The organism is Cryobacterium sp. TMT1-66-1 (assembly GCF_004403435.1).
Lineage (GTDB): Bacteria > Actinomycetota > Actinomycetes > Actinomycetales > Microbacteriaceae > Cryobacterium > Cryobacterium flavum.
Genome location: NZ_SOGP01000006.1, coordinates 1 through 56,410, shown reverse-complemented (window position 1 = coordinate 56,410; position 56,410 = coordinate 1). Strand labels below are relative to the sequence as shown.

General features: G+C 64.0%; 55 protein-coding genes and 1 tRNA gene (1 of these 56 cut by a window edge). 35 read left to right on the top strand and 21 right to left on the bottom strand.

What is annotated here, in order from left to right:
• Together serB and E3T29_RS02710 are read right to left on the bottom strand one after the other, a co-directional pair.
• A protein-coding gene (serB, locus tag E3T29_RS02715) for a phosphoserine phosphatase SerB (RefSeq protein WP_241987603.1) crosses the window boundary here: on the bottom strand, positions 1-159 show its beginning. 495 nt of this gene lie to the left of the window's left edge; only the first 159 of its 654 coding nucleotides appear in the window; the start codon lies at positions 157-159; its stop codon lies off the left edge, out of view.
• Positions 156-1,400, bottom strand: coding sequence for a glucose-1-phosphate adenylyltransferase (locus E3T29_RS02710; RefSeq protein ID WP_134343978.1), 1,245 nt, complete (start codon positions 1,398-1,400; stop codon positions 156-158). The genes serB and E3T29_RS02710 overlap by 4 nt, the downstream gene beginning before the upstream one ends.
• 80 nt (positions 1,401-1,480) lie before the next feature.
• Here E3T29_RS02710 and glgA point away from each other — a divergent pair, with 80 nt between their 5' ends.
• The 3 genes from glgA (at position 1,481) to E3T29_RS02695 (ending at position 3,945) form a co-directional block, all read left to right on the top strand.
• A complete protein-coding gene (glgA, locus tag E3T29_RS02705; RefSeq protein WP_134343977.1) occupies positions 1,481-2,662 on the top strand; it encodes a glycogen synthase in 1,182 nt (393 codons plus the stop codon).
• 80 nt (positions 2,663-2,742) lie between these two features.
• Complete coding sequence (locus tag E3T29_RS02700; RefSeq protein ID WP_134343976.1) at positions 2,743-3,525, top strand: ABC transporter ATP-binding protein; 783 nt, start codon at positions 2,743-2,745, stop codon at positions 3,523-3,525.
• A gap of 168 nt (positions 3,526-3,693) precedes the next feature.
• Entirely contained in the window at positions 3,694-3,945 is a 252-nt protein-coding gene (locus E3T29_RS02695) for a type B 50S ribosomal protein L31 (RefSeq protein WP_092107894.1), read from the top strand.
• A gap of 131 nt (positions 3,946-4,076) precedes the next feature.
• Here the strand turns inward: E3T29_RS02695 and E3T29_RS02690 are convergent, their stop codons facing one another.
• From E3T29_RS02690 to treS, 4 genes are all read right to left on the bottom strand, one after another.
• Positions 4,077-4,763, bottom strand: coding sequence for an exonuclease domain-containing protein (locus tag E3T29_RS02690; RefSeq protein ID WP_134343975.1), 687 nt, complete (start codon positions 4,761-4,763; stop codon positions 4,077-4,079).
• 92 nt (positions 4,764-4,855) lie between these two features.
• Positions 4,856-5,569 (bottom strand): GAF and ANTAR domain-containing protein, encoded by a 714-nt coding sequence (locus E3T29_RS02685; RefSeq protein WP_134343974.1) that lies wholly within the window; start codon positions 5,567-5,569, stop codon positions 4,856-4,858.
• Positions 5,570-5,612: 43 nt separating this feature from the next.
• Positions 5,613-6,317 carry a GAF and ANTAR domain-containing protein gene (locus E3T29_RS02680; protein WP_134343973.1) on the bottom strand — a complete coding sequence of 235 codons (705 nt, stop codon included), beginning with the start codon at positions 6,315-6,317 and terminating at the stop codon, positions 5,613-5,615.
• A gap of 115 nt (positions 6,318-6,432) precedes the next feature.
• The gene (gene treS, locus E3T29_RS02675) at positions 6,433-8,130 is read right to left on the bottom strand and encodes a maltose alpha-D-glucosyltransferase (protein ID WP_104090322.1); all 1,698 of its coding nucleotides are present in this window, start codon (positions 8,128-8,130) and stop codon (positions 6,433-6,435) included.
• 116 nt (positions 8,131-8,246) lie between these two features.
• On the opposite strand from treS, the gene E3T29_RS02670 reads away from it, so the two are divergent.
• Both E3T29_RS02670 and E3T29_RS02665 read left to right on the top strand, forming a co-directional pair.
• Positions 8,247-9,182, top strand: coding sequence for an alpha/beta fold hydrolase (locus E3T29_RS02670; protein WP_134343972.1), 936 nt, complete (start codon positions 8,247-8,249; stop codon positions 9,180-9,182).
• Complete coding sequence (locus tag E3T29_RS02665; RefSeq protein WP_134343971.1) at positions 9,179-10,252, top strand: glycosyltransferase family 1 protein; 1,074 nt, start codon at positions 9,179-9,181, stop codon at positions 10,250-10,252. The genes E3T29_RS02670 and E3T29_RS02665 overlap by 4 nt, the downstream gene beginning before the upstream one ends.
• A gap of 169 nt (positions 10,253-10,421) precedes the next feature.
• On the opposite strand, the gene E3T29_RS02660 is transcribed toward E3T29_RS02665, so the two are convergent.
• Both E3T29_RS02660 and E3T29_RS02655 read right to left on the bottom strand, forming a co-directional pair.
• Complete coding sequence (locus tag E3T29_RS02660) at positions 10,422-11,075, bottom strand: histidine phosphatase family protein (RefSeq protein ID WP_092340134.1); 654 nt, start codon at positions 11,073-11,075, stop codon at positions 10,422-10,424.
• A gap of 6 nt (positions 11,076-11,081) precedes the next feature.
• Positions 11,082-11,969, bottom strand: coding sequence for a Sir2 family NAD-dependent protein deacetylase (locus tag E3T29_RS02655; RefSeq protein ID WP_370449113.1), 888 nt, complete (start codon positions 11,967-11,969; stop codon positions 11,082-11,084).
• 197 nt (positions 11,970-12,166) lie between these two features.
• Between E3T29_RS02655 and E3T29_RS02650 the strand changes: the two genes are divergently transcribed.
• Both E3T29_RS02650 and E3T29_RS02645 read left to right on the top strand, forming a co-directional pair.
• On the top strand, positions 12,167-12,976 hold the full coding sequence (locus tag E3T29_RS02650) for an RNA methyltransferase (RefSeq protein WP_134343969.1): 810 nt from the start codon (positions 12,167-12,169) through the stop codon (positions 12,974-12,976).
• A gap of 53 nt (positions 12,977-13,029) precedes the next feature.
• Positions 13,030-14,271: a D-alanyl-D-alanine carboxypeptidase family protein gene (locus tag E3T29_RS02645; protein WP_134343968.1), complete on the top strand. Its 1,242-nt coding sequence runs from the start codon at positions 13,030-13,032 to the stop codon at positions 14,269-14,271.
• Positions 14,272-14,280: 9 nt separating this feature from the next.
• Here E3T29_RS02645 and E3T29_RS02640 read toward each other — a convergent pair whose 3' ends face one another.
• A complete protein-coding gene (locus E3T29_RS02640; protein WP_134343967.1) occupies positions 14,281-15,069 on the bottom strand; it encodes an SGNH/GDSL hydrolase family protein in 789 nt (262 codons plus the stop codon).
• Positions 15,070-15,154: 85 nt separating this feature from the next.
• Here E3T29_RS02640 and E3T29_RS02635 point away from each other — a divergent pair, with 85 nt between their 5' ends.
• Positions 15,155-16,972 carry a DEAD/DEAH box helicase gene (locus E3T29_RS02635; protein ID WP_134343966.1) on the top strand — a complete coding sequence of 606 codons (1,818 nt, stop codon included), beginning with the start codon at positions 15,155-15,157 and terminating at the stop codon, positions 16,970-16,972.
• A 21-nt stretch (positions 16,973-16,993) separates the two neighbouring features.
• On the opposite strand, the gene E3T29_RS02630 is transcribed toward E3T29_RS02635, so the two are convergent.
• A complete protein-coding gene (locus E3T29_RS02630) occupies positions 16,994-18,196 on the bottom strand; it encodes a PLP-dependent aspartate aminotransferase family protein (RefSeq protein WP_198417708.1) in 1,203 nt (400 codons plus the stop codon).
• A 118-nt stretch (positions 18,197-18,314) separates the two neighbouring features.
• Between E3T29_RS02630 and E3T29_RS02625 the strand changes: the two genes are divergently transcribed.
• A complete protein-coding gene (locus E3T29_RS02625) occupies positions 18,315-18,794 on the top strand; it encodes an Lrp/AsnC family transcriptional regulator (protein WP_092107921.1) in 480 nt (159 codons plus the stop codon).
• A 93-nt stretch (positions 18,795-18,887) separates the two neighbouring features.
• On the opposite strand, the gene E3T29_RS02620 is transcribed toward E3T29_RS02625, so the two are convergent.
• Both E3T29_RS02620 and E3T29_RS02615 read right to left on the bottom strand, forming a co-directional pair.
• The gene (locus tag E3T29_RS02620; protein ID WP_035840308.1) at positions 18,888-19,091 is read right to left on the bottom strand and encodes a cold-shock protein; all 204 of its coding nucleotides are present in this window, start codon (positions 19,089-19,091) and stop codon (positions 18,888-18,890) included.
• Between the two features lie 309 nt (positions 19,092-19,400).
• On the bottom strand, positions 19,401-20,237 hold the full coding sequence (locus E3T29_RS02615) for a DUF3097 domain-containing protein (protein ID WP_134343964.1): 837 nt from the start codon (positions 20,235-20,237) through the stop codon (positions 19,401-19,403).
• Between E3T29_RS02615 and E3T29_RS02610 the strand changes: the two genes are divergently transcribed.
• Both E3T29_RS02610 and E3T29_RS19535 read left to right on the top strand, forming a co-directional pair.
• Positions 20,236-21,006 (top strand): SOS response-associated peptidase, encoded by a 771-nt coding sequence (locus E3T29_RS02610; RefSeq protein ID WP_233197533.1) that lies wholly within the window; start codon positions 20,236-20,238, stop codon positions 21,004-21,006. The two genes, E3T29_RS02615 and E3T29_RS02610, sit on opposite strands and share 2 nt — an antisense overlap.
• A 103-nt stretch (positions 21,007-21,109) precedes the next feature.
• A complete protein-coding gene (locus E3T29_RS19535; protein ID WP_166789798.1) occupies positions 21,110-21,274 on the top strand; it encodes a hypothetical protein in 165 nt (54 codons plus the stop codon).
• Between the two features lie 18 nt (positions 21,275-21,292).
• Here E3T29_RS19535 and E3T29_RS02605 read toward each other — a convergent pair whose 3' ends face one another.
• Positions 21,293-21,940, bottom strand: coding sequence for a DUF1345 domain-containing protein (locus tag E3T29_RS02605; RefSeq protein ID WP_241987602.1), 648 nt, complete (start codon positions 21,938-21,940; stop codon positions 21,293-21,295).
• A gap of 134 nt (positions 21,941-22,074) precedes the next feature.
• Between E3T29_RS02605 and E3T29_RS02600 the strand changes: the two genes are divergently transcribed.
• Positions 22,075-23,010 (top strand): DnaJ domain-containing protein, encoded by a 936-nt coding sequence (locus E3T29_RS02600; protein WP_134343963.1) that lies wholly within the window; start codon positions 22,075-22,077, stop codon positions 23,008-23,010.
• On the opposite strand, the gene E3T29_RS02595 is transcribed toward E3T29_RS02600, so the two are convergent.
• Complete coding sequence (locus E3T29_RS02595; protein ID WP_134343962.1) at positions 23,007-23,906, bottom strand: hypothetical protein; 900 nt, start codon at positions 23,904-23,906, stop codon at positions 23,007-23,009. The two genes, E3T29_RS02600 and E3T29_RS02595, sit on opposite strands and share 4 nt — an antisense overlap.
• A 90-nt stretch (positions 23,907-23,996) precedes the next feature.
• Between E3T29_RS02595 and E3T29_RS02590 the strand changes: the two genes are divergently transcribed.
• The 4 genes from E3T29_RS02590 to E3T29_RS02575 all read left to right on the top strand — a co-directional run bounded on the left by E3T29_RS02590 (position 23,997) and on the right by E3T29_RS02575 (position 27,408).
• Positions 23,997-24,377: a hypothetical protein gene (locus E3T29_RS02590; RefSeq protein WP_092340146.1), complete on the top strand. Its 381-nt coding sequence runs from the start codon at positions 23,997-23,999 to the stop codon at positions 24,375-24,377.
• Positions 24,378-24,468: 91 nt separating this feature from the next.
• On the top strand, positions 24,469-25,575 hold the full coding sequence (locus E3T29_RS02585) for a sigma-E factor regulatory protein RseB domain-containing protein (protein WP_134343961.1): 1,107 nt from the start codon (positions 24,469-24,471) through the stop codon (positions 25,573-25,575).
• Positions 25,572-26,546, top strand: coding sequence for an ATP-binding cassette domain-containing protein (locus tag E3T29_RS02580; RefSeq protein ID WP_134343960.1), 975 nt, complete (start codon positions 25,572-25,574; stop codon positions 26,544-26,546). The genes E3T29_RS02585 and E3T29_RS02580 overlap by 4 nt, the downstream gene beginning before the upstream one ends.
• On the top strand, positions 26,533-27,408 hold the full coding sequence (locus E3T29_RS02575) for an ABC transporter permease (protein WP_092340148.1): 876 nt from the start codon (positions 26,533-26,535) through the stop codon (positions 27,406-27,408). Before E3T29_RS02580 ends, E3T29_RS02575 begins: the two co-directional genes overlap by 14 nt.
• Positions 27,409-27,498: 90 nt before the next feature.
• Here the strand turns inward: E3T29_RS02575 and E3T29_RS02570 are convergent.
• A tRNA-Leu gene (locus E3T29_RS02570) sits at positions 27,499-27,583 on the bottom strand.
• A 106-nt stretch (positions 27,584-27,689) separates the two neighbouring features.
• Here E3T29_RS02570 and E3T29_RS02565 point away from each other — a divergent pair.
• From E3T29_RS02565 to mshC, 3 genes are all read left to right on the top strand, one after another.
• A complete protein-coding gene (locus tag E3T29_RS02565) occupies positions 27,690-29,057 on the top strand; it encodes a M20/M25/M40 family metallo-hydrolase (protein WP_134343959.1) in 1,368 nt (455 codons plus the stop codon).
• A 71-nt stretch (positions 29,058-29,128) separates the two neighbouring features.
• Positions 29,129-29,983, top strand: a complete 855-nt coding sequence (locus E3T29_RS02560) for an undecaprenyl-diphosphate phosphatase (protein WP_134343958.1) — start codon at positions 29,129-29,131, stop codon at positions 29,981-29,983.
• A gap of 66 nt (positions 29,984-30,049) precedes the next feature.
• Complete coding sequence (gene mshC, locus E3T29_RS02555) at positions 30,050-31,357, top strand: cysteine--1-D-myo-inosityl 2-amino-2-deoxy-alpha-D-glucopyranoside ligase (protein WP_134343957.1); 1,308 nt, start codon at positions 30,050-30,052, stop codon at positions 31,355-31,357.
• A 3-nt stretch (positions 31,358-31,360) separates the two neighbouring features.
• On the opposite strand, the gene E3T29_RS02550 is transcribed toward mshC, so the two are convergent.
• Positions 31,361-32,329, bottom strand: a complete 969-nt coding sequence (locus E3T29_RS02550) for a PAC2 family protein (RefSeq protein ID WP_134343956.1) — start codon at positions 32,327-32,329, stop codon at positions 31,361-31,363.
• 81 nt (positions 32,330-32,410) lie between these two features.
• On the opposite strand from E3T29_RS02550, the gene E3T29_RS02545 reads away from it, so the two are divergent.
• The 9 genes from E3T29_RS02545 (at position 32,411) to lnt (ending at position 42,928) form a co-directional block, all read left to right on the top strand.
• Entirely contained in the window at positions 32,411-33,178 is a 768-nt protein-coding gene (locus E3T29_RS02545; RefSeq protein ID WP_255574972.1) for an HAD family phosphatase, read from the top strand.
• Complete coding sequence (locus E3T29_RS02540; RefSeq protein WP_134343955.1) at positions 33,175-34,176, top strand: tRNA (adenine-N1)-methyltransferase; 1,002 nt, start codon at positions 33,175-33,177, stop codon at positions 34,174-34,176. The genes E3T29_RS02545 and E3T29_RS02540 overlap by 4 nt, the downstream gene beginning before the upstream one ends.
• Before the next feature lie 120 nt (positions 34,177-34,296).
• The gene (locus E3T29_RS02535) at positions 34,297-35,235 is read left to right on the top strand and encodes an FKBP-type peptidyl-prolyl cis-trans isomerase (protein ID WP_134343954.1); all 939 of its coding nucleotides are present in this window, start codon (positions 34,297-34,299) and stop codon (positions 35,233-35,235) included.
• A 66-nt stretch (positions 35,236-35,301) separates the two neighbouring features.
• Positions 35,302-37,446: a helix-turn-helix transcriptional regulator gene (locus tag E3T29_RS20600; RefSeq protein ID WP_370449096.1), complete on the top strand. Its 2,145-nt coding sequence runs from the start codon at positions 35,302-35,304 to the stop codon at positions 37,444-37,446.
• A gap of 3 nt (positions 37,447-37,449) precedes the next feature.
• On the top strand, positions 37,450-37,764 hold the full coding sequence (locus tag E3T29_RS02520) for a hypothetical protein (RefSeq protein WP_134343953.1): 315 nt from the start codon (positions 37,450-37,452) through the stop codon (positions 37,762-37,764).
• A gap of 46 nt (positions 37,765-37,810) precedes the next feature.
• Positions 37,811-38,068: a twin-arginine translocase TatA/TatE family subunit gene (gene tatA / locus E3T29_RS02515; protein ID WP_134343952.1), complete on the top strand. Its 258-nt coding sequence runs from the start codon at positions 37,811-37,813 to the stop codon at positions 38,066-38,068.
• Positions 38,069-38,113: 45 nt separating this feature from the next.
• Positions 38,114-38,866: a twin-arginine translocase subunit TatC gene (tatC, locus tag E3T29_RS02510; RefSeq protein ID WP_092340218.1), complete on the top strand. Its 753-nt coding sequence runs from the start codon at positions 38,114-38,116 to the stop codon at positions 38,864-38,866.
• Between the two features lie 38 nt (positions 38,867-38,904).
• A complete protein-coding gene (locus E3T29_RS02505) occupies positions 38,905-41,364 on the top strand; it encodes an RNA helicase (RefSeq protein ID WP_134343951.1) in 2,460 nt (819 codons plus the stop codon).
• 7 nt (positions 41,365-41,371) lie between these two features.
• Positions 41,372-42,928 (top strand): apolipoprotein N-acyltransferase, encoded by a 1,557-nt coding sequence (lnt, locus tag E3T29_RS02500; protein ID WP_134343950.1) that lies wholly within the window; start codon positions 41,372-41,374, stop codon positions 42,926-42,928.
• Between the two features lie 54 nt (positions 42,929-42,982).
• Here lnt and E3T29_RS02495 read toward each other — a convergent pair whose 3' ends face one another.
• The 4 genes from E3T29_RS02495 to E3T29_RS02480 form a co-directional block, all read right to left on the bottom strand.
• Positions 42,983-43,351, bottom strand: a complete 369-nt coding sequence (locus tag E3T29_RS02495; protein WP_134343949.1) for an RNA polymerase-binding protein RbpA — start codon at positions 43,349-43,351, stop codon at positions 42,983-42,985.
• Between the two features lie 111 nt (positions 43,352-43,462).
• Complete coding sequence (locus E3T29_RS02490; RefSeq protein ID WP_241987601.1) at positions 43,463-44,227, bottom strand: glycerophosphodiester phosphodiesterase family protein; 765 nt, start codon at positions 44,225-44,227, stop codon at positions 43,463-43,465.
• Positions 44,228-44,230: 3 nt separating this feature from the next.
• Positions 44,231-45,238: an SPFH domain-containing protein gene (locus tag E3T29_RS02485; RefSeq protein WP_134343948.1), complete on the bottom strand. Its 1,008-nt coding sequence runs from the start codon at positions 45,236-45,238 to the stop codon at positions 44,231-44,233.
• A complete protein-coding gene (locus E3T29_RS02480; RefSeq protein WP_104130757.1) occupies positions 45,231-45,713 on the bottom strand; it encodes an NfeD family protein in 483 nt (160 codons plus the stop codon). The genes E3T29_RS02485 and E3T29_RS02480 overlap by 8 nt, the downstream gene beginning before the upstream one ends.
• Before the next feature lie 165 nt (positions 45,714-45,878).
• Between E3T29_RS02480 and E3T29_RS02475 the strand changes: the two genes are divergently transcribed.
• Genes E3T29_RS02475 through E3T29_RS02465 form a run of 3 tightly spaced genes read left to right on the top strand, consistent with a single transcriptional unit; the run spans position 45,879 to position 51,188 of the window.
• Complete coding sequence (locus E3T29_RS02475; RefSeq protein WP_134343947.1) at positions 45,879-46,643, top strand: SDR family oxidoreductase; 765 nt, start codon at positions 45,879-45,881, stop codon at positions 46,641-46,643.
• A gap of 14 nt (positions 46,644-46,657) precedes the next feature.
• A complete protein-coding gene (locus E3T29_RS02470; RefSeq protein WP_134343946.1) occupies positions 46,658-48,835 on the top strand; it encodes a S9 family peptidase in 2,178 nt (725 codons plus the stop codon).
• A complete protein-coding gene (locus E3T29_RS02465) occupies positions 48,798-51,188 on the top strand; it encodes an excinuclease ABC subunit UvrA (protein ID WP_134343945.1) in 2,391 nt (796 codons plus the stop codon). Before E3T29_RS02470 ends, E3T29_RS02465 begins: the two co-directional genes overlap by 38 nt.
• Here E3T29_RS02465 and E3T29_RS02460 read toward each other — a convergent pair.
• Positions 51,173-51,769 carry a hypothetical protein gene (locus E3T29_RS02460; RefSeq protein ID WP_134343944.1) on the bottom strand — a complete coding sequence of 199 codons (597 nt, stop codon included), beginning with the start codon at positions 51,767-51,769 and terminating at the stop codon, positions 51,173-51,175. The genes E3T29_RS02465 and E3T29_RS02460 overlap by 16 nt on opposite strands.
• 387 nt (positions 51,770-52,156) lie before the next feature.
• Between E3T29_RS02460 and E3T29_RS02455 the strand changes: the two genes are divergently transcribed.
• The 4 genes from E3T29_RS02455 (at position 52,157) to E3T29_RS02440 (ending at position 56,261) form a co-directional block, all read left to right on the top strand.
• Positions 52,157-53,293, top strand: a complete 1,137-nt coding sequence (locus E3T29_RS02455; protein ID WP_198417707.1) for a tyrosine-type recombinase/integrase — start codon at positions 52,157-52,159, stop codon at positions 53,291-53,293.
• The gene (locus E3T29_RS02450; protein ID WP_134343943.1) at positions 53,290-53,631 is read left to right on the top strand and encodes a helix-turn-helix transcriptional regulator; all 342 of its coding nucleotides are present in this window, start codon (positions 53,290-53,292) and stop codon (positions 53,629-53,631) included. The genes E3T29_RS02455 and E3T29_RS02450 overlap by 4 nt, the downstream gene beginning before the upstream one ends.
• A gap of 172 nt (positions 53,632-53,803) precedes the next feature.
• Complete coding sequence (locus E3T29_RS02445) at positions 53,804-55,144, top strand: hypothetical protein (protein WP_241987640.1); 1,341 nt, start codon at positions 53,804-53,806, stop codon at positions 55,142-55,144.
• 205 nt (positions 55,145-55,349) lie between these two features.
• Positions 55,350-56,261, top strand: a complete 912-nt coding sequence (locus tag E3T29_RS02440; protein WP_134343941.1) for a hypothetical protein — start codon at positions 55,350-55,352, stop codon at positions 56,259-56,261.
• The last annotated feature ends 149 nt before the right edge of the window (positions 56,262-56,410 follow it).

The window sequence follows — 56,410 nt, the reverse complement described above, 5'->3', positions numbered from 1 at the left end:
GGCGAAGTCGAGTTCGCCGCGCATCGCGCGCTCGGTGACGTCGGCGACGAGTTCACGTGAGCCGGCGGCATCCGCCAGCAGTTCGATCACTTCGTCCTGGATCAGGGTGGAGTCGGCGTCGAGCACGACCAGAAAAGTTGATGCGGAGCTAAGGATCACGGAGTAACGAGCACGCCCTTACCGACGACGGTGATGCCGGATTCGGTCACGCTGAAGCCGCGTGCCAGGTCACGATCGCGATCGACACCGACCGTGGCACCGGGCTCGACGATGACTTCCTTGTCGAGGATTGCCCGGCGCACGATCGCTCCCGGGCGGATCTGCACGCGGTCGAACACGATGGAGTCGACGACTTCGCAGGCCGAACCGATCGAGGTCCACGGCCCGAGAACGCTGCGCTCGATGTGTGCACCCGAGATGACGCAGCCGAGGGAGACGATCGAGTCGATCGTGGTGCCGAGGGCGCCCCGTCCGTCACGGACGAATTTCGCCGGCGGAGAGTTCAGCTGCATGCTGAAGATCGGCCACTGCTGGTTATACAGGTTGAATACCGGAAGGGCCGAGATGAGGTCCTGGTGGGCTTCGAAGAACGAATCAATGGTTCCGACATCGCGCCAGTAGTACCGGTCGCGATCGGTGGAACCGGGGACCTCATTGCGCTGCAGATCGTACACGCCGGCATCCCCGCGAGAAACGAAATCGGGAATGATATCGCCGCCCATGTCGTGACTCGAGTCGGTACGCTCACCATCGCGCAGCACCGCCTCGATCAAGGCATCGGTGTTGAAGACATAGTTGCCCATCGAGGCGAACACTTCGTGCGGGGCGTCGGCGAGCCCGACGGCATCCTTGGGCTTCTCGCGAAAGTCCAGGATGCGATCGGGAGTGGCGGCATCCACTTCGATGACCCCGAACTGGTCGGCCAGGCCGATCGGCTGGCGAATGGCGGCGACCGTGGCTGCCAATCCCGACGCGATGTGGGCGTCGATCATCTGACTGAAGTCCATGCGGTAGACGTGATCGGCACCGACGACGACGACGATGTCGGGTTTTTCATCATGAATGAGGTTCAGGCTCTGCAAAATGGCATCGGCCGATCCGCTGAACCAGCGTTTGCCAAGGCGCTGCTGCGCCGGCACGGAGGCTATGTACGAGTTGAACAACCCGCCGGAGACGTGCCAGGTCTGGGAGACGTGGCGGTCGAGGCTGTGTGACTTGTACTGGGTCAACACTACGATCTGGGTGACGCCGGAATTGATCAGATTGGACAGGGCAAAGTCCACCAGGCGGTAATGCCCGCCAAAGGGGACGGCGGGCTTGGCCCGGTCCTCGGTCAGCGGCATTAGCCGTTTTCCCTCGCCACCGGCGAGAACGATTCCAAAGATCTTCTTGGCCTTCATGTGTACAGAGTAGGGCCAACCAGGCAGGTCGACTAGCACCGCGGGGTGTGGGTCGGGCCCGGCTGCGCTACCTTTGCTCCATGCGAGTGGATCTGATGACCAAGGAATACCCCCCGGAGATCTACGGGGGAGCGGGCGTGCACGTCACAGAGCTCGTACGAGCGCTCCGTGAAGACATTGCCGTGTCGGTGCGGTGCTTTGGCGCGCCGCGCTCGGATATCGACACCTTTGCCTATGCGGTACCCGCGCAGCTGGTAGACGCCAACGCCACACTGAGCACCCTCGGCGTCGACCTGCAAATGGCCCAGGACGCCGCTGGAGCCGATCTGGTGCACTCTCACACCTGGTACGCCAATGCGGCCGGACACCTCGCGAAGATGCTGCACGGTATTCCGCACGTCGTCACCGCCCACAGTCTTGAACCGCTGCGCCCGTGGAAAGCGGAGCAGCTCGGCGGCGGCTACCGAGTGTCGAGCTGGATCGAAAAAACAGCCTTTGAAGCAGCGGATGCCGTCATCGCCGTCAGCGACGGCATGCGTCGCGACATCCTGCGTAGCTATCCGGCACTCGATGCGAGACGGGTGCACACCGTCTACAACGGCATCGACCTCGAGCGTTGGAAGCCGACCCCGAACGAAGATTTTGTGCGGAGCCTGGGGATTGACCCTGACCGGCCATCCGTTGTCTTCGTCGGTCGCATCACCCGGCAGAAAGGGCTGCCCTACCTCTTGCGCGCCGCCGCCCAGCTGCCGCCCGAGGTGCAGCTCGTGCTGTGCGCCGGTGCGCCCGACACCCCGGGGATTCTGGCTGAAGTGTCGGCCGGTGTCGAGGCCCTGCAACGCGAGCGGTCCGGTGTGGTCTGGATCAACCGGCTCCTCGCCCAGCCCGAGCTTGCTGCGGTACTCACCCACGGCACGGTCTTCGTTTGCCCGTCCATCTACGAACCCCTCGGAATCGTCAACCTCGAAGCCATGGCCTGCTCACTCGCAGTCGTCGGTACCGCAACCGGCGGTATCCCCGAGGTCGTCGCCGACGGCCAGACCGGGCGGCTGGTACCGATCGAGCAGCTCACCGACGGCACGGGCACCCCGCTGCACCCCGATCAGTTCGTCGCCGACCTCGCCCGAACACTCACCGAAGTTGTGAGCGACCCGGCCCGCGCCGCCGAAATGGGACGCGCCGGTCGTCTGCGCGCCGAGCGGGAATTTGGCTGGAGCCAGATCGCCACCCGCACCCGGGAGATCTACGCCTCGCTGCTCTGACGGGCCGTAGGGGGGTCGGGCTCGCCATTGGGGCGGGCCCGGCGTCTTTCTGCACTGGCCCCGCCCGATAACATGGCTGTATGGTCAACGTTCTGCATTTCACCGACGTCTCGGTCGTCCGGGGTGGCACCACCATCCTCGACTCAGTGAATTGGAGCGTCGATGACGACCAACGGTGGGTCATTCTCGGCCCGAACGGAGCCGGCAAGACCACGTTGCTGCAGATCGCCGCGGCTTTCATGCACCCGTCGACCGGTCAGGCCGAAGTGCTCGATGAGACGCTCGGTGGAACGGATGTCTTCGAGCTGCGGCCCCGCATCGGGTTCGCCTCGACCGCCATGGCTCGCAAGGTCCCGGTCCAAGAAAAGGTCCTCGACGTTGTCATGACGGCGGCCTATTCGGTCACCGGCCGGTGGAACGAGGAATACGAAACCATCGACGAGCGACGAGCCCAGCGCGTGCTGCAGGAGTGGAATCTCGACCACCTCGCTGACCGCAAGTTCGGCACGCTGAGTGACGGCGAACAGAAGCGGGTGCAGATTGCCCGCTCGGTCATGACCGACCCCGAAATTCTTTTGCTGGACGAGCCCGCTGCGAGCCTCGATCTCGGCGCCCGGGAATCGCTTCTTCAGCTGCTCAGCGGTTTTGCCCAGGAACCCAACTCCCCGGCCATCATCATGGTCACCCACCACGTCGAAGAGATTCCGCTCGGATTTACCCACGTGCTGTTGCTGTCGGGCGGCAAGGTCGTCTCCGCCGGGCCCATTGCCGAAGCGTTGACCGCCGAAGCCCTGACCGAGACTTTCGGCCTCGCGGTCGAACTGTCCGAGACCGACGGCCGCTACTCTGCGCGTGCGGTCTGACCTTAGACTCCGCGCGAGGGCCGTCGATCACGCGCTCTTTCTGCTAAAGTTAGTGGCTGGCCATCTGGCCAACCAGCTTGTCGTCGTCCCAGACGGCGGGGCCCAACAATCGAACAGCACTGTGACCAGTTACAAGTCTGTTCACCAGAAGTGCAAAAGGAAATCTTCATGAAGTCTGACATCCACCCCGAGTACGCTGCGGTCGTGTTCCGCGACCTCGCCTCCGGCGCGACCTTCCTGACCCGTTCGACGGTCTCCAGCAAGAAGACCATCGAGTGGGAAGACGGAACCACGTACCCGGTTATCGACGTGGAAATCTCCTCCGAGTCGCACCCGTTCTACACGGGCAAGCAGCGCATCATGGACTCCGCCGGCCGCGTGGAGAAGTTCAACTCGCGCTACAAGGGCTTCGGCAAATAGCACCAGGTACTGCACGCACTAGGTACTGCACGCACTAGGTACTGCAAGCACTAGGTACTGCAAGCACTAGGTACTGCAAGAAAAGCGACCAGCCCAGGCTGGTCGCTTTTTTGTGTCTGTTCCGATCTGCGTCAGCGCTGGGGCCAGGCGGTGTCCGCTAGAAATTCTGGGTCGCGACCGCGCCGCATGTACTCCTGAAAGCTTTCGGCCTGCTGGCGGTACCAGGTGACCTGCAGCGCGTGCATCTCGTCGAGAGTGGCGGGCAGAGCGCCCTCGTGGGCCCGGTGAATGGCCTGGGCGACACGACCGGCGGCGATCGCATCGGCTCCGGCATCATGGGCATCGTCCAGTGAGACACCATAGAACGCGCTGGTGACCTCGAGGGTGCGCTTGCCCTTGCGATACTTATCGACGGCCTTGTCGATGACCAGGGGATCGACGACGGGACTGGGGGAGTCCAGCGGGGCGATGCCGTAGCGCACGGCTTCACGATCGAGCAGGGTGAGGTCGTAGGGGGCGTTGTAGGCCACGATGGGCAGGCCGTCGCTCAGATGCCCGCGCAGGGCTGTGACGATCTCGGCTACAGCCTCCGCGGCGACCCGACCGTGTTCTACGGCCTGCTCTGTCGTGATGCCGTGAACGCTGGTCGCTCCGGCCGGAATGTCAATGCCCGGATCAACCAGCCAATCGATGCGTTCCACGGCGGTGCCGCTCGCGTCGAGAACGGCGACGGTGGCCGACACGATGCGGCAGGTTTCCACGTCGATTCCGGTGGTTTCAAGGTCGAATACGGCGAGGTGATCGCTCCAGGTGCTCATACTTCCACCCTAGGGGGGACCACCGACATTCTTCCGCGCCACCCGACGGTGCGGGCCGCGCTGTGACGAACGGCGGGGTCACGCGTGCGAAATCAGAGTTGAATACGCCGGTTGATGACGTTCTCAGCGCTCTCCCGCATTGTCTGGTTGCGGGCGCGTGCATCCGCTCGGAGTCGCTTGAAGGCTTGGTCCATGTCAACCGTGCTGATCTGCGCGATGACGCCCTTGGCCTGTTCGATCAGGATGCGGCTGTTCAGCGCTCGTTGCAGCTGCTCGTTGACGACGGGGTCTTCGCGCACGGTGCGTTCCTGCAGGATACTGATGGTTGCGACATCGGCCATCGCCTGCCCGATGGCGGCGTCTTCAGGCGTGACGTCACCGGTATCGGTGCGAAAGAGGTTGAGTGCGCCAATCGTGCGATCGCGTACCCGCATCGGAATGGCATGCACGGAACGGAAGCCCTGGGACAACGCGGCTTCCGTGAAGTCGGGGTACTTGTCGCCGGAATCTTTAAGATCGCCGATCGTGACGACTTTTCCAGTGAGGAAGCAGTCGACGCACGGTCCAGCTCCAGCCTGCTGCTGCATAACTTCGACCAGGTAGCTCTCTTCACTGGTCGAGGCGACGACCTGCAATTCTCCGCTCGGATCGGCCAGCAGCAGGCCGGCCGCGGTCGCGTCGAGCAACTCGACGCATTCTTCGACGAGGGTATGCAGCACGTCGAGAACGTCATATTCGCTCACCAGAGTGTCCGTCAATCTCACGAAGGCGGCGCTCACCAGTGACGCGCGAGTCATAGTGACCATGAAAAAATTCTAAGACATTTTGTGGTATTTCGTCAGTTTTTACCTAGTCAGTTTCCTGGCTGAATTGCAGCCGCCTTGCGACCACGTCTCCCGCGACGGCGCGCACCGTTATTCCGTGGGCGAAGGCGTGCGCGCGAAGCAGCAACAGGGCATCCGTCGGTGTGACGTTCATCTGCACCAGCACCATGCCGATGGCCTGATGAATTTCCCGTCGCGACAGGGGCGACCCCGTGGAGGCCTGGGATGCCGTTGACGTCACGGACGTTTCGCCTGCTTCGGCCGACTGCACCCGCAACAAGTGGTCGAGCAGGTTCCAGGCGGTCTCGGTGGCCAGGACCAGCGCTTTGGCGCGGTCCGCGCGATCCAGTACCCCTGCTGTCGTGCTGTACAGCTCGACGATGCCGACGTCGAGCGCTCCGAGAGTGAGCGGGAAAACGTACAGCGCCTCGACCGTCGTCTCCATCAGCGCGGTGTGAAAAACCGGCCACAGCGGATGCTCTGCCTCACGTACTCGAGGCTCCAAAACGGGCAGCCGGGTGCGAGCCGCCTCCCAACGGGGACCTTCCCCGAGATCGAACTGCAGCTCGTCGAGGCGAGCAGCAAGGCGATCGGTGGCACACACGATCGATTCGGGCATCGCACCGCCGAAAACGGAGACAGCAGCACCATTCACGGGCAAAAGGTCAAGAAAATGGGCGCACAGGGCTGTGTCCTCGACTCCGCCTTCTGAACTAGACCATTCAGCCACGACCGGCCTCCAGAGCGTTTGCGACGGATTGCTTATCCCAAGCCTACGTCGCGCGCGCAAGCGCGACAATGACCGTTCACGCGAAGTTCGTCACGGTGCGGAATGACCCACGCCCTCAGCCGCAGTGCAACCAGTAGAAGCTCTGGGCGCCGAGGGTGAGTGTGAGCGAACCTTCCTCGTTGAAGCTGGGAAACACCGCACCGCCGAACAGGTCGTACAGCCGGGTTCCGGCCATGTCGACATCCTCGATGGTAAAGGCGACCGGGTTGTGCGAGAAGCTGAACACGCACATCACCGTTTCCGGCTGGTCGCCGAACATGGAGCCCGAGCCGGCGTAGCTGCGGGTGAACACGAGGACCGATTCGTGGGTGGTCTTGAGAACACGAATCTTGCCGAGTCCAAAGGTGGGATGGGCCTTGCGCACGTGGATGACATTGCGAATCCAGTGCAGCAGCGAACCGGACTGGGCCAGCTGGGATTCCACGTTGGTCTGCGTGAAGTTGTAGACGAGAGACTGCACGATTGGCAGGAACAGTTTGCCCGGGTCGGCATCGGAAAAGCCGGCGTTGCGGTCGGGGGTCCACTGCATCGGTGTGCGGGAACTGTCCCGGTCGGGAAGCCAGATGTTGTCGCCCATGCCGATCTCGTCGCCGTAGTACAGAAACGGGCTGCCGGGCAGGGCGAACAACAGGGCGTGGGCGAGCTCCAGTTCGGCGCGCGAGTTGTCGAGCAACGGTGCCAGTCGCCTGCGAATGCCGATATTGGCGCGCATCCGTGGGTCGTAGGCGTACCAGCCGTACATGGCCTGCCGGTATTCCTCGCTGACCATTTCCAGGGTGAGCTCGTCGTGGTTGCGGAGAAACACGCCCCAGCCGGCGCCGTCGGGAATGTCGGTGGTCTCGGAGAGCACCCGCACGAGTTCGTTGGCCTGCTGCGAGCGCAGGGAATAGAAGATGCGCGGCATCACCGGAAAGTCGAACGCCATATGGCATTCCGGTTCGTCCTCGGTGCCGAAGAAGGCGGCGACTTCGCGCGGCCACTGATTGGCCTCGGCGATCATGACCCGGCCGGGATATTCACGATCGACCATGGCGCGGAGCCGCTTGACGAATTCGTGCGTCGGCGGTTCGCCCTCGCCGTTGCCCTCCTCGGATTCAAACAGGTACGGGATCGCGTCCAGCCGAAAGCCGTCGACACCGAGATCGAGCCAGAAGCGAATGACATCGAAGATGGCATCCTGCACGGCCGGGAGTTCGAAGTTGAGGTCGGGCTGGTGCGAGAAGAACCGGTGGAAGAAGAACTGGCGCCGCACCGGGTCGAAGGCCCAGTTCGATTCTTCGGTGTCGGTGAAGATGATGCGAATATTCGGGTACCGCTCGTCGGTGTCGCTCCAGACGTAGAAGTCCCCGTACGGCCCGTCGGGATCCTCGCGGGACTGCTGAAACCACTCGTGCTGGTCGGAGGTGTGATTGAGCGGAAAGTCGATCACGATGCGCATATTGCGTTCGTGCGCCTTGGTGACGAGGTCTTTGAACTCCTCGAGGGTGCCGAATTCCGGAAGAATGGTTCGGTAATCGGAAACGTCGTAGCCGCCGTCTTTCAGCGGGGAGTTGAAGAACGGCGGAATCCACAGGGCGTCGATGCCCAGCCATTGCAGGTAATCAAGCTTCGATACCAGGCCGGACAGATCGCCGGAGCCGTCGGCATTGCTGTCGACAAACGAACGCACCATCACCTCGTAGAAGACGGCTCGGCGATACCACCGCGGATCGAGGGCCAAACCGGGCAACTGAATGGGTGCGGTAAAGCTCACGGCTTTCCTTCCGTCCCGGCAAAGGGCTCTCTCGATGCAAATGGTGGCTAGAGTCTAGATCGACCACCCCGGTGCACGTCCAGCCTTGCGTAAGTCACGCGCCTAAACTAGGGCCGATGATCGTTTCTTCTCCCTACGACAAGCTTCTGCAGAGCCTCCCGGTACTCGCGCTCACCGCATCCGTTCCCGGCACCGACGGGCAGAGCAGTGACACGCGGTACTGGGACTACGGCGACCCCACCGCGCCCACAACGCTCGTGCTGGTGCATGGCTTTCGTGGCGACCACCACGGTCTGCAGCTGGTCGTGGCCGAGTTGCTCAGCGACGACCCACACTCGCCGGCGCTGCGCATCCTGGCACCCGACCTGCCGGGTTTCGGCGAATCGGCCCCGCTCCACGACGGGGTTCATTCCCTCGCGGCGTACGCCCGCTGGCTCGAGGAATTCCTCGGCGTGCTCGCCCCGACCGGGCGGCTAGTGGTACTGGGCCATTCTTTCGGTTCGATTGTGGTCGCGGCGGCAGCCGCAGCGGGGCTGACCGCCGACGAGATCATCCTGGTCAATCCGATCGCCGCGCCGGCCCTGTCGGGGCCGCGCGGAGTGCTGACCCGGCTTGCTGTGTTCTACTACTGGGCAGCGGCGAAATTGCCGGAGCGCTGGGGCTACGCGCTCTTGCAGAACCGTGCCATCGTGCGCATCATGAGCGTGAGCATGGCCAAGACGCACGATCCGGCTCTGCGTCGCTGGATCCACAATCAGCACGACCGCTATTTCAGTGCCTTTGCCAACCGCCGGGTCGTCATGAATGCGTTCACGGCGTCGGTCAGTCACGATGTGAGCGAGTTCGCTACCCGCATCCTTCAGCCGACGCTGCTGATCGCGGCCGACAAGGACGACATCACGCCACTCGCGGCGCAATATCGACTGCAGACGCTCTTTCCCAACGCCAGGTTGCGGGTTATCAACAACGTCGGGCACCTCATCCACTACGAACAGCCACAACCGGCCGCACTGTTCATCCGGGAATTCATGGCTGAGGAGCTGGCGCTATGAGAATTGTCGTCGACTGCCGTTACGTTCGCTTCGACCACCACGACGGCATCAGCCGCTACACGGCGGGGCTTGTGACCGAACTGGGCCGCCTGCATCCGCTCATGATGCTCATCAGCGACCATCGTCAACTCGACATGTTGCCTGCGCTGCCGTGGCAGCTGGTGCGCGCCCCGACCAGCCTGCTCGAACCACTCATCGCGCTCTCGGTCAACCGGCTGAAGCCCGACGTCGTGTTCAGCCCGATGCAGACTATGGGTTCCTGGGGCCGCAAGTACCGGTTATTCCTGACCGTGCACGACCTTATCTACTATCGCAATCGCACGCCCCCGCGTGACCTGTCGCCGTTTATCAGGCTGCTCTGGCGGGTCTACCACCTCTCCTGGTGGCCACAACGGATGCTGCTGAACGGCGCCGACGGCATCGTGACGGTGTCCGAGACCACCCGTTCACTGATCAATGAGCACCATCTCACCCGGCGTCCGGTCACCGTGGTGCCGAACGCCGCCGACACCGTTCCGGGCATCCCGAGTCATCGGAGCATCGCGGAAACCACCCGCCTAATCTATATGGGCTCCTTCATGCCGTACAAGAACCTCGACACTCTCGTGCTGGCCCTGGCCGACCTGCCCGAGTACGAACTGCACCTGCTCAGCCGGGTGTCGGCGACCGAGCGAAACCGGCTGACCCGCCTGGCTCCGCAAGCCCGGCTGGTCTTTCACGACGGGGTGACCGATGAGGATTACCACGCCCTGGTGCGCTCGGCTACCGCCCTCGCCACCGCGTCGCTCGATGAGGGCTTCGGTATTCCCCTGGTCGAGGCGATGAGTTTGGGTATCCCCGTCGTGGTCAGTGACATTCCGATCTTTCGCGAGATCGGCGGCGACGCGGCGCTGTACTTCGACCCGCGCAGTGCCGATGCCATTACTGCGGCCGTTCGGAATCTCGCGGAGCCGGGGGAGTGGGCAACGCGCTCCGCGCTGTCGATCGAACAGGCGGCCCGCTTTACCTGGGCGGCGTCGGCCCGTACCCTGCTCGACGTGCTCGAGGGAACCGTTCCGACTACTCCGTAGCTGCATTTCACGCCGCGCGGGAGCTGCGCAGTTGCGCGGGAGGCGCAACCCGCGCGCAGCGGCGCAGGTCGAGCGCCTCGCGTAGCGCTGGAGTTGTGGCCAGACCTGTTCTCCCGCGCACTGGCGCAAGTCCAGCGTGACGCGTGGCATCCGTGCGGTTAGGAACAGGTCAGAGCACCGGGGAGGCTGCGGCCTCACCGCGGTCGCCGGGAGACCGGGTGGTCGCGTCGAAGTGGGTCAGCAGCAGCTGGTCGTTCTGCCACCGAAAATCGTGCACGGACCCGTTCGCGATGAATTCGCCGTGCCGGGGTCGCTCACCCTCGGTGACATGGCGTAGCAGCGTGCCGATGATGCCGCCGTGGCTGAGCACGAGCACACGCTGCCCGGCTCGCCCGGCCGCCAGGGTCGCGAGGGCGGCGAGCACCCGATCAACGACATCGCGCCGAGTCTCTAATCCCGGAACAACGACACCATCGGGAAAGCGATGCTGACGCTCGGCGAAGGTGAGCCCTTCGATGGCCCCGTGGTGGCGTTCGGTGAGGGCGGGAACGATGAGTGGTTCGCTCAGTCCGAGCTCGGCCGCGATGATGTGGGCGGACTCAGAAGCGCGAAGGAGCGGGCTGCTCACGATGGCGTCCCAGCGCCGCGACTGTAACCGCTCGGCAGCGGCAGCGGCCTCGGCTCGCCCGGTCGCGTTGAGGGGGATATCCGTGCTGCCCTGGATGCGGTGATGCAGGTTCCAGTCCGTCTGGCCATGACGCACGATCGAGAACGTGGTCGTCGCGGATTCACCCGACGGATCGGGACTTCGCTGGGCAGACACGCGCGGTCAGCCCAGCAGACGTTCGGCGAGTGCGGCGAGGGTTTCCGAGGTACCGGCCTCGAGCTTGTGCAGGGCACGCCCGTCACCCTTGGTCACGCCACGGTTAATGACAATGATCGGCAGCTTGCGCCGGCGTGCCTGTTCGACCAAGCGGATGCCGGAATTCACCGCCAGCGAGGACCCGGCCACGATGAGGGCGTCAGCGCTCTGGATCAAAGCGGATGCCTCCAGAAACGTTTCCGTCGGAACGAGCTCGCCGAAGAACACCACGTTCGGCTTGAGCATTCCCCCGCAAACCGTGCACGCCGGAACCACGAAGTCGTCGATATTCCCCACATCGGCATCGCCGTCGGGAGCGATCCGAATGCTCTCCGGGTCGCGGAGCACGGGGTTGTCCTTTTCCAGCCGCGCCGCAATGCTGTCACGGCCGAAGGCCTGACCGCAGGCCAGACAGATCACCCGGTCGAGGGAACCGTGCAACTCGACCACATGGCGTGAACCGGCGCGAGTGTGCAGGCCGTCGACATTCTGGGTGATCACTCCGGCAATGGCGCCGGCGCTCTCAAGCTGAACGAGCGAGCGGTGTCCCAGGTTCGGTTCGGCCTGGTGAAACACCCTCCAGCCCAGGTGGCTGCCGGCCCAGTAGCGTTTGCGGGACCGTTCATCGGCGACGAAGGTCTGAAAGTTCATCGGGGTTCGCGTCGGTGCGCCCGCGCCGCGATAGTCCGGAATTCCCGAATCGGTACTGAGGCCGGCGCCGGTGAGAACGGCGGCGCGTTTGCCGCGCAGCAGAGCGGCGACAGCATCCACTGCCCGTTCCGAATCGAGCGCGACAGCGGAGGCCAGCGCTGCGGCGGTATCGGGGGCGTCGGCGGGCTCAAGCGCGTCGACCAACACCGTGCCGTCCGCAGCGGTGCCGTGCGCAGCCGTGTCGCTGGGCTGGGCCGAATCGGCGGTCATCGGCGCTCCTTTCGTACCAGGGCGAGCAGAAACAGCTGCCCGTCCCTTGAGTCTAAACTCGTCTGTTTTCCGGTTTGACTACCCACCTGTCAGGCTTGAGCTCAACCACTCATCTCGGAAGGCACTTCTTCGTGCAGATCACCCGCATCACCGACCTGTCCAGCCCGGGTCTCGCCGACTATTCGCGTTTGACCGATGTCGCCCTCCGGCGTGTTCTCGAACCGGCCGGCGGCCTGTATATCGCTGAGTCACCCAAAGTGATCGCCCGGGCGCTGAACGCCGGACACCGACCACGGTCGTTGCTGATTCAGGAACAGTGGATGCCCGACGCCGAGCGGCTTCTGGCCGACTGGCCTGACGTGCCCGTCTACGTGGGTGAGGCCAGCGTGCTCGAGCAGCTCACCGGCTACAACCTGCACCGCGGAGCCCTCGCCGCCATGCACCGGCCGGCACTGCAACCGGTCCAAGCACTGATCAAGACGGCCCGCCGAATCGTGATTCTCGAGGACATCGTCGACCACACCAACGTCGGTGCCATCTTTCGTTCGGTGGCCGGACTCGGCGCCGACGCCGTGCTGATCACGCCGCGCTGTGCCGATCCACTGTATCGACGCAGCGTGCGCGTGAGCATGGGCACTGTGCTGCAGGTCCCGTGGACCCGACTGCCGGAGTGGAGCGTGGCCACCCCGCTGCTGCACGCCGCCGGCTTCCACCTGGCAGCCCTGGCGCTAGAGGACAACGCGGTCTCGCTCGACGTGTTCGCCGAGACCACACCCGAACGACTCGCCATCATCCTCGGCGCCGAGGGCGACGGGCTCAGCCAGCACGCGCTGGCCGCCGCCGACACGGTCGTGACAATTCCCATGCTGCACGGCGTCGACTCGCTCAACGTCGCCTCGGCAAGCGCGGTCGCACTCTACGCCCTGCGCGTTCGCGCGTGAACACCCGGGCCGACCGGACCGGTTTCACCCAGCGAAGAAGTTAGGCTGAACGGATGTCTCCCTCCCGGCGTGTCCTCCTCCGGCGCCGCAGGCTCGCCGTCTTCAGCATTCTCCTCGTAGTCGTGGGCGTTATCGGCTACGTCGGTGCCACCAACTTGGCCCCCGTGCCGGCGAGCGCAGCCGATCTCGTTCAACCGGCATCGCTCACCCCGCCGGTAGCTGCCCCGACCTGGCCGGCTTTTGGCGAGAGCGCCATCGGTGCGGTCGGCTTCCCGGGCGTTCTGGCCTCGAGCGGCGCTCAGGACACGGTACCGATCGCGAGCATCACCAAAATGGTCACCGCCCTCGTCATCCTGGACGCGAAACCGCTCGGCGCCGGCGAGGCCGGGCCGGACATCACGTTCACCGATGCCGACGTGGACATCTACTACGACGTGATCGCCGAGAACGGCTCGGTCGCTCCGGTCGTCTCCGGAATGGTACTCACCCAGCGCGAGTCCTTCGAAGCGATGCTGCTGCCATCGGCCAACAATTACGCGGCCTCCCTCGCGGTATGGGCCTTCGGATCGATCGACGGCTACCTGGCGGCAGCGAAGACCTGGCTCGCCGCCAACGCCCTGACCCAGACCACTGTGACCGACACCAGCGGCCTGTCCACGTCGAGCGTGAGCAGCCCGGCCGACCTCGTCGAGATCGGCAAACTCGTCGTCGGCCACCCCGCCCTCGCCGAAATCGTGGCCCTGCCCTCGGCGGTCTTGCCGGTCATCGGAACCATCACCAACACCAACAAGCTGCTGGGGCGCGATGGCGTCGACGGTATCAAGACCGGGACAACGGATGTCGCCGGCGCCTGCCTGTTATTCTCAACCGACTTCACCGTCGGCACCAGCACGGTCACCCTGGTCGGGGTGGTGCTCGGCGGTGACACGCACTCCGAACTCAACTCGGCGATCGCCGCGCTGATCGAGAGCGTGCAACCCGGTTTTCACGACGTCGTCCTCGCCGAGGAAGGCGCCGTGTTCGGCAGTTATACGACCCAGTGGGGTGACGAGAGCGACATCGTGGCCGAGCGGGCGGCATCCGTTCTGGTCTGGTCGGACTCGCCGATCACTGGAGGGGTGACGGCAGAGGATGTGCAGCTCGGCCGGGCCGGGGACGAGGTAGGTACGGTGTCGTTCACGATCGGTGGGGCAACGCCGACGACCGTATCGGTGCCGCTCGAACTCCACCAGACTCTGGCCGATCCCGGTCCGGCCTGGCGCATGGGGCACCCCGGCGAACTCGCCGCCGGCTGACCCGGGCGCTCAGACCGTGGGGAGCGTGAACGGGCCGGCGTCAGGCCGCTTGGGCAGCACGTGGTCGCCGGAGGACTGGTGGCGCACCCGGCGCAGCACCCACGGAACGAGGTATTCCCTGGCCCAGGCGAGGTCTTCCGTACGTGCCTGACGCCAGGTGGTGCCCGGCATCGGCTCGGGTTCGCTCGGTGCAAGAGAATTCTTCACGTTGAGGGTCTGCAAGACCATACGAGCGACCGTGTGGTGCCCGAGCGCGTTCAAGTGCAACCGGTCGGGTGCCCACATGCGTGGGTCCTGAATCTCGGTGAGCTGCCACATATCGGCCACGATGCAGTCGTACTTCGTGGCGACCGCGCGAATGTTTTCGTTATAGATGGCGACCTTGCCGCGGATACTGCGAAACACGGGGGAGAAGCCCACATCGGCGCCGGTGAACAGCACGACCGTCGCGCCGTCGCTGGTCAACCGGGAAATAGCGTCGTCACAGCGCGCCGCGATGGCGTCCGGGTCGGTTCCCGGGCGAATCACGTCGTTGCCGCCGGCCGAGATGGTGATCAGATCGGGGCGCAGCGCCAGAGCCGGCTCGATCTGCTCATCGGCAATCTGTCGAATCAGTTTGCCGCGCACGGCGAGGTTGGCGTAAGCGAAGTCCTCCGTGCCGACGCTGAGAATCTCGGCGACCCGGTCGGCCCAGCCTCGGTGCCCGCCGGGGCTCTGCTGTTCCGGATCGCCGATGCCCTCGGTAAATGAATCGCCGAGCGCGACGTAGCGCGACCATGGATGCTGTTGCTTCGTCATCAGACCATTGTGTCTGAACATTGTCGCGCTCGTCGAACCTGAGTGCGGACGCGAACGTCGGTGGGCTTTGGTAGATTTGTCAGAAGTGAATACTCCATCGGTTTTCGGTCCCGCACAGGGAACGAGTGCAGCCGAACACCTGTCGCCGTCCTTTCCCGAACGCGCGGCCTGGGGCACCGCAGGCAAGCTGCGCGCCTGGCAGGCCGAAGCACTGGAAGCCTATTTCGTGCACGAACCGCGCGATTTTCTGGCCGCAGCCACGCCGGGTGCCGGCAAGACCACGTTTGCCCTGCGACTCGCTGCCGAACTTCGATCCCGGCGCACCATCGATCGCATCACCGTCGTGGCGCCGACTGAGCATCTCAAGAACCAGTGGGCGGATGCCGCGGCGCGCGCGGGCATCCGTCTGGATCCGATGTTCAAGAACGCTGACCGCAGCTACGGCAGCCACTACCACGGCGTCGTCGTGACCTACGCGCAGGTTGCCGCCCGGGCCGCCCTGCACAAGCAGCTCACCGAATCCAGCCGCACCCTCGTCATTCTCGACGAAATCCACCACGGGGGAGACGCCCTCAGCTGGGGCGACGCCATCCGCGAGGCGTTCGGGCCGGCCACCCGGCGACTCTCCCTCACCGGCACCCCGTTCCGCTCTGACACGTCACCGATCCCGTTCGTCAGCTACCTGCCCGATAAACACGGCATCCGCATGTCGCAGAGCGACTACGCCTACGGCTACGGCCGCGCCCTGGCCGACGGCGTCGTACGTCCGGTGATGTTCATGGTCTACGCCGGGCACATGAAGTGGCGCACCAGGGCCGGCGACGAGATGGAAGCGAAGCTCGGCGAGGGCAACACCAAGGACATCACCAGCCAGGCCTGGCGCACCGCGCTCGAGCCGAGCGGCCAGTGGATTCCGTCCGTGCTGCGCGCGGCCAACTCTCGCTTGACCGAGGTGAGGCACGGCATACCGGATGCCGGTGGTCTCGTTATCGCCACCGACCAGACCACCGCACGTGCCTACGCCGTCATCCTCGAGGACATCTGTGGCGAGCCGGTCACCATCGTGCTCTCCGACGAGAAGGAGGCCAGCGACCGCATCGACGAGTTCTCCAAGAACACCCGCCGCTGGATGGTCGCTGTGCGCATGGTGTCGGAGGGCGTCGACGTTCCGCGCCTCGCCGTCGGCGTCTACGCGACGAGCGCGGCCACGCCGCTGTACTTCGCCCAGGCGATCGGCCGGTTCGTGCGGGCGCGGCGACGCGGTGAGACGGCATCCATTTTTCTGCCGAACGTTCCCGGGCTGCTCAGCCTTGCGAACTCGCTCGAACTGGAACGCGACCATGCCCTCGACCGCAGCAATCGGGAGAACGGCGACGATGGAATGTACAACCCCGAAGACGCCATGGTCGCCGCGGCCAACAAGGAGGAGAAAGCGTCTGATGACCTCGGCCTGGACGATTTCACCTGGCAGGCCCTCGATTCCCAGGCCATCTTCGACATGGTCATGTTCGACGGTGACGAATTCGGTGAGCTGGCCGAGCCGGGCACCGACGAGGAGTTCGACTTCATCGGCATTCCGGGCCTGCTCGAGCCCGAGCAGGTCTCCGAGCTGCTGCGGCAGCGCCAATCCCGACAGTCCAAACGGTCAACCGACAAACGCAAAGACCCGGTGACCGGTGAAATCGGCCCGCTCGAGCCGCCGCCCCTGTACCGCACCCTCAAGGAACAGCGCACGCTGTTGTCAAGCCTGGTCGGCATGTGGTCGAAGCTCGCCAATGAACCGCACGGCATGATCCACGCCGAGATGCGGCGTATCTGTGGCGGGCCCGCCGTCGCCCAGGCCAGCGTCACCCAGCTGCAGATGCGCATCGACCTGCTGCGCCGCCGCCTCGGCCGCAGCTAGTCACGCGGCTGCTGCGCCGATCTAGCCGGCCGCACCGGAGGTGTTGCCCGCGCCCACCGGCACCCGGGCCACCAGCAGGGCGGTCAGAATGTCGTCCATGAGGTCGTCGACGTGCTCCAGCCCAATGGAGATACGCACGATTCCGGCGGCGGGCCGGGCGTCGGGCGCGACCGGTCGGTGGGTGAGCGACGCCGGATGCTGCACCAGGGAATCGACGCCGCCGAGCGACACGGCGTGGGTGATCAGGCCGAGCGCCTCGGTGAAACGCAGGGCCGCCGCGTAGCCGCCGAGATCCAGGGCGAGGAGCGATCCGGCGCCCGAGCACTGCCGCCCGATCAGTCCCTGCGGGTCCTGGCCGGGGAGCCCGGGGTAGAGCACCCGCACCAGGGCCGGGTGTCCGGCCAGCCGAGTCGCCACTTCCGCCGCCGTCGCCTGCTGGGCGCGTACCCGCACCGGGAGGGTGCGCAAACCGCGATGCAGCAGGTAGGCATTGAACGGGGTCAGCAGGCCGCCGGTGAGCGCCCGCACCTGCCGCAGGCGCACCATCCACTCCTCGGACCCGGAGACCGTCCCGCCCATCGCGTCGCCGTGTCCGCCGAGAAATTTGGTCGCGCTGTGCAGCACCAGGGTTGCTCCCGACTCGATCGGACGCTGCAGTACGGGCGTCGCGAAGGTGTTGTCGACCAGTACCGGCACGTCTCCGGCCGCGTCGACGACCGCCCGAATATCGGTCAGTTCGAGGGTCGGGTTGGCCGGTGTCTCCAGAATGACCAGGCCGGTATCCGAGCGGATGGCGGCGGTCACCCCGGCCAAATCTGTCCAGGTGACGGTCGTTCTGAGCAGCCCGCTGGCCAGGACATGATCGGTCCCGCCATACAGTGGTCGCAGGGCCACGATGTGCGGTTTTCCGGCGGTGACCGTGGCGATCAGGGTCGCGTTGAGAGCGGCCATTCCGGTGGCGAAGGCCACCGTGCCCTCCGCCCGCTCCAACGCTGCGAGGGCGCTTTCGAAACGGGCGACGCCGGGCTGCCAGAGGCGCTGGTACACGGCTGAGTCCCCGGGTTCCGGGGTTCCGCCGGTCGCGAGATTCTCGTACGACTCACCGCCGGATTCCACACCGCGCAGCGGATTAGTGGTGGACAGGTCGATACCGGGAACGTGAACGCCCGCCTCGGTGAGGCCGTCCATTCCGGCATGCACGGCGAGGGTTTCAATATGTGACATCGGTGGCAGCATGCCCTCACAGAAACAGATTCTGTGCGGTCGCGCAAGTGACCCTGCAGACCCTTGCAATTCCAAGACAGGAATCGCATAAACTCCTTAGTAATAAGGGAGTCTGTTGATGGAATCGAAGAAGCCAGAACTTGATCGGGTTGACCGCGCGCTGTTGCGCGCCCTGTCGGTCAATGCCAGGGCTTCCGGGGCAGCCCTGGCCAGTGAAATCGGCGTTGCCGAGTCCACCGTGTCGCTGCGCCTGCGTCGTCTGCAGCAGCTCGGCCACATTCGTGGCTACCGGGCCAATATTGACCTGGCTGCCCTCGGTGCCAGCTTGCAGGCTCTCATCTCGGTGCGGCTGGCCAAGCACGCCCGCGTGCAGATCGACGACTTTCGGAACGCGGCCCCGCACTGGCCCGGCGTGATCGGGTTGTTCCACACCGCGGGTGCCGACGACTACCTGCTGCACGTGGCCGCAGCGGATGCGTCCCACCTGCGGGACTTCGTGCTCGAGCACCTCGCGGAGCATCCGGCGGTCGCCCACACCGAGACCAACCTCATCTTTGAGTATGTCGACGGCGACGGCTGGCAGGACCTGGTGAAGTAACGGGCGGCCGGTCGCAGCAGCTGCCCGGCCCCGTATCCGGTTAAAACAAGAACGCCCCCCGCCGAAGCGGAAGGCGTTCTTCGCAAGCTCTATTTAGAGGGCGCGGATGTTCTCGGCCTGAGGACCCTTGGGGCCCTGGGTTACCTCGAACTCGACCTTCTGGTTCTCATCGAGGGACTTGTAGCCATTCGACGCGATCGCGGAGTAGTGCGCGAAAACATCGGCGCTTCCGTCGTCGGGTGCGATAAAGCCGAAGCCCTTTTCAGCGTTGAACCATTTCACGGTACCTGTTGCCATTTGTAAAACTCCTCCAGGAGTGTAAGACCGGCCCCGACTGTCGGGACCGTTCGTCGCGGTATTCGTCGTCCGCTTCCGAAAGGAATGTGGCGCACTAACTGCGATCCAGATGAATCACGATCAATGCGTTTAAGACGTGCAAGCACTACAACTTCGAGTCCAACACTAGCCCACATGTCTGGATGGTTTCGGAATTCCCTGCCTTTTTAACACGAAAGCGTTACGTTTACCGGAAAAAACGGGTGAACTCCGGGTCTACCACTGGTAGTCAGCGCTCCGGGAGCATTCCGAAAAACTAATCCCGGCGTGTCATTCGGCTGTCACAAAGTCGATCAGGTGTTCCACTCGGCCGAGAAGTTGCGGTTCCAGGTCGGCAAACGTGCGCACCTGGCCGAGAATGCGCTGCCAGGCCCTGGCTATGTCAGCCTGCTCCTCGTGCGGCCAACCGAGCGCGTCGCAGATACCGTGCTTCCACTCAATGCTGCGCGGAATATCGGGCCACACCGTGAGGCCCACCCGGGCTGGTTTCACCGATTGCCAGACGTCGACGAACGGATGCCCCACCACCAGCACGCTCGCCGCATACGGGCCGCGCGCCACGGCTTCCGCGATGCGGCTCTCCTTCGAGCCCGGCACGAGGTGATCCACCAGCACGCCCACCCGACGCCCGGACCCCGGACGAAATTCTCGAAGGATCTCGTCGAGGTTATCGACACCCTCAATGTACTCAACGACCACTCCCTCGATCCGCAGGTCGGCACCCCAGACCTTTTCGACCAGTTCGGCATCGTGCCGGCCCTCGACGAAGATGCGGCTGGCGCGAGCGACCCGGGCCGGGGCATCCGGCACAGCGGTCGAGCCCGAGGCGGTGCGCACTCGGCCTAGGGCCGCGGCCATCGTCGGAGCAATTAGGGTGACGGGGCGACCGTCAATCAGAAAGCCGGAACCGAGCGGAAACAGTCTCAGCTTGCCGTGCCGATCCTCCAGGGTGACGATCTTCTTCTCCACGCGGATGACGGCACCGCAGAACCCGGTGGCGACCTCCTCCACCACCAGGTCGCGGGTGGCTTCCTGGGTCGGAATGATAATGCGGCCGGCGTCGCGCCAGCCGGGGGAGAGCACGTCTGCACTGTATCGATCGTCCATGGCATCGACGCTAGTCGACGACGCTCTCCGCTCCGGCATGACGCGGTATTCTGAAGGCATGTGTGGTCGATTCATCATTACCGATACGGCGCCGGATCTGGCTGCCATGTTCGATGTCGAGCATGAGGGGGAGAATCTTCCTGAGCCGTCGTGGAATATCCGGCCGACCGAGCAGATCCCGATCGTGCTCGAGTCCAAACGCACCGACCCGGCCGTGCGCCGGCTGGAATCGGCACGCTGGTCGCTGATCCCGTCTTTTGCGACCGAACCGACGTCGAAATTTCCCACCTTCAACGCTCGGGCAGAAACCGCCGCCGAGAAACCGACGTTCAAGACCAGCGTCAAGTCGCGGCGTGCCCTGGTTCCGGCGACCGGCTACTTCGAGTGGCACACCGAGGGCACCGTGAAAACTCCCTATTTCATTCACTCCGACGATGGCCTGCCGCTCGCATTCGCCGGCCTGTATTCCTGGTGGAAGAATCCGGCTGCCGCTGACACCGATCCGGCGCGGTGGGTGCTGTCCGCGACTATTTTGACAACGGATGCGCGGGGCCCGCTCGCGCAGATCCATGACCGCGCCCCCGTCGCCCTACCGGAGGAGTGGTGGGACCAGTGGCTGGATCCCGCCACCGAGGGCGATCAGACCCTGGTCGATGCCGCCGTGGCGGCCTCCCGCGAGGTGGTGGAATCGCTCAACTTCTACCAGGTTGCGCCGATATCGGGTAACGGCCCCGAATTGATCGAGCCGGTCGACAACGATTCGGTGTAATTGCGCTCTGCCCTAACCGGTACGCTCGAATCAGTACGAATACTCAGTACGTTCACATCAGTGGCTGCACAATTGCGCGGGCGCTGCCCTGAAAGGAACACCCATGAACATTGTCGCCTTCGTCGTCGCGTTTGCGATCTTCGTCTTCGGTTTTTGGCTGTTCGGCCTGGCCTTCTCGGTCACCTCGCTGATGCTGCCGATTTTCATCGGCGGAATCCTGTGTGTGGCCCTCGCCATGGCGATCCCGTTCCACCTCTTGCGCAACTAAACCACGCTTGCTGCCGGCTCAGTGCAGTAAGCCAGCCACCAGGTTGATGAGCGTGGCTAGAATCACTGATCCGAACGGAAACGACAGCAGCGCGTGCCGCAGCGTCGTCATCCGCAGCGCGTGACTCTGAATGCTCGTGTCTGACACCTGATAGGTCATGCCGATGGTGAATGCCAGGTAGGCGAAGTCGCTGTACCTTGGCGGTTCGGTCTGATTGAAGTCAATGCCGCCGGGGGAGTCGCTGTAATACAGCGAGGCGTAGCGCAGCGTAAAGAGGGTGTGTACGAGAACCCAGGACAGCGCGACGCTGGCAATGGCTACACCGGCCAGAAGCCCGCGCTGCGTCCCCGAGGTCGCCGAAGTCCCCAGCAGCAACACGACTATGGCGCCGAGGCTCGCGAGCCCGGCCAGCAGGATGAGAAATTCCGAGGCTCCCCTCGAGGGGTCTTCGCGGGTCGCGTGGCGGGCCGTCGACGCGGCATCCTGTCGCCCGATGGCGATCCAGACCCAACCGATGTAGGTCACGCAGGCCGCCGCCCAGCCGAGGATCACCGCGAGGGCCCAATCGCCGGGTACGCCAGCGACGAGGCCAACGACGACTCCGACGATGAGCATGACGACCAGTCGGGTGCTGTACCGGTGCACTGACGCTAGGGAAATGGTCACAGGCTGATCGTGGCACAGAATGGCCCGATCACCCGTACAGCGCACCCTCGGCGCGGTGTCAGAATCGCACGGTATTGTAAATTTCCGATCGATTTCGCATCGATTGTCGTCGAACACGAAAGGTCCCGCCCAGGATGCAAGACAGCCCGGCCGCATCCACCCCCTACGAGGTCCTGGGAGTGAGTCCGACCGCGACCGAGGATGAGTTGCGTCGCGCCTATCGGCTGCTGCTGCGCCAGACCCACCCCGACGTCGGCGGAAGTGCCACCAAATTCCATGCCGTGCAGCTCGCCTGGGAACGTATCGGCAGCCCCGAGAACCGGGCCGCCTACGATCGCCGCCGCTTCGGTGATGCAGACCCGACCGCTCCAGCGGATGCCTACGCCGCCCCGTCCGCCCGCGGCCCGGCCACCAAGTCCAGCCTGAAAACCCGCATGCACGGTCACCCAGGCGGCCAGGCTCGCCTGAGATACCTCGATCTAGTACGCGAATGGGCCGGCCGCGGCACGGTCATCGACGACCCGTACGCCCCCGCGTTGATTCGCAGTGCCCCGAGATTCGTGCGGCACTGCCTGGCCAAGGCCCTGGCCGAGGAGGCCACGGCCCAGCTCGTGGCCAATCTCGGTATCGGTTTCACCGCCTGGCATGACATCGACACCGGCGGCCAGACCGACAAAGTCGACCACATCATCCTCGGCCCGGCCGGACTGTTCGGCCTGCTCTCCGAAGACTGGGGCGGCGCGGTGCAGTTGCGCCGCGGCGAACTGGCCGGCGACGAAGTACCGGAGGAGGATCGCCCGATCCACCAGTTCGAGGACGCCGCTCGCTCCATCAGCCGAGCGCTCAAGGTGCGCTTCACCGCGCTCATCGTCGTTCTCCCCGATGGTGCGCTCGACGAAGCGGTCTCACTGCCGAAGCGCGGCAGACGGCCGATGATCATCATCATCCCGCGGTCGCGCCTGGTTGGCGTGCTGCGCGAGGGACTGGCCGGCATGGAACGCGGCAGCTTCGAGAAAGTGTTCGAGCTGCGCAGTACCCTGCAAAACGGCATCCGTTTTGTGAATACCTAGGCGGGCAGGGCCAGCTTCTCGACCCAGTAGCGCAGAAACGTCGCCCCGGCTTCATCGTGGATCTGGTCGCCGATCACGATCACCGGATAAGGCCGGTCCAAAATGCCGTCGGACGGCCGCACGTCAACGTGGGACACGTCGTAGCCCGCCTCGTGCAGGTGATCGGCCATGCGATAGTCGCTGCGGGAATCGCCCACCGACCGCCAGAGTCGGGGTAACGGCCCGGTCTCGGCAAAGTAGGCGAGGGCTCGCTTGGCGGCATGGTCTTTGTCGAGTGTGACCGACTCGATGTCGGTGGAGATGATGGTGGCATCCAGCCGAAACGGAACCTGACCGGATTCGTCTGGCGACTCTCGATCGTCGAAGCGAACGCCGAGCCCGTGTTTCACCAGGAGGGCAAAAGCGGCCTCGTTGAAGCCGGATTGGCGGGCGAGATAATTCGCGTGGCTCACGTCCGTACGTTGTTCGACCGAGATCATCGCCTGCTTGGTCTCATCAAAGAACATCTCGGCCGAGAACGAGTCGGCGACGAGCTGGCGCACCTCGTCGATGACCGCGGTCGGCAGGGCAACACTCTGATCGATGACCACGTCTCCCATGCCTTCCACCCCGATCGGAAACCACACCGCGCCCTTCTCGCAGACGCCGTACATGCGAAAGGAATCCGGCAGCCCGGCCGCGACGAGCGGCGCGACAACCTGCTCGCGGATGAAATCGGCTGACCGGCCCGTGATGAACGCGATCGGCACGTGTCCGGCCGCGAGGGTGATCAGATCGGTCAGGATGCTCGATGTCGCGATGGTGCGCGTGATCGGGCTCGCAATCGGACCGTCGACGTCAAGAAGCAGTCCCAGCGGGGATACGGGCAGTCCGGGCGAGGAGAGAGGTGTAGACATTTCGCCATTCTCCCATAGCGGTCGAAATCGGATCCGCAGGGGGGGAGCGGATGCTGCGCGGGCCCGCCGAGCGCCTATCGTTGTCCAAAGATGATTACGCGACGAGAAGTAGCACTGCGCCTGGACATACCGTTGGAAATGGCGGCACGCCACGGAATTCCCTCACGCCTCAGCGAGGGCCAGCTCGCCAAACTAGAGGCCGAACCGCCGGCCTGGCTGGTGCAGTCGCGAGCCAATCGCACCGGCAAAAAGCCCGTCTGGGCGCAGCTGACCTGCACGATCTGCGGGTACACCGAAGCTGTTCGCCCGAAGAAATGGTGGCCGACTTTCACCTACATCAGCTGCTCCAACCACGGTTTCGATGAGTTGCCCGAACCGGCCGCCGGTTTTGGCCGCACCGAGTGTGACGGCATCGGCAGCCAGTTCATCGGCATCACCGATGAGGCGCTGAGCCCGCCCGAACCGACCTGACCCTGCTGAAAGTACGCTGATCGCGTGGCCGTTGGACACCGCGCAGGGCGTACGATCACGGTATGAATCTGATCGCATCGGGCCGTTGATCATGTCCCGCAATTCATTGAAGTGGCTCCCTGCCATCGTCGTGCCGGCCGTTGTCGTCGCAGCGGTCATCGCCGTGCCGCTTGCGGCCGGTGCTGCCGTCGATCTGCCCGACAAGACGGCCGAGCAGGTTCTGCTCCTGGTCAACGACAGCACCGTGTCGACCTTCTCCGGAACGGTCGCCCAAACCACTGATCTTGGCCTGCCCAGTCTTGACCTGGGCGCGGGAATGCCCGGCACGTCGTCGGCCGCTGCCGTGAGCACGGCCCTCGAATTGCTCAGCGGCTCCCACGAGTTTCGTGTGTACGTCGGTGGCGAGAGCCAGTCCCGCGTGCAGATCAAGGACCGGATGGCTGAACGCGATGTCGTGCGCAATGGCAGCGACGTTTGGTTGTACGACTCGAGCACGAACGCGGCGACTCATCTGAGCATTCCGGCCGATCTTGCCGCCACCGCCCAGGCGAAGGCCGCCGAACTCGAGTCACAGCTCCCGGCCGACCTGTCATCTCCGGCTCAGCTCGCCGAACGTTTCCTCGCCAACCTTGACCCGAGCACAGCGGTCTCGGTGGGCACCGACGCCCGGGTCGCCGGCCGTAACGTCTATCAGCTGGTCCTGACGCCGAAAGCGACCGACACCCTCGTCGCATCCGTTTCAATCGCGGTGGACTCCGAGACCGGCCTGCCGCTGCAAGTGACCGTCGAGGCCCGGGGCCAGAGCGCACCCGCGCTGCAGGTGGGCTTCACCACCATTGACTTCTCCGCTCCAAACGCTGACCTATTCGACTTCGTGCCGCCGGTTACCGCCACGGTGACGACCCCGGCCTTCCCGACCAAGCCCGACGGCTCTGCCGCCAGCGACACGGGTGACCACAGCCCGGCAGCGGGAGGGTCCCCGGTCATCACGGGCACCGGCTGGTCCAGCATCATCGAGGTGCCCGCCCTCGCCGTACCGGCCGAGGTGGGCGATAATCCCATGCTTGAGCAGCTCACCGAACCCGTCGCCGGCGGACGTACACTGACCACGTCACTCCTGATGGTATTCCTGGCCACCGACGGTCGCGTCTTCGCCGGGGCAGTTCCATTGGCGCAGCTCCAGGCCGCCGCCGAGTGACCCCGGCGCTCAACCCGCCCGCCCCAAGCCTCGCCATCGAGAGTCGGGGGCTGACCAAACGGTTTGGCAGCCAAACCGCGGTGAACGGCATCGACCTCGCCGTTCCCCGCGGTTCCGTCTTCGGTTTTCTCGGTCCGAACGGTTCCGGTAAGACCACCACGATTCGCATGCTGCTGGCCCTCAGCCAGGCCAGCAGCGGAACGATCACCGTGCTCGGTCGGAGTATGCCGGCCGGGCTGCACGATGTTCTGCCCCGCGTGGGCGCCCTGGTTGAAGGTCCCGCCTTCTATCCCTTTCTCTCCGGGGCGGCCAACTTGCGGCGGCTGGACACCGCCGATCGGTACGCGCCAGGAGCGACCCGCCGGGCTCGGATGCAGCTGGCCCTGGAACGCGTGGGCCTCACCCACGCCGCCGACAAGAAGGTGCACGCCTATTCACTTGGCATGAAGCAACGGCTGGGCATCGCCAACGCCTTGCTGCTCCACAGGGAGCTGCTCATCCTCGATGAGCCCACGAACGGACTCGACCCCCAGGGCACCCGGGAAGTCCGCAGCCTGGTGCGCTCACTGGCCGCCGAGGGCACGACCGTGTTCGTTTCCAGCCATCTGCTGGCCGAGGTCGAACAGATGTGCACGCACGCCGCCGTGATGAGCGCCGGCAGCATCGTCGCCCAGGGCACCCTGGCCGCTCTGCGTGCGGTCGGCGAGACCCGGATCCGCGTGCGTACCCCGGATACCGCGGGCGCGGTGCGCGTGCTCACCCACCTGGGTCTGATGCCGCAGGCGGGATCGCCTGATGATGGTGACTCGATCGTAACCGCGCCGCTCGTCGACACGAGCTGGCTGCCGGAGGCGATCGTGAAGGCTCTCGTGGCTGGCGAAGTGCGCATTCGCGGCTTCGCGATCGAGGAACCGAGCCTTGAAGAACGTTTCGTCGCACTGACCGGGGAGGGTTTTGATGTCGTCCAGTGAGGTTCTGCCGGGCGAACGCCCGAGCGTAGTGTCGGCGCGCCGCGGCAGCGGATGGTCGCTGCTCGGCTCCGAAATCTCGGTACTGTTTCGTCGGCGCCGCACCTGGGCCATGCTGGTCGCCGTGGCGCTCATCCCCATTCTGCTCGCTGTGGCCGTACGTCTGTCGTCGGAGGCGCTGGCCCCGGGGGAGGGACCGCCGTTTCTGGATCGAGTGACCCAGAACGGTCTTTTCGTAGGCTTCACCGCCATGGTCGTCGCTATCCCGCTGTTCCTGCCGCTGACCATCGGTGTGGTCGCCGGGGATACCATCGCCGGGGAAGCCGGCCTCGGCACCCTGCGCTACCTGCTGGTGGCGCCGGCTGGCCGTGTGCGGCTCCTGCTCGTCAAATATGCCGGAGCTGCCCTGTTCTGCCTCGTGGCGACGCTGACCCTCACGGTGTCCGGAGCGATTATCGGGGCCGCGCTCTTCCCGGTCGGCCCGGTCACGCTGCTCTCCGGCGACACCATCAGCGTCAGCGAGTCGCTCGCGCGCTCACTGCTGGTGGCGGCCTATGTCACGGTGTCCCTGCTGGGCCTGTCGATGATCGGGCTGTTCATTTCCACGCTCACCGACGTTCCCGTCGGGGCCATGGCGGCGACGATCGTGGTCTCGGTGGTCGCGCAGATCCTCGATGTGATTCCGCAGCTGTCCTGGCTGCACCCGTGGCTGTTCAGCCACTACTGGCTCGGTTTCGCCGACCTGCTGCGGCAGCCTCTCGACCTCGGCTCGTTCGGTCAGAATGCGATCGTGCAGCTGGGTTACCTGGCCGTTTTCGGGGCGCTGGCCTACAGCCGTTTCGTGACCAAGGACATCCTGTCCTGACGGAGTTAACGAGACAGGGCCGGATCCAATGGATCCGGCCCTGTGAACTGTCTCAACCAGTCCTCGTTGATTTCTCGCAAGAAATCTCCGTGTCCGAGATGGGAATTGAACCCACACGCCCTTAACGGGCACTGGCACCTCAAGCCAGCGCGTCTACCAATTCCGCCACCCGGACTGGGTGAAACGGCCTCCGGATGAACCGGCTGCCGAGGTAATAACTTAGCACGGATTAGAACACCCGTTGTGTCACCGGCGCCGGCGCCGACGGGTAGCGTTTGACCATGGCTTCCCTTTCGAACGTGCCCCCAGCCGCAACTTCCGCTGATTCAGTGGGTAGCCCGCCCGCAGCGGTCGCCCAGAAACTCGACCTGACCGCCGAAATCGCGCGGGATCTCATCCGCTTCGACACCACGAACTACGGTGAGGGTCGCTCCAACGGCGAAACGGATGCCGCCGAGTACGTGGCCGAGAAGCTGCGCGGCCTCGGCCTGAAGCCCGAGCTGTTCGATTCCGAACCGGGCCGAACGAGCGTGGTAGCCAGGGTGAATGGCCGCGACGCGTCGCGGAGCGCCCTGGTCGTGCACGGTCACCTCGACGTTGTGCCGGCCGACGCGGCCAACTGGAGCGTTGATCCGTTCGCCGGCGTCATCAAGGACGGACTGCTCTGGGGTCGTGGTGCCGTCGACATGAAGAACATGGACGCCATGATCCTGGCCTCCCTGCAGGACGTGATCGCCGCCCAGGGCGCACCGGAGCGTGACCTCGTCATCGCGTTCTTCGCTGACGAAGAGGCCGGCGGCGTGCTTGGTTCGCACTTTCTGGTCAAGGAACACCCGCACCTGTTCGACGGGGCTACCGAAGCCATCAGCGAGGTTGGTGGCTACTCGATCACGCTCGGCGGCAAACGCGCCTACCTGCTGCAAACCGGGGAGAAGGCGCTGATCTGGGTCAAGCTCGTCGCGCGCGGCGAGGCCGGACACGGCTCCCGCATGCACCCGAACAACGCCATCACCCGACTTGCAGGCGCCGTGGCGAAACTCGGACGGCACGAGTGGCCGATTCGTCTGACCGATACGACCGAGCAGCTGCTCGGCGAAATCGCCCGCATTCTCGATGTCGATCCGCAGCGGGTCGGCCCCGACGAACTAGCCCTGGCTACCGGCACGGCTTCCGGTTTCATTCAGGCCAGCCTGCGCACGACGGCCAACCCCACTGGCCTGACCGCCGGCTACAAGCACAACGTCATCCCGGACATGGCCGAAGCCCTCATCGACATTCGATCGCTGCCGGGCGAGGAAGACCTCGTACTCGCCCAGATTCAGGAGATTGTCGGTTCCGACATAGAGATCGTCACGATTCACCGCGATATCGGTTTGGAGACCGAATTCAGCGGACCGCTGATCGAGGCCGTCGTGGGCACTCTGGAGCGCCACGACCCCGGAGCCCCGGTGTTGCCCTACCTGTTGTCGGCGGGAACCGACAACAAGGCGCTCAGCACGCTCGGCATCAAGGGCTACGGTTTTGCACCACTTCGCCTCCCGTCCGACTTGGACTTTCCTGCGATGTTCCACGGAGTGGATGAGCGGGTGCCGCTGGACGCATTAGTGTTTGGCAGGCAGGTTCTGACCGACCTGTTCTCCAGTTACTAGCACCAGGTTCGATCCCAACGGGTTTGAGCTCAGTCGGCGTCAGCTGAAAAAAATCTGAGAAAGCGAAGCGCGTGGACTTTCTGAATGCGATCATCCTGGGCCTCGTTCAGGGGCTGACCGAATTTCTTCCGGTGTCGTCGAGTGCCCACATCACGATCGTCGGCCAGTTTCTCGGCACCGGTGAAGACCCGGGGGCTCGGTTCACTGCCATCACCCAGATCGGCACCGAGGCTGCCGTCGTCATTTTCTTCTGGAGTGACATCGTGCGCATCATCGGCCAGTGGGCCAAGTCCCTCACCGGCCGGGTTCCCCGCAAGGATCCGGATGCCCGCATGGGCTGGCTGATCATCCTCGGCTCGCTGCCGATCATCGTGCTCGGCCTGCTGTTTCAAAACCAGATCGAGACCGTGCTGCGCTCGCTCTGGATCACCGCAACCATGCTCATCGTCTTTGGAATCCTGCTTGGCATCGCCGACCACGTCGGCGCCAAGAGGCGCCAACTGCGAGACATTACCTACGGGCACGGCGCAATCTATGGTTTCGCCCAGGCACTCGCGCTCATCCCCGGCGTGTCCCGTTCGGGGGGAACCATCACCGCCGGGCTGTTCCTCGGCTACGAACGCGCCGCAGCGGCCCGCTACGCCTTCCTGCTGGCGATTCCCGCCGTGCTTGGTAGTGGCTTCTACCAGGTCTACAAGTCCATCGCCGATCCCTGCCTGGCCGGCGCGACGACGTGCACTCCGGAGATTTTCGGACCGCTCGAAATATTGGTCGCGACGGTCATTGCCTTCATAGTCGCCCTCGGAGTCATCGCGTTCTTCATGAACTACATTTCTAAGCGGAGTTTTCTGCCGTTCGTGATCTATCGCATCGTGCTGGGCATCGTGCTGTTCGTGCTTCTCGGCACCAACGTCATCTCGGCCTAGCCATAACGCCCCGGCCCGATCGGCCGGGGCGCGAAACCACTGCCGCATCAAAGCTAGGCTGGTTCAATGCGTGCATGGGAACGACCCGAAATTGTCTCTGTCCCCGGCGAGTCGGGTGCACCCTGGCTCCATGACACGAAAACTGACAGCCTGGTGCTGGCCCAGCCACGCGATGCCGCCCGGCTCTACGTCTGCGGCATCACGCCGTACGACGCCACCCACATCGGCCACGCAAACACTTACCTCGCCTTCGACACCCTGCAGCGGGTCTGGATCGACGCCGGGTTTCGCGTGCACTACGCCCAGAACGTGACGGATGTCGACGACCCGCTCCTGGAGCGGGCGACCGCCACCGGCGTCAACTGGCGCGACCTGGCCGAGTCCCAGGTTGATCTGTTCCGCACCGACATGCAGGCCCTCGGCATCATTCCGCCGAACGACTTCGTCGCCGTGACCGAGGTCATTGACGAGGTCGCCGCTGCCGTCGCGCTGCTGCAGCAAGCCGGACTGGCCTACCCGGTACCGACCGACGATGCCATCGCCGGCGCCGACGGAACGATCGCCGCCGACCTCTACTTCGATATTCAGGCCGCCGAAGCCAGCACGAACTGGACCCTGGGCGACGAGAGCAACCTCGACCCGGTCAGCATGCTCCGCCTCTTCGCCGAGCGCGGGGGAGACCCCGACCGGGCAGGCAAGCGCGATCGCCTCGACCCCCTGCTCTGGAAGGCGGCGCGCGCCGGCGAACCCGTCTGGGAATCGCCCGTCGGCGCCGGGCGCCCCGGTTGGCACATCGAGTGTTCGGTCATCGCCCTCAAAGAGCTCGGGACCGACTTCACCGTGCAGGGTGGCGGATCAGACCTGATCTTCCCACACCACGATATGAGCGCCGGGCACGCGGAGGCGCTGTCCGGGCATCCGCTCGCCGGGGTCTACAGCCACACCGGCATGGTCGCCTACCGCGGCGAGAAGATGAGCAAGTCCCTCGGCAACCTTGTACTGGTCTCGAGACTTCGTGCCCAGAATTTTGACCCGCGCGCGATCCGGCTGGCCCTGCTGGCCCGGCACTACCGAACCGACTGGGAATGGACCGCCGCGCTCCTGGACGAGGCCGTCGCGCGCCTGTCCGCCTGGTCGTCGGCGTTCGGTGCTGCGTCGCTCGGCACGGTCGCCGTGAACGCCTCCGAGGGTGCCGCCAGTACAGCAACACCTGGTTCGGCTTCCGCTCTGGTCGACGCCCTCCGCCTCGCACTACGTCACGACCTGGACACACCACAGGCCCTGCAGCTCATTGACGACGCGGTCGCCAGTGAGCTCGATGACGTCGCACTGGTCAATCAGGCCATCAGCGCTCTCCTCGGCGTCGCTCTGTAAGGCCTAGTGCCGTGGCCCGTCGGGCCTGGTGCCGGGCCCGTCGGAGCGGCCGTCTGGCCGACCATCGGCACGTCCGTCGCGTCCGTCGGTACCGCGCTTGCGCAGGTACTTCTCGAATTCCTGCGCGATGGCCTCGCCGCTCGCCTCCGGCGAGTCGACCGTGTCGCGGGCCTGCTCCAGCTGGGCGATGTACGCGGCCATCTCCTCATCCTCACCGGCCAGCACATCGATACCGCTCTCCCAATCGGCGGCCTCGGTTACCAGCACGCCCCGGGGGATCACCACGTCGATGACCTCTTCCAGCTTGTCGATCAAAGCGAGCATCGCCTTGGGCGACGGTGCGTTGTGCACGTAGTGGGGAACGGATGCCCAAATCGACAGGGTAGAAATTCCCACCGTCTCCGCGGCGTCCGACAGAACGCTGAGAATGCCAACCGGACCCTCGTAATTACTGCGTTCGATCTGCAGTTCGGCGCGCACCTGGGCGTTATCGCTCGACACGAAGATCGAAATGGGCCGGGTATGCGGAACATCGGCGAGCATCGCCCCGAGGAACACGACGCCGCTCACGTCAGCGGCGAGGGCGGCGTCGAGAATCTCCGCCGCAAAACTCTTCCAACTGCGCGACGGCTCCGTACCGATCAGCAGGTAGATGTTGCCAGCATTCGTTCCGCTGACGCGCAACTGCGCGTCGTCGGCCAGCGGCACACCGGTCACACCGGGATTCGTCGGGCCGTACATGATCGCGCTCGGCCAGCCGAGCGAGCGCACACCATCTTCATTGGTTGACACGGTCGGCCGATTGAACTGGTAATCGAAGTACAACTCCGGATCGACCTCGGTGATCATCTCGACGTCGAGGAGTTCCTTCAGCGCGCGAACCGCGCCCGTTGCGGCCTCGCCAGCGTCATTCCAGCCTTCGAAAGCAACGACCAGCAGCCGTCCGCCCAGAAACCCATTACCGTCAGCCACCGTGTTTGTCCTCAATTCCTCGTGCCTTCCGCGTGGAGGGCCTTCAGTCAAGGATAGGCGGTGGCCCTACACTTGAACCCCGTGAATGTTTTTCCTCTGCCGCTGCCCACGCCCGCTTCCCTCCCCGCCGCTGTCCTCTGGGACATGGACGGCACGATCGTTGACACCGAACCGTACTGGATGCGCGCGGAAACCGAGCTGGTAGCCGAATTCGGCGGTGTCTGGACCCACGACGACGGCATGCTGCTGGTCGGGTCCGGACTGTGGAACTCGGCAGCGATCCTGCAATCGCGCGGGGTGGACCTCACCCCGGATGCCATCGTCGCGCGCCTCACCGACCGCGTGCAGGAGCAGCTGGCCGAACACGGCATTCCCTGGCGTCCCGGTTCTCGTGAGCTCCTGCAACAGCTGAAGGTGGCCGGCGTGCCGACTGCGCTCGTCACCATGTCGGTGGAGCGGATGGCCCGCCAGATCATCGACCTCATCGACTTTGCAGCCTTCGACGTTGTCGTCGCCGGCGACATGGTCGAAAACAGCAAGCCGCATCCGGATCCCTACCTGGTCGCCGCCCGACAACTCGGCGTCAACCCGGCGGAATGCATCGCGATCGAGGATTCCGGGCCCGGTGTCGAATCCGCCGTCGCTGCCGGCACCATCACCATCGCCGTTCCCCACCAGATCGACCTGCCGGAGAGCGCCCTGTACACGCGCTGGTCGACGCTCGACGGGCGAACGATCCACGACATTGCGGCGTTGTTCCACTCCTCAGAGCGTTCCGATTCGGCCGCTCCCGTTCATCCTCTCGCCCCCACCGGGTTCGCCCGCAACGAAAGCGCACCACTCGCATGAGCAGCAACCAGGTTATTCAAAACAGTGGACTCTTTCGCATTGGCGACCGGGTGCAACTCACCGGGCCCAAAGGGCGCATGAACACCATCACCCTTCAGGAAGGCCTGACCTTTCACACCCATCGCGGCATTCTCGCGCACGACGACATCATCGGGCAGCCCGACGGTTCGGTCGTCACCAACAACGTCGGCGTTGAACACCTCGCGCTGCGCCCGCTGCTGGTGGACTTCGTGATGAGTATGCCGCGCGGTGCCGCCATCATCTATCCCAAAGACGCTGCCCAGATTCTGGCGCAGGCGGACATCTTTCCCGGTGCCACTGTCGTCGAGGCCGGAGTCGGTTCGGGGGCGTTGTCTCTCTGGCTGCTTCGCGCAATCGGACCGGCCGGCCGTCTCGCATCCTTTGAACGGCGTGAAGAATTCGCCGATGTCGCCCGCGACAACATCGCCACCTTCCTCGGAAACGATCCGCAGAACTGGACCATCACGCTCGGCGACCTCGCCGAGACGCTGCCCGACACTATGCCGTCGCACAGCGTCGACCGGGTGGTCCTGGACATGCTGGCACCTTGGGAATGCCTGGGCGCAGTCTCCGAAGCTCTCAAGCCCGGGGGAGTGCTGCTCTGCTACGTCGCTACGGTGACGCAGCTGTCCCGCGTAGCCGAGGCCATCCGCGGTACCGGTTTTTACACCAATCCGGATTCCAACGAAACGATGATTCGCGGATGGCATGTGGAAGGTCTCGCGGTACGACCCGACCACCGCATGATCGGCCACACCGGTTTTCTGATCACGGCTCGTCGCCTCGCGCCCGACACGATCCTGCCCGAATTGAAGCGGCGTCCGTCGAAGACGGACTTCAGCGACGCCGATGTCGAAGCCTGGACGCCGGGAGCGCTCGGTGAACGCAACGTCAGCGCGAAGGTCATGCGCAAGCGCGTGCGCGTCGCGGGATCCAGCGCGGAGCTTTCCAAGGCCCGAGGCCTCGACGCCGGTTAGGATGGGTCCCGGCCCTTCTGGTTGTACCACGCCGAAGCCTGCGCCCCCGTAGCACCCGCACCCCTCACACCCGCGCAACAGATCCACGCTGCGCACCACCCTGTACTGAAAGAAGGACCTGTGCGCAAAGCATCCGCGCTGATCATCACCGCCGGCCTCGTGATGACGGCACTGACCGCGTGTGCCGGCCCCGGCACTGCTCAGGCATCCTGTGACGCTGGGGCGCCCTCGGGCGCCGCGTCGAAACTGGTCTCGGTGACCGGTGATTTCGGCGCTGTTCCGGACATCAGCTTTCCGACACCCTTGAAGTCATCCACTACGCAGCGCACCGAAATCATCGCGGGTTCAGGGCCGCAGGTCGTTCCCGGCCAGATGGTCTCCGTCGAGTCGAACCTGTACAACGGCACGACCGGCGAGCCTCTGCAGCTGAGCGCTTTCGACGGCAGTACCGCCGTGGAGTTCGGACTGGGCGATGCTACAAATCCCGGATTTGTCGCCGGTCTGGTCTGTGCGCGCGTGGGTGAGCGCATCGCGGTCGTCATTGCGCCGAACGACGGCATCGGCGTCAACGATCAACTGCGCGTCAGCGCGACGGATTCTCTCGTGCTCGTCGTTGACATCGTGAAGGCCTTCCTGCCGCGAGCAGATGGAGCCGACCAGGCCGTCGCGAACGGTCTTCCTGCCGTCGTCCTCGATGCCGACGGCACCCCTGGAATCGTCCTTCCCTCCGGTGATGTGCCGAAGGCGCTGGAATTCTGCGTGCTCAAGAAGGGAACCGGCGAGAAGGTCGCGTCAGACGCTACCGTGGTGATCCACTACACCGGCCTCTTGTGGGCGAGTGACAAGGTCTTCGAGTCCACGTGGGCGACGAGAACGCCTCGGGTAGTGCCACTTTCTGACCTTCCGCAGGGCCTGGCCACCGCGATTTCTGGTCAAACCGTTGGCTCCCAGCTGGTCGTTGTCGTTCCGCCAGCGCTGGGCTTTGGCCCAGCGGCACAGGGCCAGGTCCCGGCTGGTTCAACGCTGGTGTACTCGGTCGATATTCTGGGCATCAACTGATTGTGGGGTTCCCACCGCGCCCGTGCCACCGCGTCTGACGCCTGGTTCGGGCGATAGGATCACACAGTGACTTCGACGCCTCCGCATCCCGATTCGACCGAGGAAACCGGTCCCAAACCATCGGCGATCACGGCTCCTGAGCGACTGTTCAGCCTGGTCCTGGCCCTCGTGGCGACGGATTCGGGGTTGACCAAGGCCGACATCCTCCAGAACGTGCAGGGCTACCGGCAGCGCTATGTACCCGCCGGTTCGAACGAGAGCCTGGAGCGCCAGTTTGAACGCGACAAGGACGACCTCCGTGAGCTGGGCATTCCGCTCGAGACGATTGAGCCCCCGCACGATCCGGGAAGTAACCATTTTCTCCGCTATCGAATTCCGAAGGGTCTCTACGACCTGCCCGCCGACGTGACCTTCACTCCCAGCGAGGTGTCCCTCCTGAAACTGGCAGGCACGGTGTGGCGCGAAGGATCCCTGTCGGGGGAATCTCGCCGTGCCCTGATGAAGTTGAACTCGCTCGGCATTGAACCGAGCGAACCGGTACTCGGCTACGCGCCCTTACTGCGCACGCGCGATGCGAGTTTCGAACCACTCAGCAAGGCGCTTGACCGTGCGCAGGTCGTGGTTTTTCTGTACCTCAAGCCGGGGGAAACCACACCGGCGCGTCGTGTTGTTGCTCCGCGCGCGCTCGTGCAGCACGAAGGCCGCTGGCACCTGTACGCCACGGATGAGGCCGTTCACGCCCCACGCACGTTTCTGCTGTCTCGCATCGTCGGCGCTGTCGCAGTCGTCAGCACCGCGGCTGCGGTCGCCAACGCGACTCCGGGTCCGGTTATCGACTGTGCGACCGACAGTGCTCGAGCCCTGGCCGAACTCGAGGCTCTCTGGGCCGGTAATATCGCCCGCATCGCCGTCGTGCCCGGGTCCGACGCCGCTGTTCGTCTCGGCGCGCGCCAGGCGGCGCAGCACCCGGTACCCCCAGGCCAGCAGTCCGCCGGAGTCGAGCGCCTCCTGCACTTCACCGACCTGAATATCCTCGCCGACGAACTGGCTGGATTTGGCCCGGAAGTAGTCGTCGAGAGTCCGCTCGCCCTGCGCTCGGCGGTGGAGAATCGGCTGCTCGCCGTCAGGGACGCTCATGCGGGCCCCCGGCCCGCCGGATCGTCCGGAAGTACGCCTCGCCGCCGAACACCGTCGCTGCGCGCGCGGTCGGGTGCACCTTCCCAACCCCGGGTGGCCGGCGACCAGCTCACGCTGCTGCTGTCCCTCGTTCCGTACCTTATCGATCAGGGGCGCGTCAGTGTCACCGAGGTGGCGAAGCACTTCGATCTGTCGGCGGAACGTGTTCGTGGTCTGGTCAGCCTCATTGCCCTGTCCGGCATCCCCGGGGAGACCCGCCAGTACCTGCACGGCGACCTGTTTGACATCCTCTGGGACGAATTCGAATCAAACGATCGGATCGTGCTCACGCATCAGGTCGCCATCGACGATTCCCCGCGATTCTCCGCCCGCGAGGCCGCGGCGTTGATCGCCGGTCTGCAATACCTGTCGGCGCTGCCCGACAATGCCGATACCGACGCCATCGCATCGCTGATGGCCAAGCTGACCCGCAGCGCATCGGCGCCCCCGACCCAGGTGGCCGTCGCCCAGCGCGATGCCGGCACCACCCGCGACATCGTCCAGACGGCGCTCAGCACGCAGATGCAGGTTGAGTTCGACTATCTGAACGCTCGCGGGGGCCAGGAACACCGGCTTGTCGACCCGCTGCGCCTAGAGTCCGTCGACAACGACTGGTACTTGCGCGGCTGGTGCCACCTCCGCGAAGCCGTCCGAACGTTCCGACTGGACCGCATGAGCGAACCGCGCGTGACGGACGTGCCACGCAGCACGCACCCGACCGACCTGGTTCTGCCCGATACCCTGTTTCAGGCGTCGACCACAGACGTCGATGTGCGACTCGAGCTCCCGACCACGGCGCTGCCGTTGCTGGCGGATTACCGCCCCGAACGCGCAGAGCCGGTCGGATCGGGCGAACGCACTCGCACCACACTGCGCGTCGCCCATTCCCACGCGCTCAAGCGTCTGGTCACCGGCCTGGCCGGCATCGTCACCGTTCTCGAACCTGCCGAATCACGCCAGGCGGTCGCTGACTGGGCCGCAGCCGGGTTCGCCCAGTACGCCGCCGACCGCCAGCGCCCGACGGAGCAGGAGTAGCCGATGCCGTGGTGGTCGTGGCTGCTCATCTGGACTGGTCTAACACTGGGACTGCTCGCTCTGCTCAGCTGGTTTGCCCTCTCGCTGTTTCGGAAGACTCGCGGCACCCTGCAGGCGCTGGAATCGCTCCGCGGTCAGTTGCCCACGGGCGAATCCGATGGGCTGGCGGCTGCCGCTGTCGGTATCCCGGCCGTGTTCGCAGATTCGGCCGTGCTGCAGGGAAGGGTCGACCAACTGCGTGCAGAACGCACCCACCGAAACCAGGTGCGTCGCGACGCGCGGATCGTGCGGGGTAAACTGATGCGGCACGCCCGATAACCGCCACGCCCGCTGCAATACTCGCTAACACAGAGGACACACCCTCATGCTGCAAAATCTGACCGGATGGCACTTCCTGATCATCCTTGTCGTCGTACTGCTTCTTTTCGGTGCGCCCAAGCTTCCGGGACTCGCCCGCAGCCTGGGGCAGTCGATGAAAATTTTCAAGAGTGAGATCAAGAGCGACGCGGTCGACCCCGATCCGAACGCGCCTGCTCGCTCAACGAGCACCACGGGCGACGACGCGTCGACGACGTCCGGCCCCACCGCGGTCGGCCCCACCGACCCCGCCGCGAAGCCTTAGCGCCGCATGGTCCGCGCCGAGCGGAGTGCGACCAAAGCGGGAAAAATGTCGTTGGGGCAGCACCTGATCGAACTGCGCAAGCGCCTCTACCTGGCTGCTGCCGGGCTCCTCATCGGGGCCATTGCGGGTTGGTTTCTCTCCGACTTCGTCTGGGATCAGCTGCGTGAACCCATTTACGCCATCATCAACGCCCAGCATCGTAACGCCCAGATCAACTACCCCGACATCACGAGCGCTTTCGACCTCAAACTGAAGATTTCGCTCTACGTCGGTCTGATTGTGTCCAGCCCGGTATGGCTCTATCAGGTCTTCGCTTTTCTGGTACCGGGGCTCACCCGAACCGAGAAGAAATACACCTTCGGGTTTCTCTTCACGGCCATTCCGCTGTTCCTGGCCGGCTGCGCCGCGGGTTGGATCGTCCTGCCGCACGTAGTCGAGCTCATGACGAGTTTCGCCCCCACGGAGGATTCGGCGTTCATCAACGCTCAGGGCTACTTCGATTTTGTGCTCAAGCTCGTCGTGGCGATCGGTATCGCGTTCGTGCTGCCCGTGTTCATCGTGCTGCTCAACTTCGCCGGGGTCATCAGCGCAGCGTCGATCATCAAGTCCTGGCGGATCGCCATTCTGGTCATTGTGCTGTTCACGGCGATCGCCACCCCGGCCGCCGACGTGGTGTCAATGTTCCTGCTGGCCATTCCCATGGTCATGTTGTATTTTGCCGCCTACGGTATCGCTTGGCTGCACGATCGGCGCGCGGCCAGAAAAGTGCTCGCCTTCGAAAAAGAATTCGCGCTTTAGTCTCAGCTGAGACTCGTTGCAGCAATTGTTAGGATCACGTGACTCACACGCAATCGCCGGCCGAACGGTACTCGGCTGCGCGCATCCGGGCCGCCCAGCCACTCCTGCAGGGGTTCGAGAGCGGCCTGGGCTTCGACCTCGACCCGTTCCAGCGTGAAGCCTGCGCGTGCCTGGAGGCGGGCAACAGCGTGCTCGTTGCGGCGCCGACCGGAGCCGGCAAGACGATCGTGGCCGAATTCGCGATCTACCTGGCGATGCAGCGGTCCCGTGCAAAGGTGTTCTACACGGCCCCGATGAAGGCGCTCAGCAACCAGAAGTTCCAGGAATTTGCGGCCGAGTACGGCGCTGACCAGGTCGGGTTGCTTACCGGAGACAGCAACGTCAACCCGGGGGCGCGCATCGTGGTCATGACCACAGAAGTGCTGCGCAACATGCTCTACGCCGATTCCGATCTGCTGACCGACTTGGCCTTCGTGGTGATGGACGAGGTGCACTACCTCGCTGACCGCTTTCGCGGAGCTGTCTGGGAAGAAGTGATCATCCATCTGCCACAGCAGGTGCGCATGGTGTCGCTCAGCGCGACGGTGTCGAACGCGGAAGAATTCGGCGATTGGCTGCAGGCAGTGCGCGGTGAGACCGACGTGATCGTGTCTGAGGAGCGACCAGTTCCGCTCGAGCAACACGTGCTGGTCAAGAACAATATGCTCGATCTGTTCGACTCCACCGGACTGATCGGTACGCATCGGGTTAATCCTGAACTCGTGCGTCTGGCACACGCCGGCGGACGTTCGGCCGGCGGGCGCGGCCGAGGTTCCGGTCGTCAGGGCGGCCAATCCGGGGGCTACCGGGGTCATGACAAGCAGCGTCCCCAGTTCGATGCCGGTCGGATGGACCGCGGCGACATCGTGCGTATGCTCGACGGTAAACATCTGCTGCCGGCCATTTTCTTCATCTTCAGCCGGGTCGGCTGCGACCAGGCCGTGCGACAGGTGCTCCGTTCGGGGGTACGCCTGACCCAGGAACACGAGCGTGAAGAAATCCGCCAGATCGTCGACGATCGATGCCGCACCCTACTGGACGAAGACCTCGGCGTGCTTGGCTACTTCGAGTGGCTGGACGGGCTCGAACGCGGAGTCGCGGCCCACCATGCTGGTCTGCTGCCGGCCTTCAAGGAGGTCGTCGAGGAGCTCTTCCAGAAGAAGCTGGTCAAGGCCGTCTTTGCCACCGAAACGCTTGCCCTCGGCATCAACATGCCTGCCCGCACGGTCGTGCTCGACAAACTGGAGAAGTTCAACGGTGAAGCGCGCGTGCCGATCACCCCGGGGGAGTACACCCAGCTGACCGGTCGGGCCGGTCGCCGCGGAATCGACACCCTTGGGCACTCGGTCATCCAGTGGGCCCAGGGACTCGACCCGCAGGCCGTCGCCTCGCTCGCCTCTCGGCGCACCTATCCGCTGAATTCGAGTTTCAAACCGACCTACAACATGGCCGTCAATCTGATCGACCAGTTCGGGGTCACGCGAACGCGCGGCGTGCTCGAGTCGTCGTTCGCCCAGTTCCAGGCCGACCGCGCCGTCGTCGATCTGGCCCGCTCCGTGCGCCAGCAGGAGGAATCTCTGGCCGGGTTCAAGACCAGCATGACCTGCCACCTCGGAGATTTTGAGCAGTACTCGGCCATTCGTCGGCGTCTCACCGAGGTGGAGCGCGAGGGCACCAAGGCCGACAACTCCCAGCGAGGGGAACGCGACAAACGCCAGCGTGAGGTCGCCAGCCTCCGCAAACAGATGCGTGCCCACGGTTGCCACCACTGCGCAGATCGCGAGGCACACTCCCGCTGGGCGGAACGCTGGTTCAAGCTCAAACGCCAGACGGATGCCCTCAACCAGCAAATTTCGCAACGCACTGGGGCGATCGCCCGCGTTTTCGACCGGGTGACCGACGTGCTGCTCGGCTACGGCTATCTCGAATCCGATGCCAGCGGTGCGATCGCGCTCAGCGAAAGCGGACGGATTCTGCGCCGCATCTACGCCGAGCGGGACCTGCTGGTTGCTGAATCCCTGCGCCGCGGCCTGTGGAACGAACTCGACGCCGCGAGTCTCGCAGCGATGGCCTGCGCGCTCGTCTTCGAGCCGCGACGTGAAGAGGGCCTCATCGACGCCCGCTACCTGCCGAAGGGGCCTTTTCGCCCGGCGTTGGACGACACCCATGAGCTGTGGAGTCGCATCGACGACCTCGAGCGTGACCACAAGCTCCCCGGCAGTAATCCGCTCGCCGTTGGCCTCAGCCTCGCCATGTGGAAGTGGGCCCGCGGCGCGTCGCTCGCCGACGTGCTCGACGAGGCCGAGATGGCGGCCGGCGATTTCGTGCGCTGGACCAAACAGACCATCGATCTGCTTGACCAACTGTCCATCGCCGGCGACGCCCAGGTCGGATCAACCGCTCGGAGCGCCATGGACGCCATCCGTCGCGGCATTGTCGCTTACTCTTCGGTGGCCTGAACCCGCCATGTGGGCGCGTGAGCGTGCGTTCAGCCTGCCGTTGTGGGCATCCGTTCTGGTCGCCGCCGGTGCGGGAGCGGTTCTCGATGCCGGTTTCCCGGATCGCGACTGGTGGTTTCTCGCGCCGGTCGGGGTCGCGCTCATGCTCCTGGCGCTGCTCGGTCGAAACCTCGCGACCGGACTGCTCGTTGGCCTGGTCGCGGGCCTGTCGTTCTGGCTGATTCACATCTACTGGATCACCCTGTATCTCGGTCTCGTGCCGTGGTTCGCGCTCGGCGGGCTGGAGAGCCTGTTCTTCGCCGTTGGGCTCGGGCTCACCGCGGTCGTGCTACGGCACGGTCCTCGGGTCTGGCCGAGCATCTGGGGTCGCCTCGGTGTGGTGCCGGTTATCGTCGCCGGGTTGTGGACGGCCAGGGAGGCAATCAGCGCGGTCTGGCCCTACGGCGGCTTCGCCTGGGGCCGCGTTGTGCTCTCCCAGTCCGAGAGTCCGTTCGGCCCGCTCGTGGCCTGGGTGGGACTGTCGGGCCTCAGTTTCATTATGGTCTGGCTGAGCGCCTTGGCCGTACAGTTGCTCCGCGAACCCGAACTGATGCGCAGGCTGCGCACCGGCATCGTTGTCGGTGCCGTTGCGCTGGTGCTCGCCGTGCCCGCGTGGCCGACCATCCCCAGCGGTGAGGTTCGCCTCGCCGCAGTGCAGGGCAACGCTGACGCCGGGCTCTTTGCCAAATATTCTCCGGGCCAGATCCTGCAGGACCACGTTTCGGCCACGCTGCCGCTGATCGGCCAGAAAATCGATTTCGTGGTCTGGCCGGAGAACGCGAGCGATATCGACCCCGCCCGGTCGGAAGCGGCCGCGCAGGTGCTCGACTACGTCAGCACCGAAATGGATGCCCCGCTCATCACCGGCACCATCACAAAGCCGGGAGACACCTACTACAACAGCTCGCTGCTCTGGGAGGCCGGGCGCGGAGCCGTTGACGTGTACGACAAGGTGCACCCGGTGCCTTTCGCGGAGTATATGCCGGATCGCGCCTTCTGGCGTCCGTTCGCCCCGGAGCTGATCGACCTCATCGGCCGGGACTACGGCATCGGTACCCGGGACAATACCTTCGACATCAACGGGATCCTGGCCGGGATCGCGATCTGTTTCGACATCGCCGACGATCAACTCGTGCACGAGATGATCGACGACAAGGCCCAGATCATCCTCGCTCAAACCAACAATGCCGATTTCGGGCACACCGATGAGAGCGTGCAGCAGCTCGCGATCGCCCGGCTGCGCGCGATCGAGACGGGTCGTACGGTGGTGAACATCTCCACGGTCGGTTCGAGCGCCATCATCACTCCCGACGGGCACACTCAGGACAGCCTGCCGACCTTCACTGCTGGCGCGATGGTGCAGACGGTGCCGCTCAGCGACATCATTACGCCGGCGATGGTGGCTGGGCGAGGCATTGAATGGCTCGTCTCCGGGTTGGGACTGGCCGGTCTGGCGCTCTGTTTCGGTGCCGCCCGAGGCCAACGTCGCCGCTTGGCGCGCACCGCTTCGCGAACACAGCGTTAACCAACAACGACCCCGGCACACACGTGCGGGGGTCGTCTGGGGTGGAACCGGCGGTTAGGCGCCGATCTTCTGCTGTCCACCACGGCGCAGGCGCAACACGGAGAGGCGCTCTTCGAGCAACTCTTCGAGTTCATCCCTGGTGCGACGTTCCAGCAGCATGTCCCAGTGGGTCCGTGGAATCTTCTCGTCGGAGTGGTCAACGATCACCGGCAGGGAATCGACCAGTCGGGTCGCCGTCCGTGCGCAGTATTTGCATTCCCATTCGTCCGGTGCCTCGGCTTCGGCCGAAAAAATCATTACCGTCTCGCGCCCACATGTTTCACACCGGTAGGTGTGCTGTAGCCGGGGGGAGAAGGTGACGCCTTCTTCGCTCTGTAGGCTTTGTGCGCCTAATCTCATGCCACGCAAACTGCGGTCAGCCATAGTGTGGTCTCCTCTCGCTCGCGATCACAGATCGATCACGATGCCTTCACATTTGTAAACCATCAAGCTGGGTGTTAACCTTCCCGAACCCCCCGTTCTGGGAGGGAATTCTCAGGTTCGGCGAGTAATGGCCGCCACAGCCAGATCGGTGCGATCCGTGACAATGCCGTCGACACCCAGATCAAGCAGTCGAATCATGTCTGCCGGGTCGTTCACCGTCCACACGTGCACCTCGACATTCACCCGGTGCATCATCGCGATGAAACGGGGTGTCACGATACGAAGCATTCCGGCACGCTCGGGTACCTGCACGGCAACGCAGCCCGCCAGGGTACGGCGAACGAGCGCAGGAAGGCCCAAATTCGCCGCCGCTAAGGCCCGGGCCACGAGCGGTGACGAGGCGGACGACACCACACCGGGCAGCAGATCCACGATCCGTTGGCGGCGCGGTTCGTTGAACGAGGTCACGAGAACCCGGGGAGTGGCTCGCTGGTCACGAATGGCCCGAGCGGCGGGCTCGGCGGCGGCATCCGTTTTGATATCGATATTGAACCGCGCCGTCGGAAAGGCCTCGAGGGCATCGGCGAGGGACGTGTACGATTGCCCGAAGCCCAGGTTGATGCGTTTCAGTTCGGTCATAGTCAGTTGGTCGATGCGCACGTCCCGTTCGAGGGTGGTGAGATCGGGGTCGTGGCTGATCACGGCCACACCGTCGAGCGATACGTGCACGTCGGTCTCGAGGTGGGTGGCCCCGCCCGCCAGCGCTTTCACGAAGGCGAGTAGGGTGTTTTCCGGCGCTTCATGCGCCAGACCGCGGTGGGCGAAGACCCGGGGATGCGGTGCGTCCAGAAATACTGACGGGGCGTTCTCGGCCACCGCCTAGGCCTGCGGCGTTGCGGGCGTTGCGGGCGTTCCGGGCGTTCCGGGCGTTGCGGGCGTTCCGGGCGTTCCGGGCGTTGCGGAGGCGGAAGGCGCGGCTGCCGGGTTGTGGGCGTTCGCGCCGAAGGCGCTGCCGATACCCTTCATGGCCTCAGTCAGTTCGCTCGGCACGATCCACAGCTTGTTAGCGCTGCCCTCGGCCAGCTTGGGAAGTGTGAGCAGGTACTGGTAGGCGAGCAGCTTCGGGTCGGGGTCTCCATCGTGAATGGCCTTGAACACCGTGGTGATGGCTTCCGCCTCACCCTGCGCGCGCAGGACGGCAGCTTTGGCATCACCCTCGGCTTCGAGGATCGCCGCCTGGCGAGCGCCCTCAGCGGTGAGAATGGCGGACTGTTTGGTGCCCTCGGCGGTGAGGATCAGCGCACGACGGTCACGTTCGGCGCGCATCTGCTTCTCCATGGAGTCCTGGATGGAGTGGGGCGGCTCGATGGCCTTGAGCTCGACTCGGCCCACGCGGATACCCCATTTGCCGGTGGCCTCGTCGAGCACGATGCGCAGCTGGCTGTTGATATTGTCGCGACTGGTCAGCGCTTCTTCCAGGTTCAACCCGCCGACCACGTTACGAAGGGTGGTCGTGGTGAGCTGCTCGACCGCGCCGAGGTAGTTGTTGATCTCGTAGGTGGCGGCGCGGGCATCCGTCACCTGAAAATAAACGACGGTGTCGATGGAGACCACGAGGTTGTCCTCGGTGATCACTGGCTGCGGCGGAAACGAGACGACCTGCTCGCGAATATCGAGCAGCGGCCGCACCCGGTCGACGAACGGCACGAGCAGGTTCAGACCGGGCAGCAGCGTCTTGTGATACTTGCCGAGGCGCTCGACCACCCCGGCGTTGCCCTGCGGAATGATGCGAATGGCTCGCACGAGAATGACGATGACGAACACCGCCAACACGGCGAGCAGGGCGATCACGAAGATCTGACCGATGAAAGCTGCGGGGTCAAGCATTGTTCTGGGTCCTTTCGGCTGGGATGACGATGGCGGTGGAGCCTTCGATGAGATGCACGGTGACGCGCTCGCCCGGTTCAGCGGGTGCTGCGGTGCCGCCACCCGGCAGCACCAGACGAGCAGTCCAGGTTTCGCCGTTGGCCAGCTTTACCAGTCCGCCGGTCTCGGTGACGGTCGAGAGAACACGACCACTCATGCCGATCAGGGCGTCGATATTGGAAAGCGCCGGATCGCCGCCCTTGCGCAGGGCGCGCAGCAAAAACGGCCGAATCGTCAGCAACAGCAGCACCGACAAGCCGCCGGCAACGACGATCTGAAGCCACCAGTCCAGGCCGAGCAAATTGGCGGCCAAACCGCCCAGGCTGCCGATGGAGATCATCAGGAACGTGAATTCCAGGCTCAGCAATTCGATGGTGATGGCCACGAGAATGAACACGAGCCACAAAATCCAAAGATAATCGGTCAGGTCGACCATGCGTGACACCTTCCACATTTCGTTCACCTCGAAACTAGCAGGTACCGACGACAACACGCCGGGGGAGCGGCCGAGGCTTGTTGATAAGGTCGAAAGTGTAGGTAGTGTCCGATCAGGCCACACTTCATCACGGACACAAACAGACCGAATTCTTGAGGAGCACGCGTGACCAATCCACTTGCAGCAGGATCACTCGAGGGCAAGCGTGTACTCGTCACCGGCTCGTCCCGTGGCATCGGCGCCGACACTGTCGGCTATTTCGCCGAGGCCGGAGCGCGCGTCGTCATCAACTACCGCAATAAAGAGGCACGCGCGAACAAGCTTCGCGACGCCATTCGCGCCGCCGGGGGAGACGCCATCACCGTCAGTGCCGACCTGACCGATCCGGCATCGGTCGCCGCGATGTTCGCGACCATCACGAGCGAATTCGGTGGCCTCGACATTCTTGTGATGAACGCATCTGGCGGCATGGAGAGCGGCATGGCGGCGGACTACGCCATCAAGCTCAATCGTGACGCACAGGTCAATCTACTCAACGGCGCCGTACCCCTGCTCGGTGACGATTCCCGGGTGGTCTACGTCACCAGCCACCAGGCACACTTCATCAAGACCACACCCACCATGCCGGAGTATGAGCCGGTCGCCCGCAGTAAGCGCGCCGGCGAAGACGCCCTGCGCGCCGTCATTCCCCAGCTCGAAGAGTCCGGTATCGGATTCGTCGTGGTGTCCGGTGACATGATCGAGGGCACCATCACGGCGACGCTGCTCGAACGGTCCAACCCTGGCGCTCTGAGCGCCCGCAAGGAGGCGGCCGGTCGCCTGTACAACGTGAGCGAGTTCGCAGCGGAAATCGTCCTGGCCGCGACCTCGCCGGTTCCGGGCGGCAACACTCGCCTGGTCGGCGACACGTCCGGGTTCGCCGGCGAATAGCGGACGACCAAGCGATGAAGGCTGCCGATCTTCCCTTACTCGGGTCGCTGTCACGCCCGACGATCCATCCCGATGGGTCGCGGGCGGTGTTCTCCCAGGTACACGCCGACTTTTCAGCGGATGATTACGTCGGTCAGCTCTTTACCGTCGCGCTGGCAGGGGAGCCGGCTCCGCGCCGCATCACGCGCGGTTTTCGTGACTCGGCGCCCCGGTTTTCTCCGGATGGCAGCCTGATCGGGTTTCTGCGCGCCGATGCCGGCGGCGCCGCGCAGCTGCACGTTGTTGATGCGGCCGGCGGCGAGCCCGTAGCGGTGACCGACGCGGTTCTCGGCGTGAGCGACTTTCGCTGGCATCCGGACGGTGACCGGATTGCCTTCCTGGCCCGGGTCCCCGAGCAGGGTCGTTATGGCACGGTTGCGGGTCTGTCGGCCGACTCGGAACCGGCCCGCCGTTTCGATACCCTGCGTTATCGTTCGAACGGCGTCGGCTACACCAGTGACCGCCGCGTACACGTGTTTCTCGCCGTCGTGCCCGATGTCTGGGGCGAACCGACCCCCGCCGTAGCGCCGTCCGTGACCGACGCACCGCAGGCGCCGTCCGGCAACCCGCCGGGTAGCGCGCCAACACCGGACCTTTTGGATCCGGCCAGCTTCGCGAGTGGAGTACCGGTCGCCCGCCAGCTGACCGAGGGAGACTTCGATCATTCCGGGCTGGCCTTCTCGCCCGACGGTTCCAGGCTCCTGACTATCTCGGCCCGTCAGGCCGAACGGTACACCGACCTCCGCAGTGAAGTGGTCGAACTCACACTCCGCGACAGCACCGATACCGCTCCAAACGGGACCATCGCGCCGCTTCGCACCGTCGTGCCTGCGGCCCAAAACCTCAGTATCTCGGCGCTGGCCTCTGCCGAGGACGGTACCCTCTGGCTGCTCGCAACCGACGTGGGCGCGAGCGGGCGAGACTTCGTCGGCCGGGTGACCGCTCTTTACCGAAGTGGTGTCTCGCTTGACGGGTCAGCACCCATTCGGGTGACCGACCCGAACCAGACCGACCAGGATCTGCTCGACCTCGATGCCACCGGGGGAATCTGTCCGTTGACGGACGGCTCCGTGCTCGTACTCACGGGTCGTCGTGGCCGGGTCGAGCTGGTACGGGTAGAGCGCGAGGGGCGGGTGCAGTCAGTCGACTGCGGAGCCACCGTCGCCGCCTCAATGGATGCCTGCGGCGACGCCGTCGTTGTCGCGGTGCAGTCCGCCCGCACGACAGGTGACCTCGTTCTCATCCACCCGGGCCTCACCGGCAGTCACACTTCGGAGACCCCGCCGAAACGCCTCACCGATTTTTCCTTGGCCCTGCGCGCCACCGGACTGATCCCCGGAATCGAGCTCACGGTCACCGGACGAGACGGCTATCCGGTGCACGGCTGGGTGCACACTCCGGCAGGGCCGGGACCGCATCCGGTGCTTCTGACCATTCACGGAGGACCGTTCGCTCAATACACCGGTGCGCTCCTCGATGAGACCCAGGTCTACGTCGACGCGGGCTACGCGGTGGTCCTCTGCAACCCGCGCGGGTCATCCGGTTATGGCCAGGCCCACGGGCGCGCCATCCGCCAGCGCATGGGCACCCTCGACCTGGCCGACGTGCTGGACTTTCTCGCTGGCGCTCTCAGCGCGGAGCCCACCCTCGACGCCCACCGTGTCGGTATCATGGGCGGGTCCTACGGCGGCTATCTGACCGCGTGGACGATCGCGCACGAGCACCGGTTCGCGGCGGCCATCGTGGAACGCGGCTTTCTGGATCCGCAAGGGTTCGTCGGGACGAGCGACATCGGCGACTTCTTCGGCGACGAATACGCCGGTACGGATGCCGCCCTGCTGCAGGCACAGAGCCCACAGTTTCTGGTCGGCCGGGTGACGACCCCGACCCTGGTGCTGCACTCAGCGCAGGACCTGCGCTGCCCGCTGTCGCAGGGCGAGCGCTACTACGCTGCGCTCAAACGTGGGGGAGTGGAGTCCGAATTGGTCGTTTTTCCGGGAGAGAACCACGACCTCAGCCGCACCGGTCACCCCCGCCACCGTTTGCAACGGTTCGAGATTATTCTGGACTGGTGGGCCCGACACCTGCCCAGTGCCACGAATCACAGGAGCAAAGATGAGCGAGACCCTCACCACGAACATCCCGTCAGCTGAACGCCAGGTCGCAGACAGCCACGACCTGATCCGCGTGCAGGGCGCCCGCGAAAACAATCTCAAGAATGTCAGCGTTCAGATTCCCAAGCGCCGGCTGATCCTGTTCACTGGCGTGTCCGGGTCCGGAAAGAGCTCCCTCGTGTTCGGCACCATCGCTGCCGAATCCCAGCGCATGATCAACGAGACCTACAGCACGTTCGTGCAGGGTTTCATGCCCACACTGGCCAGGCCGGATGTCGATGTGCTCGACGGGCTGACGACGGCTATCATCGTCGACCAGGAGCGGATGGGCGCCAACGCGCGTTCCACCGTCGGCACGGCCACCGACGCGAACGCGCTGCTGCGCATCCTGTTCAGCCGCCTCGGCCAGCCGTACCTCGGCTCGCCGCAGGCCTACTCGTTCAACGTCGCCTCAATCAGCGGAGCGGGCGCGGTCTCGATCGAACGCGGCGGAACGACCGTGAAGGAACGCCGCACCTTCAGCATCACCGGGGGTATGTGTTCCCGCTGCGAGGGGCGGGGTTCGGTCACCGACATCGACCTGACCGCGCTTTACGACGAGCGCAAGTCCATCAACGGTGGCGCCCTGAGTATCCCCGGGTACAGCATGGACGGCTGGTACGGTCGCATTTTCAACGGTTGTGGCTTCTTCGACGCCGACAAGCCAATCAGGGATTTCACCAAGAAGGAACTGGCCGACCTTCTGCATAAGGAGCCGACCAAGATCAAAATCGAGGGAATCAACCTCACCTACGAAGGCCTGATTCCGAAGATCCAGAAATCGATGCTCAGCAAAAACGTCGACACCCTGCAGCCGCATATTCGCGCGTTTGTCGAGCGGGTGGTCACGTTCACGGTCTGCCCCGACTGCACCGGCACCCGACTCAATGAGGGTGCCCGGTCGTCGCAAATCAACGAGATCAGCATTGCGGATGCCTGTGCCATGCAGATCAGCGACCTCGCCGAATGGGTCACCGGCCTGAACGAATCGTCCGTTGCGCCCCTGCTCACGGCCTTGCGGCTGCTATTGGACTCCTTTGTGCAGATAGGGCTGGGGTATCTGTCCCTCGACCGTGCTTCCGGCACTCTCTCCGGCGGTGAGTCGCAGCGCACCAAGATGATCCGTCACCTCGGATCCTCGCTCACCGACGTCACCTATGTCTTTGACGAACCGACCATCGGGCTGCACCCACACGATATCCAGCGTATGAACACGCTGTTGATACAGCTGCGCGACAAGGGCAATACCGTGCTCGTTGTCGAGCACAAGCCGGAGATGATCCAGATCGCCGACCACATCATCGATCTCGGCCCCGGCGCGGGAACGAACGGCGGCGAGGTGGTCTTCGAGGGTTCCCTCGCCGGGCTTCGTAGTAGCGGCACGCTGACCGGTCGGCACCTGGATGATCGTGCGACCGTGAAACCGACCGTGCGTGCACCCACGGGTGTCCTGCCGGTGCGCGGTGCGAGCGCGCACAACCTGACCAACGTCGACGTCGATATCCCGTTGGGCGTGCTGACGGTGCTGACCGGCGTCGCCGGGTCGGGGAAAAGCTCACTAGTCACCGGCTCAGTCTCGGGGCGGGACGGCGTGGTATCAGTCGACCAGGGTGCGATCAAGGGATCCAGGCGCAGCAACCCCGCAACCTACACGGGCATGCTCGAGCCGATCCGCAAGGCGTTCGCGAAGGCCAACGGGGTGAAACCGGCCCTATTCAGTTCTAATTCCGAGGGCGCCTGCCCGAGCTGCAACGGCGCCGGCGTCATCTACACCGACCTTGGAATCATGGCCGGCGTCGCCATTCCCTGCGAGGTCTGCGAGGGGAAGCGGTTCCAGGCATCCGTTTTGGACTTCCACCTGAATGGAAGCGACATCAGCGAGGTGCTGGCGATGTCGGTGACCGAAGCCGAGGAGTTCTTCGGCGCGGGGGAGTCTCGAATTCCGGCCGCTCATGCCATTCTGGTGCGCCTGTCCGACGTGGGGCTCGGCTATCTCCGACTCGGCCAGCCGTTGCCGACGCTGTCAGGCGGTGAGCGCCAGCGGCTCAAACTCGCCACACAGATGGCCGACAAGGGTGAGGTGTACGTTCTGGATGAGCCGACCGCCGGTCTGCACCTTGCCGATGTGGAGAATCTGCTCGGCCTGCTGGACCGGCTCGTCGACTCGGGCAAGTCGGTCATCGTGATTGAACACCATCAGGCGGTGATGGCGCACGCCGACTGGATCATAGACCTGGGTCCAGGGGCCGGCCACGACGGCGGCCGAATCGTCTTTGAGGGAACACCGGCCGACCTCGTGGCCAGTCGAGCCACACTCACCGGCCAACACCTCGCGGCCTACGTCGACGACTGACCCGGCAGCCGGCTACGCGAGCAACTCGACCAGAGTGGCTCGCGCACCGACGGTGTGCAGCAACTCGAGCGCCCGGCCGCGAGTTGGTCGACGATCACCGGCACGTGCCACTTGGAAATTCGGTCGGAGGATTCGTTGCAGAGCCCGGCGACGGTGTCGCGCACGCTCGGGTTGGAGAAGCGCGCGATGAGCTCGCTCTTGTACGCGTCGAGGTCGATGCCGGGCACCGGCTTGAGTGTGGGGGAGCCCTCCTCGTCCATGTCGGCCCGAAGGAACGCGGCGATCAGCGGATCGGCCGTGGCATCGTGCACGAGCCGGTATCCCCTCAAACGTGCAAAGTAGCACAGGCCCTGGTGGCGGGCATTCAACAACCGCAGTTTCATCAGCTCGTAGGGCTCGACATCGGCGACGAGCTGGGTGCGCAATTGTTCGTAGGGCGGGCGTGCGTCATCCAAGGAGTCCTGCAATACCCACTGGAAGAAGGGTTCGCAGACCACGGGCCAGGCGTCGCACACGCAGATGGTATCGGCGACCCGCGCGCGGTCGGCATCCGTGGTGCCGGTGGTGATGCGGTCGACCATGCTGTTCGTACCCACCCCGTCAGGCGAGTTCTCTGCGACTCCTGGCTGATTCAAGCCGGGTTCGGCCGGGTGGAAGCTGCGGACGCCGTATCAGGCACCCCTCTCGGACCCCCGGGCGCGTGACCGATAATGCACATTATGTCAACAAGTAACGTAATCATCCGCGGATTATGCTCATAGCTATGAATCGTGTATCCAGGCACTCTAAGAATCAAACTGCTCGTGATCAGGGATTTTGCTACCCAAGCCGCGGGATCACGCCTGGATGCTGGCCGTTGCAGTCCACACAGTTTCGGCGTAGCGAACAATGCATCTGACCGGGACATTCCTATTGTCATCTGCATATTATGCAGATAGTCTGCAAAACATGCAGACAGTTCGGGCGGCATGATGGTAGACAAAATGGGAGGTCTCTCCTTCCTGTCGCTGCCCGATCGCGGGCCGGACAAGGACTCCTTTCTCGCGGAAGTATTGACTGGCTGGAAACGCCAGCAGTACACGAAGAATTTCGTCGCGCAGACAATCACCCGCCGGATCAATCGCGTCCTCGACTTCTGCGACTTCACTGGGAAATTCCCGTGGGAATGGATGCCGACGGACGCAGATGAGTACTTCTCCCACCTCGTCAATGTCAAAGGCCTCGTACAGGAAACGATTCGCGCCTATCAGAGCGACATCTCGCTATTTTGCGATTACGCCACGAGTGACAGCTATCCCTGGAACGAAACCTGCGGGCGCTTGTTCGGGTCTTCCATGTCGCAGATCATTACCGACCTCAATAAGGCCCGGCACACTCAGTTCGGGACGATGGCACCAGAGAAACGAGCGTTTGACCTCGCGGAACTGCAGCAGTTCTTCGATTTCGCCGACGACGAAGTTGCCCGAATCATCAACTCGAAGGTCAAAGGAGGACTCGCCGCTTGGCGAGACGTCACGGCTCTCAAGGTTTGTTACGGCTGGGGGCTACGCCACGACGAACTTCGAAAGCTTGACTTGGTCGACTTCTCCCCCAACATTAGAGCCCCGTACTTCGGTGACTATGGGCTGCTGAGGGTTCGCAACGGCAAGGCGAACAAAGGCGCCCCCAAAAAGCAGAGAACCGTTCAAACATTGGTCGACTGGGCGGCAGAGGCAGTCGCTGAATGGGTTGAGTTCGGACTCCCCCGCTACGGCCAGCCCATAACCCACCTATTTCCCACATCGACCGGAGGACTTGTCGCGGAGGGGGGCCTATACAGGCGATTCATCGGCTTTGCGAACGCTCTCGGACTTGAACCGGGGCTAGACATTCACGGCCTCCGCCGCTCCTACACGACACACATGATCACCGTGTACGGCTACGACTCGAAGTTCATTTCGCTGCAGATCGGGCACGCAAACGAATCCACTACCTCTATCTACACACTCCCCTCTGCGGACTACGCCGCCAGAGAGATGGAGCGAGTCCTAACCAAAGACGTTCTCAAGAGCAAAGGCAAGCTAATGCTTAAACCGGCAAGACATCTGGGAAAGGCGTCACGATGAAACGCCAAATCGAGTACAAGTTCCACGTCCGCGAACTCATGGCTAGGGCCGGAATCCGATCCAGTCGTGATCTCGTAGATCCACTCCGCGATCGCGGAATCACGCTATCCGAATCGCAGATCAATCGGATAGTTGCCCACAATCCGGATCGCATCGCATTTCAGGTCCTTGTCGCACTCTGCGACGTATTCGCAGTCGAGATGAATGAACTGGTCACCTTCACCAGCACTGACGTCAGAACCCAGAGACGCAAAGTTGCCGGTGATGGAGCAGAGGTGCCTCTGATGGATGCCTACCGTCCCGTCCGGGCACGGATCCGCCGGCCCGAGGATGACTGAGTTCAAGCCGCGTGGGCGGCCTCGAACCACGACCGCAGGATACACGTGCGGCCGATGCGGCCGCGAAACCGGGAAGATCCGTGTCCGGTGGCCGGACGGCAGCATTTGCGGGATCTGCTTCAGCGATGCGGTGCACACCTTCGGAGTGTGTCCTCTCTGCGACCGGCATCGCATGCTCCCCGGCCGTCTCGAATCGGGTGACGATATTTGCTCCGACTGCGCCGGAATCAAAACAAGACTGACCTGTGACAAGTGCGGTCGCGAACGCGAACGATTCCGTGGTGGCCACTGCATCGTCTGCGTCGTCGAATCCGAGCTTGTTGAACTTCTTAGGCCAAATGATCCGCCTGATCTCCGTTTGAAACGGCTGGTTTCGATACTCACAGCGGTCGATCGCCCGGCGAGCATCCACACCTGGCTCCACAGCAACGGAGGCGTCTCTGCGGAGTTGCTGCGTCGCATGGGGAATCGAGAAATTGCCTTGTCCCACGAAGCGTTCGACGCGTTACCCAAGACCGCATCAGTGGAGCACCTCCGAGCGATCCTGACTCACAACGGAATACTTCCAGCACAAGACGATCGCCAGCTGGCGATGTTTCAACAATGGCTGGGCGAGCGACTCCAACAGCTCGAGGCAACGCCCGAAATCCATTCCCAAATTGAACGCTTTGGAAGGTGGCACCACCTCAGTCGGCTTTTAGCCGAATCGTCCGAAACCAAGAACATGAACTATGCCGTACGGAGCGCCAAACAGGAGATCACCGAGGCAGGAAAATTCCTCAGTTGGGTGCTCGATGCCCACGGCCAGACGAGTGCAACCCTGGGCCAAGTTCACATCGACGAATACCTATCGAGCGGTCCCTCTACGAGGAAGCACATTCGGAACTTTGTCCGATACCTCGCTCGAGAAATGACCATCACAGGCCTCGACGTCCCCGTTCGGCTCGCACAAACGATGCCCATGATGACGCAGAAGCAACGCATGGAACACATAAAGACTGTCATGGAGGCCGTCAACGTCAACGAATCCACTCGAGTCGCTGGCTTGATATTCCTTCTCTTCGGCATCCCCATCGGGCGCCTCTGCATGATGACTATCGACCAACTCAAGGTTCGCCCGACAGGCATCACCATCAAGATCGGGGCGCACCCTGCGCCAATTCCGGATGCCCTAATCCCCCCATTCCTCACGTATCTGAATATGCGCGACTCCGCTGGCACAGTGAACACAGAGTCGAACTGGCTCTTCCCCGGCTCCAGAGCCGGAAGACACAAGGCTCCCGAAACCCTCCTGCATCAGCTCCGAGGTAGCATGGGCATAGACATTCAGGGCGTTCGGAATAGAACTATCCGCGGGCTCGTCGAGGAAGTCGACCCAACTTCATTGTCGAGAATGCTCGGATACAGCAAGCAGATCATGAGCAAGCACGGCTCAGCAGCCACTGTTCCTTGGTCGAGTTACGTCATTGACAAGAACCCTCGCTACGCCAAGGAGAAGCCAAGTTCACAATGACGAGAACCCCTTTCCCTTCCCCTTTCTCAACGTTGTCGCACGTGGGTAACTCTTTCGGGAATTTTTCCGGGCGGGATATTAGGGCATCGCAGGCGGCAAGTGTTGGTCGATTTCAGCGAAAACCGAAGGCCCATCGAGAAACTGGCTTACGCACTGGCGATCCGCGGATGTTAGGCCGTGCCGGACTTCACCGTAGAGTCGCATCGTGGTTGATGTAGAGAATCAAGATGAATCCCCTCTTAGACGATTGCCGTCGACTCCCGGCGCGAGCGGCCCGGCGGAACTCGTGGGCGGGGACGTTCAGAGTATCAGTCGTGCACTCCTGCTCCTCACGACAACAGCCGAGAAGATCACCGTCGAGACGGCCAATAACGCACCCCCGGCCGGATCTGCTGCGCACCTGCTTTGGCGCGGATCGGAGGCCGGCCACGCCATCGATGGCTTAATCACGATGCAGTACGCGAACATGTCTGCCATGGACCATGCTCGGGGCTTCGTCTCCCTCATTCGAACTCCGACTGTCAGATCGACCGCACTGGCCACGGTCGCCAGGGGATCATTGGAATCCCTTGCACGAACCTGGCATCTGCTCGCTCGAGACAGTGAGTCTGACTTCATATATCGCACGATCAGCTTGCTCAGATCCGACCTGCGCTTCGCGGAACTCCTTGGCGAACCCATCCGCACACGCGACGGAGATACTGTCGATCCTGCAGCCAATCGCAGGTTCTATGCCGATGAGTTAAAGCGACTGCAACTGCCCTCACCCGCACGAGTCGCTCTGGCAGAGATGGTCGCGGCAATGCTCAATGCCGCGATGGATAAAAGCGATGGACGGATGCAGTACTCAGCCTTGTCGTCGATTGCGCATGCGCATCGACTAGGCATCAACCAATTCATCACCACGGGCAGCAACGGGGACGTAAACGGTATGGCTGCGCCGAGACCGGTGGTGATGCAGATCGTAGGTACGCTCACCGCCGCGACCTATGGAACCGTGCAGGCGTTCGTTGCGTTCTACGGAAATCAGACCCGGCATGTGGAGCTGCTCGAGAAAGCCATGCGACGCGCAGTCCAAACGCTGAACCCGATCATGGACGGTATCTGGCCTGAGTAGAGAGGGCTGCGACTCGTCGTTATAAATGTCGGTTGCCTGCTTTATGGGGTCAAGAATCACCATGAACAGATCGCGCTTCAGTTTTGACGCAGTTTCGCGATCAGATCGGTGTCGGTGTACTTCTCAAATTGGTTGCGCGCCTTTTCCTG

What these genes read in the sequence shown, in the direction of transcription:
- E3T29_RS02600 (WP_134343963.1), top strand. Translation starts at nt 22,075, where the DNA reads ATGCAAGACAGCCCGGCCGCATCCACCCCCTACGAGGTCCTGGGAGTG.
- E3T29_RS02445 (WP_241987640.1), top strand. Translation starts at nt 53,804, where the DNA reads ATGCTCCCCGGCCGTCTCGAATCGGGTGACGATATTTGCTCCGACTGC.
- E3T29_RS02645 (WP_134343968.1), top strand. Translation starts at nt 13,030, where the DNA reads ATGTCTCCCTCCCGGCGTGTCCTCCTCCGGCGCCGCAGGCTCGCCGTC.
- E3T29_RS02470 (WP_134343946.1), top strand. Translation starts at nt 46,658, where the DNA reads ATGAAGGCTGCCGATCTTCCCTTACTCGGGTCGCTGTCACGCCCGACG.
- E3T29_RS19535 (WP_166789798.1), top strand. Translation starts at nt 21,110, where the DNA reads ATGAACATTGTCGCCTTCGTCGTCGCGTTTGCGATCTTCGTCTTCGGT.
- E3T29_RS02480 (WP_104130757.1), bottom strand. Translation starts at nt 45,713, where the DNA reads ATGGTCGACCTGACCGATTATCTTTGGATTTTGTGGCTCGTGTTCATT.
- E3T29_RS02615 (WP_134343964.1), bottom strand. Translation starts at nt 20,237, where the DNA reads ATGGACGATCGATACAGTGCAGACGTGCTCTCCCCCGGCTGGCGCGAC.
- E3T29_RS02460 (WP_134343944.1), bottom strand. Translation starts at nt 51,769, where the DNA reads ATGGTCGACCGCATCACCACCGGCACCACGGATGCCGACCGCGCGCGG.
- lnt (WP_134343950.1), top strand. Translation starts at nt 41,372, where the DNA reads ATGTGGGCGCGTGAGCGTGCGTTCAGCCTGCCGTTGTGGGCATCCGTT.
- E3T29_RS02625 (WP_092107921.1), top strand. Translation starts at nt 18,315, where the DNA reads ATGGAATCGAAGAAGCCAGAACTTGATCGGGTTGACCGCGCGCTGTTG.
- tatA (WP_134343952.1), top strand. Translation starts at nt 37,811, where the DNA reads ATGCTGCAAAATCTGACCGGATGGCACTTCCTGATCATCCTTGTCGTC.
- E3T29_RS02590 (WP_092340146.1), top strand. Translation starts at nt 23,997, where the DNA reads ATGATTACGCGACGAGAAGTAGCACTGCGCCTGGACATACCGTTGGAA.
- E3T29_RS02565 (WP_134343959.1), top strand. Translation starts at nt 27,690, where the DNA reads ATGGCTTCCCTTTCGAACGTGCCCCCAGCCGCAACTTCCGCTGATTCA.
- E3T29_RS02585 (WP_134343961.1), top strand. Translation starts at nt 24,469, where the DNA reads ATGTCCCGCAATTCATTGAAGTGGCTCCCTGCCATCGTCGTGCCGGCC.
- E3T29_RS02610 (WP_233197533.1), top strand. Translation starts at nt 20,236, where the DNA reads ATGGCATCGACGCTAGTCGACGACGCTCTCCGCTCCGGCATGACGCGG.
- E3T29_RS02465 (WP_134343945.1), top strand. Translation starts at nt 48,798, where the DNA reads ATGAGCGAGACCCTCACCACGAACATCCCGTCAGCTGAACGCCAGGTC.
- E3T29_RS02665 (WP_134343971.1), top strand. Translation starts at nt 9,179, where the DNA reads ATGAGAATTGTCGTCGACTGCCGTTACGTTCGCTTCGACCACCACGAC.
- E3T29_RS02595 (WP_134343962.1), bottom strand. Translation starts at nt 23,906, where the DNA reads ATGTCTACACCTCTCTCCTCGCCCGGACTGCCCGTATCCCCGCTGGGA.
- E3T29_RS02700 (WP_134343976.1), top strand. Translation starts at nt 2,743, where the DNA reads ATGGTCAACGTTCTGCATTTCACCGACGTCTCGGTCGTCCGGGGTGGC.
- E3T29_RS02495 (WP_134343949.1), bottom strand. Translation starts at nt 43,351, where the DNA reads ATGGCTGACCGCAGTTTGCGTGGCATGAGATTAGGCGCACAAAGCCTA.
- E3T29_RS02670 (WP_134343972.1), top strand. Translation starts at nt 8,247, where the DNA reads ATGATCGTTTCTTCTCCCTACGACAAGCTTCTGCAGAGCCTCCCGGTA.
- E3T29_RS02455 (WP_198417707.1), top strand. Translation starts at nt 52,157, where the DNA reads ATGATGGTAGACAAAATGGGAGGTCTCTCCTTCCTGTCGCTGCCCGAT.
- E3T29_RS02575 (WP_092340148.1), top strand. Translation starts at nt 26,533, where the DNA reads ATGTCGTCCAGTGAGGTTCTGCCGGGCGAACGCCCGAGCGTAGTGTCG.
- mshC (WP_134343957.1), top strand. Translation starts at nt 30,050, where the DNA reads ATGCGTGCATGGGAACGACCCGAAATTGTCTCTGTCCCCGGCGAGTCG.
- E3T29_RS02695 (WP_092107894.1), top strand. Translation starts at nt 3,694, where the DNA reads ATGAAGTCTGACATCCACCCCGAGTACGCTGCGGTCGTGTTCCGCGAC.
- glgA (WP_134343977.1), top strand. Translation starts at nt 1,481, where the DNA reads ATGCGAGTGGATCTGATGACCAAGGAATACCCCCCGGAGATCTACGGG.
- E3T29_RS02450 (WP_134343943.1), top strand. Translation starts at nt 53,290, where the DNA reads ATGAAACGCCAAATCGAGTACAAGTTCCACGTCCGCGAACTCATGGCT.
- E3T29_RS02685 (WP_134343974.1), bottom strand. Translation starts at nt 5,569, where the DNA reads ATGGTCACTATGACTCGCGCGTCACTGGTGAGCGCCGCCTTCGTGAGA.
- E3T29_RS02520 (WP_134343953.1), top strand. Translation starts at nt 37,450, where the DNA reads ATGCCGTGGTGGTCGTGGCTGCTCATCTGGACTGGTCTAACACTGGGA.
- E3T29_RS02620 (WP_035840308.1), bottom strand. Translation starts at nt 19,091, where the DNA reads ATGGCAACAGGTACCGTGAAATGGTTCAACGCTGAAAAGGGCTTCGGC.
- E3T29_RS02640 (WP_134343967.1), bottom strand. Translation starts at nt 15,069, where the DNA reads ATGACGAAGCAACAGCATCCATGGTCGCGCTACGTCGCGCTCGGCGAT.
- E3T29_RS02540 (WP_134343955.1), top strand. Translation starts at nt 33,175, where the DNA reads ATGAGCAGCAACCAGGTTATTCAAAACAGTGGACTCTTTCGCATTGGC.
- E3T29_RS02485 (WP_134343948.1), bottom strand. Translation starts at nt 45,238, where the DNA reads ATGCTTGACCCCGCAGCTTTCATCGGTCAGATCTTCGTGATCGCCCTG.
- E3T29_RS02690 (WP_134343975.1), bottom strand. Translation starts at nt 4,763, where the DNA reads ATGAGCACCTGGAGCGATCACCTCGCCGTATTCGACCTTGAAACCACC.
- E3T29_RS02710 (WP_134343978.1), bottom strand. Translation starts at nt 1,400, where the DNA reads ATGAAGGCCAAGAAGATCTTTGGAATCGTTCTCGCCGGTGGCGAGGGA.
- tatC (WP_092340218.1), top strand. Translation starts at nt 38,114, where the DNA reads ATGTCGTTGGGGCAGCACCTGATCGAACTGCGCAAGCGCCTCTACCTG.
- E3T29_RS02630 (WP_198417708.1), bottom strand. Translation starts at nt 18,196, where the DNA reads ATGTCACATATTGAAACCCTCGCCGTGCATGCCGGAATGGACGGCCTC.